General features: G+C 46.6%; 47 protein-coding genes and 1 riboswitch (1 of these 48 only partly in view). Of the genes, 19 read left to right on the top strand and 28 right to left on the bottom strand.

Annotated elements, in window-relative coordinates:
• The 4 genes in view from nirB to LZZ85_RS04405 are tightly spaced (at most 20 nt apart) and all read left to right on the top strand, a layout consistent with a single transcriptional unit that may run on beyond the window.
• A protein-coding gene (gene nirB, locus LZZ85_RS04420; protein WP_284698419.1) for a nitrite reductase large subunit NirB crosses the window boundary here: on the top strand, window positions 1-822 show its final stretch. Its footprint begins 1,668 nt before the window's first position; the window shows 822 of its 2,490 coding nt (coding positions 1,669-2,490); its start codon lies off the left edge, out of view; the stop codon is at window positions 820-822.
• A 20-nt stretch (window positions 823-842) separates the two neighbouring features.
• Window positions 843-1,256, top strand: coding sequence for a nitrite reductase small subunit NirD (gene nirD, locus LZZ85_RS04415; RefSeq protein ID WP_237869232.1), 414 nt, complete (start codon window positions 843-845; stop codon window positions 1,254-1,256).
• The gene (locus LZZ85_RS04410; RefSeq protein ID WP_237868736.1) at window positions 1,237-2,553 is read left to right on the top strand and encodes an alginate export family protein; all 1,317 of its coding nucleotides are present in this window, start codon (window positions 1,237-1,239) and stop codon (window positions 2,551-2,553) included. Before nirD ends, LZZ85_RS04410 begins: the two co-directional genes overlap by 20 nt.
• Window positions 2,554-2,570: 17 nt before the next feature.
• Window positions 2,571-3,380 (top strand): formate/nitrite transporter family protein, encoded by an 810-nt coding sequence (locus tag LZZ85_RS04405; protein ID WP_237868734.1) that lies wholly within the window; start codon window positions 2,571-2,573, stop codon window positions 3,378-3,380.
• A 658-nt stretch (window positions 3,381-4,038) separates the two neighbouring features.
• On the opposite strand, the gene LZZ85_RS04400 is transcribed toward LZZ85_RS04405, so the two are convergent.
• From LZZ85_RS04400 to LZZ85_RS04380, 5 genes are all read right to left on the bottom strand, one after another.
• On the bottom strand, window positions 4,039-6,321 hold the full coding sequence (locus LZZ85_RS04400) for a xanthine dehydrogenase family protein molybdopterin-binding subunit (protein WP_237868733.1): 2,283 nt from the start codon (window positions 6,319-6,321) through the stop codon (window positions 4,039-4,041).
• 33 nt (window positions 6,322-6,354) lie between these two features.
• The gene (locus tag LZZ85_RS04395; RefSeq protein ID WP_237868732.1) at window positions 6,355-7,374 is read right to left on the bottom strand and encodes an FAD binding domain-containing protein; all 1,020 of its coding nucleotides are present in this window, start codon (window positions 7,372-7,374) and stop codon (window positions 6,355-6,357) included.
• Complete coding sequence (locus LZZ85_RS04390) at window positions 7,371-8,180, bottom strand: 2Fe-2S iron-sulfur cluster-binding protein (RefSeq protein ID WP_237868731.1); 810 nt, start codon at window positions 8,178-8,180, stop codon at window positions 7,371-7,373. Before LZZ85_RS04390 ends, LZZ85_RS04395 begins: the two co-directional genes overlap by 4 nt.
• 256 nt (window positions 8,181-8,436) lie before the next feature.
• Window positions 8,437-9,126 (bottom strand): spermidine synthase, encoded by a 690-nt coding sequence (locus LZZ85_RS04385; RefSeq protein ID WP_237868730.1) that lies wholly within the window; start codon window positions 9,124-9,126, stop codon window positions 8,437-8,439.
• Between the two features lie 379 nt (window positions 9,127-9,505).
• Window positions 9,506-10,372 carry a DUF808 domain-containing protein gene (locus LZZ85_RS04380; RefSeq protein WP_237868729.1) on the bottom strand — a complete coding sequence of 289 codons (867 nt, stop codon included), beginning with the start codon at window positions 10,370-10,372 and terminating at the stop codon, window positions 9,506-9,508.
• Between the two features lie 552 nt (window positions 10,373-10,924).
• On the opposite strand from LZZ85_RS04380, the gene LZZ85_RS04375 reads away from it, so the two are divergent.
• The 3 genes from LZZ85_RS04375 to LZZ85_RS04365 all read left to right on the top strand — a co-directional run bounded on the left by LZZ85_RS04375 (window position 10,925) and on the right by LZZ85_RS04365 (window position 12,735).
• Complete coding sequence (locus tag LZZ85_RS04375) at window positions 10,925-11,176, top strand: hypothetical protein (protein ID WP_237868728.1); 252 nt, start codon at window positions 10,925-10,927, stop codon at window positions 11,174-11,176.
• A gap of 73 nt (window positions 11,177-11,249) precedes the next feature.
• Window positions 11,250-12,155 (top strand): MbnB/TglH/ChrH family RiPP precursor modification enzyme, encoded by a 906-nt coding sequence (locus tag LZZ85_RS04370; RefSeq protein ID WP_237868727.1) that lies wholly within the window; start codon window positions 11,250-11,252, stop codon window positions 12,153-12,155.
• Window positions 12,142-12,735, top strand: coding sequence for a hypothetical protein (locus tag LZZ85_RS04365; protein WP_237868726.1), 594 nt, complete (start codon window positions 12,142-12,144; stop codon window positions 12,733-12,735). Before LZZ85_RS04370 ends, LZZ85_RS04365 begins: the two co-directional genes overlap by 14 nt.
• Window positions 12,736-12,891: 156 nt before the next feature.
• Here the strand turns inward: LZZ85_RS04365 and LZZ85_RS04360 are convergent, their stop codons facing one another.
• From LZZ85_RS04360 to LZZ85_RS04345, 4 genes are all read right to left on the bottom strand, one after another.
• Window positions 12,892-14,319 carry a TlpA family protein disulfide reductase gene (locus LZZ85_RS04360; RefSeq protein ID WP_237868725.1) on the bottom strand — a complete coding sequence of 476 codons (1,428 nt, stop codon included), beginning with the start codon at window positions 14,317-14,319 and terminating at the stop codon, window positions 12,892-12,894.
• A gap of 283 nt (window positions 14,320-14,602) precedes the next feature.
• A complete protein-coding gene (locus tag LZZ85_RS04355; RefSeq protein WP_237868724.1) occupies window positions 14,603-15,415 on the bottom strand; it encodes an SDR family oxidoreductase in 813 nt (270 codons plus the stop codon).
• A gap of 55 nt (window positions 15,416-15,470) precedes the next feature.
• Window positions 15,471-15,863, bottom strand: coding sequence for a GlcG/HbpS family heme-binding protein (locus LZZ85_RS04350; protein ID WP_237868723.1), 393 nt, complete (start codon window positions 15,861-15,863; stop codon window positions 15,471-15,473).
• 241 nt (window positions 15,864-16,104) lie between these two features.
• On the bottom strand, window positions 16,105-16,788 hold the full coding sequence (locus LZZ85_RS04345; protein ID WP_237868722.1) for an AraC family transcriptional regulator: 684 nt from the start codon (window positions 16,786-16,788) through the stop codon (window positions 16,105-16,107).
• Window positions 16,789-16,983: 195 nt separating this feature from the next.
• Here LZZ85_RS04345 and LZZ85_RS04340 point away from each other — a divergent pair, with 195 nt between their 5' ends.
• Window positions 16,984-17,148, top strand: coding sequence for a winged helix-turn-helix transcriptional regulator (locus LZZ85_RS04340; protein ID WP_349291733.1), 165 nt, complete (start codon window positions 16,984-16,986; stop codon window positions 17,146-17,148).
• A gap of 199 nt (window positions 17,149-17,347) precedes the next feature.
• Here the strand turns inward: LZZ85_RS04340 and LZZ85_RS04335 are convergent, their stop codons facing one another.
• On the bottom strand, window positions 17,348-18,229 hold the full coding sequence (locus LZZ85_RS04335; RefSeq protein ID WP_237868720.1) for a PhzF family phenazine biosynthesis protein: 882 nt from the start codon (window positions 18,227-18,229) through the stop codon (window positions 17,348-17,350).
• Between the two features lie 415 nt (window positions 18,230-18,644).
• Here LZZ85_RS04335 and LZZ85_RS04330 point away from each other — a divergent pair, with 415 nt between their 5' ends.
• The 3 genes from LZZ85_RS04330 to LZZ85_RS04320 all read left to right on the top strand — a co-directional run bounded on the left by LZZ85_RS04330 (window position 18,645) and on the right by LZZ85_RS04320 (window position 20,599).
• Entirely contained in the window at window positions 18,645-19,436 is a 792-nt protein-coding gene (locus LZZ85_RS04330; protein WP_237868719.1) for a polysaccharide deacetylase family protein, read from the top strand.
• A 135-nt stretch (window positions 19,437-19,571) separates the two neighbouring features.
• Window positions 19,572-20,120, top strand: coding sequence for a GNAT family N-acetyltransferase (locus tag LZZ85_RS04325; protein ID WP_237868718.1), 549 nt, complete (start codon window positions 19,572-19,574; stop codon window positions 20,118-20,120).
• A 5-nt stretch (window positions 20,121-20,125) separates the two neighbouring features.
• A complete protein-coding gene (locus LZZ85_RS04320) occupies window positions 20,126-20,599 on the top strand; it encodes a hypothetical protein (RefSeq protein WP_237868717.1) in 474 nt (157 codons plus the stop codon).
• Window positions 20,600-20,634: 35 nt separating this feature from the next.
• Here LZZ85_RS04320 and LZZ85_RS04315 read toward each other — a convergent pair whose 3' ends face one another.
• The 3 genes from LZZ85_RS04315 to LZZ85_RS04305 form a co-directional block, all read right to left on the bottom strand.
• A complete protein-coding gene (locus tag LZZ85_RS04315) occupies window positions 20,635-20,976 on the bottom strand; it encodes a cyclophilin-like fold protein (protein ID WP_237868716.1) in 342 nt (113 codons plus the stop codon).
• A gap of 609 nt (window positions 20,977-21,585) precedes the next feature.
• Window positions 21,586-24,156 (bottom strand): alpha-L-arabinofuranosidase C-terminal domain-containing protein, encoded by a 2,571-nt coding sequence (locus LZZ85_RS04310; protein ID WP_237868715.1) that lies wholly within the window; start codon window positions 24,154-24,156, stop codon window positions 21,586-21,588.
• A gap of 92 nt (window positions 24,157-24,248) precedes the next feature.
• Window positions 24,249-26,258, bottom strand: coding sequence for a glycoside hydrolase family 97 protein (locus LZZ85_RS04305; protein WP_237868714.1), 2,010 nt, complete (start codon window positions 26,256-26,258; stop codon window positions 24,249-24,251).
• Between the two features lie 201 nt (window positions 26,259-26,459).
• On the opposite strand from LZZ85_RS04305, the gene LZZ85_RS04300 reads away from it, so the two are divergent.
• Complete coding sequence (locus tag LZZ85_RS04300) at window positions 26,460-27,347, top strand: AraC family transcriptional regulator (RefSeq protein ID WP_237868713.1); 888 nt, start codon at window positions 26,460-26,462, stop codon at window positions 27,345-27,347.
• Between the two features lie 162 nt (window positions 27,348-27,509).
• The gene (locus LZZ85_RS04295; protein ID WP_237868712.1) at window positions 27,510-28,913 is read left to right on the top strand and encodes an APC family permease; all 1,404 of its coding nucleotides are present in this window, start codon (window positions 27,510-27,512) and stop codon (window positions 28,911-28,913) included.
• A 185-nt stretch (window positions 28,914-29,098) separates the two neighbouring features.
• Here LZZ85_RS04295 and LZZ85_RS04290 read toward each other — a convergent pair whose 3' ends face one another.
• The 11 genes from LZZ85_RS04290 to LZZ85_RS04240 form a co-directional block, all read right to left on the bottom strand.
• On the bottom strand, window positions 29,099-30,442 hold the full coding sequence (locus LZZ85_RS04290) for a DUF6055 domain-containing protein (RefSeq protein WP_237868711.1): 1,344 nt from the start codon (window positions 30,440-30,442) through the stop codon (window positions 29,099-29,101).
• 203 nt (window positions 30,443-30,645) lie between these two features.
• The gene (locus LZZ85_RS04285) at window positions 30,646-32,286 is read right to left on the bottom strand and encodes a RagB/SusD family nutrient uptake outer membrane protein (RefSeq protein ID WP_237868710.1); all 1,641 of its coding nucleotides are present in this window, start codon (window positions 32,284-32,286) and stop codon (window positions 30,646-30,648) included.
• A 24-nt stretch (window positions 32,287-32,310) separates the two neighbouring features.
• Window positions 32,311-35,448: a SusC/RagA family TonB-linked outer membrane protein gene (locus LZZ85_RS04280; protein WP_237868709.1), complete on the bottom strand. Its 3,138-nt coding sequence runs from the start codon at window positions 35,446-35,448 to the stop codon at window positions 32,311-32,313.
• A 405-nt stretch (window positions 35,449-35,853) separates the two neighbouring features.
• Window positions 35,854-36,759, bottom strand: a complete 906-nt coding sequence (locus LZZ85_RS04275; protein WP_237868708.1) for a dihydrodipicolinate synthase family protein — start codon at window positions 36,757-36,759, stop codon at window positions 35,854-35,856.
• Window positions 36,760-36,803: 44 nt separating this feature from the next.
• Complete coding sequence (locus LZZ85_RS04270) at window positions 36,804-37,280, bottom strand: cupin domain-containing protein (protein WP_237868707.1); 477 nt, start codon at window positions 37,278-37,280, stop codon at window positions 36,804-36,806.
• A 292-nt stretch (window positions 37,281-37,572) separates the two neighbouring features.
• Window positions 37,573-39,537 carry a glycoside hydrolase family 97 protein gene (locus LZZ85_RS04265; protein WP_237868706.1) on the bottom strand — a complete coding sequence of 655 codons (1,965 nt, stop codon included), beginning with the start codon at window positions 39,535-39,537 and terminating at the stop codon, window positions 37,573-37,575.
• A 186-nt stretch (window positions 39,538-39,723) separates the two neighbouring features.
• Complete coding sequence (locus LZZ85_RS04260; RefSeq protein ID WP_237868705.1) at window positions 39,724-40,716, bottom strand: glycoside hydrolase family 43 protein; 993 nt, start codon at window positions 40,714-40,716, stop codon at window positions 39,724-39,726.
• A gap of 56 nt (window positions 40,717-40,772) precedes the next feature.
• The gene (locus LZZ85_RS04255) at window positions 40,773-41,183 is read right to left on the bottom strand and encodes a DUF3592 domain-containing protein (protein WP_237868704.1); all 411 of its coding nucleotides are present in this window, start codon (window positions 41,181-41,183) and stop codon (window positions 40,773-40,775) included.
• Window positions 41,184-41,379: 196 nt separating this feature from the next.
• Window positions 41,380-41,970: a hypothetical protein gene (locus LZZ85_RS04250; protein ID WP_237868703.1), complete on the bottom strand. Its 591-nt coding sequence runs from the start codon at window positions 41,968-41,970 to the stop codon at window positions 41,380-41,382.
• A gap of 601 nt (window positions 41,971-42,571) precedes the next feature.
• The gene (locus LZZ85_RS04245; protein WP_237868702.1) at window positions 42,572-44,524 is read right to left on the bottom strand and encodes a sigma 54-interacting transcriptional regulator; all 1,953 of its coding nucleotides are present in this window, start codon (window positions 44,522-44,524) and stop codon (window positions 42,572-42,574) included.
• 27 nt (window positions 44,525-44,551) lie between these two features.
• On the bottom strand, window positions 44,552-46,789 hold the full coding sequence (locus LZZ85_RS04240; RefSeq protein ID WP_237868701.1) for a tetratricopeptide repeat-containing sensor histidine kinase: 2,238 nt from the start codon (window positions 46,787-46,789) through the stop codon (window positions 44,552-44,554).
• A 216-nt stretch (window positions 46,790-47,005) separates the two neighbouring features.
• Between LZZ85_RS04240 and LZZ85_RS04235 the strand changes: the two genes are divergently transcribed.
• The 5 genes from LZZ85_RS04235 (at window position 47,006) to LZZ85_RS04215 (ending at window position 52,296) form a co-directional block, all read left to right on the top strand.
• Window positions 47,006-47,788: an alpha/beta hydrolase gene (locus LZZ85_RS04235; protein ID WP_237868700.1), complete on the top strand. Its 783-nt coding sequence runs from the start codon at window positions 47,006-47,008 to the stop codon at window positions 47,786-47,788.
• Between the two features lie 66 nt (window positions 47,789-47,854).
• The gene (locus LZZ85_RS04230) at window positions 47,855-48,832 is read left to right on the top strand and encodes an alpha/beta fold hydrolase (protein WP_237868699.1); all 978 of its coding nucleotides are present in this window, start codon (window positions 47,855-47,857) and stop codon (window positions 48,830-48,832) included.
• A gap of 27 nt (window positions 48,833-48,859) precedes the next feature.
• Window positions 48,860-49,372, top strand: coding sequence for a cupin domain-containing protein (locus tag LZZ85_RS04225; protein ID WP_237868698.1), 513 nt, complete (start codon window positions 48,860-48,862; stop codon window positions 49,370-49,372).
• Between the two features lie 334 nt (window positions 49,373-49,706).
• Window positions 49,707-51,584 carry an SEL1-like repeat protein gene (locus tag LZZ85_RS04220; protein ID WP_237868697.1) on the top strand — a complete coding sequence of 626 codons (1,878 nt, stop codon included), beginning with the start codon at window positions 49,707-49,709 and terminating at the stop codon, window positions 51,582-51,584.
• 439 nt (window positions 51,585-52,023) lie between these two features.
• Window positions 52,024-52,296 (top strand): DUF6965 family protein, encoded by a 273-nt coding sequence (locus LZZ85_RS04215; protein ID WP_237868696.1) that lies wholly within the window; start codon window positions 52,024-52,026, stop codon window positions 52,294-52,296.
• Between the two features lie 133 nt (window positions 52,297-52,429).
• On the opposite strand, the gene LZZ85_RS04210 is transcribed toward LZZ85_RS04215, so the two are convergent.
• The 3 genes from LZZ85_RS04210 to LZZ85_RS04200 all read right to left on the bottom strand — a co-directional run bounded on the left by LZZ85_RS04210 (window position 52,430) and on the right by LZZ85_RS04200 (window position 56,260).
• Entirely contained in the window at window positions 52,430-52,705 is a 276-nt protein-coding gene (locus tag LZZ85_RS04210; protein ID WP_237868695.1) for a hypothetical protein, read from the bottom strand.
• 456 nt (window positions 52,706-53,161) lie between these two features.
• On the bottom strand, window positions 53,162-54,451 hold the full coding sequence (locus LZZ85_RS04205; RefSeq protein ID WP_237868694.1) for a voltage-gated chloride channel family protein: 1,290 nt from the start codon (window positions 54,449-54,451) through the stop codon (window positions 53,162-53,164).
• 43 nt (window positions 54,452-54,494) lie between these two features.
• A riboswitch (Fluoride riboswitch) is annotated at window positions 54,495-54,561 on the bottom strand.
• Window positions 54,562-55,216: 655 nt separating this feature from the next.
• Window positions 55,217-56,260, bottom strand: a complete 1,044-nt coding sequence (locus LZZ85_RS04200) for a glycoside hydrolase family 53 protein (RefSeq protein WP_237868693.1) — start codon at window positions 56,258-56,260, stop codon at window positions 55,217-55,219.
• Window positions 56,261-56,588: 328 nt separating this feature from the next.
• Here LZZ85_RS04200 and LZZ85_RS04195 point away from each other — a divergent pair, with 328 nt between their 5' ends.
• Window positions 56,589-57,119 carry a hypothetical protein gene (locus tag LZZ85_RS04195; protein ID WP_237868692.1) on the top strand — a complete coding sequence of 177 codons (531 nt, stop codon included), beginning with the start codon at window positions 56,589-56,591 and terminating at the stop codon, window positions 57,117-57,119.
• Window positions 57,120-57,181: 62 nt separating this feature from the next.
• On the opposite strand, the gene LZZ85_RS04190 is transcribed toward LZZ85_RS04195, so the two are convergent.
• Window positions 57,182-57,448 carry a DUF3601 domain-containing protein gene (locus LZZ85_RS04190; RefSeq protein WP_237868691.1) on the bottom strand — a complete coding sequence of 89 codons (267 nt, stop codon included), beginning with the start codon at window positions 57,446-57,448 and terminating at the stop codon, window positions 57,182-57,184.
• Between the last annotated feature and the right edge of the window lie 223 nt (window positions 57,449-57,671).

The raw sequence follows: 57,671 nt of genomic DNA, 5'->3' as shown, positions 1-57,671 counted from the left end.
GGAACATATTCAGTTGTTCCCCGGATCCCTGGCGGTGAGATCACTCCGGATAAACTGATCGTGATCGGCGAAGTGGCCAAAAAATACAATCTCTATACAAAGATCACCGGCGGTCAGCGCATCGATCTGTTTGGTGCGCACGTCAGCGATCTCCCGCTGATGTGGGAGGAGCTGATCGCGGCAGGTTTTGAAAGCGGTCATGCATACGGAAAAGCGCTGCGTACAGTAAAGAGTTGTGTCGGGTCTACCTGGTGCAGGTTTGGTTTGCATGATAGTGTGAGTTATGCCATCCGTATCGAAGAACGTTATCGCGGTCTGCGGGCTCCGCATAAGATCAAATCTGCGGTTTCGGGTTGCATCAGGGAGTGTGCAGAAGCACAGTCGAAAGACTTTGGCATCATCGCTACGGAAAAAGGATGGAACCTGTATGTCTGCGGCAATGGTGGCTCGAAACCACAACATGCATTACTGCTGGCGAGCGATCTCGATTCCGACACCTGCATCAGGTACATTGACCGCTTCCTGATGTTCTATATCCGCACGGCAGATCCGCTTGCAAGAACGGCCACCTGGCTGAACAAAATGGAAGGCGGGATCGATTACCTCAGAAACGTTGTAGTAAACGATAGCCTCGGCATCTGCGGACAGCTGGAACAGGAAATGCAGGCGCTGGTGGACAGTTACCAGTGCGAATGGAAACAGGTGGTCGACTCACCCGAACTGCGGAAACGTTTCAACCATTTCGTGAATGCTCCCGGTGAAAAAGATCCGAACGTACAATTTGAAACACTGAGAGATCAAAAGAAAGCCGCTGGCTGGTAATACCGTTTAAAATAATTCTTATGAATGTTATAGCTAATTCTGCAGTGGAATGGTATTTCGCCTGCCATATCACTGACGTGCCGCATAACGGCGGTGTATGTGTAAAAGTTGAAGATACACAGATCGCTCTTTTTCATTTTGCACACCGGGATGAATGGTTCGCATCTGACAACGAATGCCCGCACCGAAAACAGATGGCCATCAGTCGCGGCATGCTCGGTTCGCATCACGGCGAACCAAAAGTAGCCTGCCCATTCCATAAAAAAACTTTTTCATTAACGGATGGCCGGTGCCTGAACAGCGAAGAAGGGCTTTCCATCCGCACCTACCCGGTAAAGGTGGAAGAAGGAAAAGTGTTCATCAATATTGCTGCCCTCAATCAACCATTTACATCAACCATTCAAACTGATGCTTATGAGGATCAAACGGACTAGATCAATGCTGATGCTTACAGCATGCATCATCAGCATTACGGGGAAAGCGCAACTATCGCTTTCCGGACAACTTCGCACACGGACTGAGTGGAGAGATGGACAGGGCGCTCCTCTTTCCAGAGGGCAGCGTCCTGCGGTCTTTACATCACAACGGTCGCGCCTCGGGTTGCTCTTTAACACTCCCCGGATCAAAACCAATCTCACCTTCCAGGATGTACGTGTCTGGGGTCAGGATGCATCAATGATCAACAGGACCACTGCAGCTGCCAACAACGGCTTTATGCTCCATGAAGCCTGGGCAGAGATCGTCCTTTCAGACACTGCCTCAAAGAAAAATCCACTACAACTCAAGCTTGGCCGGCAGGAGCTCATCTACGATGACCAGCGTCTGCTTGGAAATCTTGATTGGCTTCAGCAGGGACGACGGCATGATGCCGCTGTGCTGAAATACACCCATGAACGTTTCGCGTTGCATACCGGCGGTGCGTTCAATCAAAATAAGGAACAGGGCAGCGGCACCGTATATGACAATACACCGCCGGGCGCATATACTGCGAGCACAAACGGGGCGCCGATGTACAAAAGCATGGAATTTTTACATGCTTCCCTGCGGCAGCCTAAAGGGAAAATATCCCTTCTTTTTTTCGCCGACCAATTCAATACGTACCTCACTGATACTGCCGGCGGAAATATTTCAAAAACATTGACCACCGGCAGCTGGTCGCGATTCACTACCGGAATTTATCTGACACACACTTTTAATACGATCGAACTATCCGCTTCCGCCTATCATCAATTTGGAAAAAATGGATTTGGAAAAAAGATCAACGGAAGACTGTTCTCTATCGCAGGATCTTATAACCCGGGCAGGTTAAGTGTTGGGGCAGGCACCGATATAACAACTCCACAGTTTGATCCACTGTATGGAACGCCACACAAGTTCTGGGGATTAATGGATTATTTCTATGCGGGAAGCCTTTTCGGCAACAACGGGCTTGCCGACTATTATATAAAAACAAAAATAAAGACCTCTGACAGATTGCTTATCGCCGCCGACTTTCATCAGTTTTCTCCTGCTTCATCTGTTGCCGGTTATTCGCGCAGCTATGGGCAGGAGACTGATATTGTCGCAACCTATACCCTTACAAAGGAAATTTCCTTTGAAGCAGGTTACAGCCATTTCTTCTCCGATCCTTTGCTCTCCTCTCCTGCTGCAAAGAATATTGTCAATGCAAAAAGCCAGGCTAACTGGGCTTATCTCATGATCAATATCAAACCATCATTTCTTTTTAAATAACTACCAAAAAATCTGTTATGGACTACAAAAAACCAGCTGACGTTGTCGAATCCATTATCCAGGCCGGAGTGGATAAGATCAAGCTATCTTCATTGGATCTTTTTATCCGCGGAGCATTATCGGGTGCAATACTTGGTTTTGGAACCACGCTTGCTGTAACGGCCACCGTACAAACCGGCCTGGGTATTATTGGTGCGCTGATATTTCCCGCATGTTTTGTGATCGTGGTATTGATGGGGTTTGAACTCGTCACCGGAAGCTTTGCTGTTTTACCAGCCGCATATTTTGATAAGAAGATCGGCATGCAAAGCATGCTTAAAAATCTTTTCATAGTTTTCGTAGCTAACCTCTTCGGCGCTTTACTTTATGCCATACTATTCTGGATCTCTATCACTAATTTCGGACATACAGAAAACTCGCAACTTGCCGCCGCCATTATTAAGATCGCCGAAGCAAAAACTACCGGGTATTCGCAATTCGGAGCTGCTGGTGTGGTAACCGTGATCACGAAAGGCATTTTATGCAATTGGATGGTAACAATGGGCGTAGTAATGTCCTTAACCTCAACCTCAACATTGGGAAAGATCCTTGCTGCGTGGTTACCCGTGTTCATATTTTTTGCCCAGGGATTTGAACATGCGGTAGTCAATATGTTTGTGATCCCTGCGGGTATGCTGCTAGGAGCGAAAGTGAGTTTTCAGGATTGGTGGCTGTCCAACCAATTGCCTGCCACATTAGGTAATATTCTGGGCGGTGTCGTATTTACCGCATTGGCTCTTTACCTGACACACCGTTGGAAAAAAACAGAGATCCCGGTTTCCGGATAGATCAGGGAGGTCATAAAAGTATTCGGCAGAAAGTCCTCGCATGTGCTAAGCGCTGCATGACCCGGCACGCTGAGATCTGCTTCAAGATGTGTTTCCATCTTCTCCTTAACGGAGCGGGCCGGTTCGTTTATAAGACCAGGAATAAGGATCCTTTTATGGGATTGGTTGACCAGACCGGGCCGGTTATTGCAGGTTGGGGAATATTACCCGGATCAATGGACAATTTGCTTTTACTCCGGTAGAAATAAAGAATTGGATGCTTTATTCACCGGGGGGCTCGTTTTGCGAGAGAATCCAATTGATGCCAGATGCATAAATCAGAGTCCTCGTTACCGACATTTAAAACATTGAGTAAATCCATGAGTCGCTTAGCTGTGAGCTAATGGAAGAATTGATTATAATCGTTTTCGATAAGAGTCCGGCTCTCGTAGTACCTACTCTGCCTGTCGAAGCTTAAGCGAAGACGTTTTTTTCGCGCAATTCACACTTTGGACGTGCACCAACGGAGCCCACCATCTGCCTTTACGTAACGCTGATGTACGGCCCCATAGCTCTAATAGACTTCGAAGGCTGGGTCTTTCCTTTGACAGTTTCTACAGACGAACCTTTTAAACACGCTGTCTACGACCATGCGATCCAATTGATTCGATCGTAAACACTACAATAACTTATCCGGTGTCAATGGAAGATCCCTCACCCGCTTACCCGTAGCATTGAAAACCGCATTGGCAATCGCTGCAGATACACCCGTGATCCCGATCTCCCCTATTCCCCTCGCGCCTATAGGAGATATATGCGGATCCGGTTTGCCAATAAAATGTACATCAATTGGCGGCACGTCCAGATGCACTGGAACATGATAGTCTGCCAGCGTCCTTACCACTGCATTGCCCCAGCGCTTGTCATATTCGGTTGCTTCCATCAGTGCAGCACCGATCCCGAAAATAACGCCACCGATGATCTGTGAACGGGCTGTTTTTTCATTCATGATGCGGCCAACATCCTGTACACTGGTGAAACGTGTTACGCGGATCGTTCCGAAATCTTCATCCACCCATACTTCGGCAAACTGTGCACCGAACGAATGAAAAGCATGTTGTTTGATATCACTGTTCTGATCAGCGGGTATTTCACGGGGTGTACATAGTGCACCGGGAATCGTAAGCCCTGCTCCGGATATGGGCTGAGTGGTTGCGCAGGCTTCCATCTCATTTCGTTTTGCACGCTTCAGGATATCGGTATATGATTCCGCTTTATTTGGATCTGCGGTCACAAATAATTTCCCATCGGCATATCCGATGTCTTCAGGTTTGCGTCCATTGAGTTTGGAGGCTGGATCGGCGGTCGCCAGTGCTGCCAGTTGAGCGCGCAATAGCTTGCAGGCTTCCAGTGCAGCAGGATGAATACTGGCCGTGGTTTGTGAGCCGCCGGCAAGTGGAGAAGGTGGTAATGCGGAATCACCGATCTTCACCTCAATTCTTTCCACGGGCACACCGAGCGCATCGCTGGCAGTTTGCGCAAGTACGGTATAGGTTCCGGTGCCGATATCAATGGAGGCAGTCAACAGGGTCACGTCACCGTTGCTCTTCATCACTACTTTAACGGAAGACGCACTGCGTCCTGCGGGGTATGTAGCCGTTGCCATTCCATAGCCAACCAGGTACTTTCCGTTGCGCTTTTGCCTTGGTTCAAGATTTCGTGATGACCATCCGAATCTTTCCGCGCCAATGCGGTAACAGTCAAGCAGGAATTCACTGGAGAATTCATGGCCTTTCATCGGATCCTTTGTTGTATGATTTTTTATCCGGAATTCAACCGGATCGATCTTTAACTTGTAGGCCATCTCATCCATGGCAGATTCCAGTGCGAAAGTCCCGGGTGTTTCGCCGGGTGCTCGCATGAATGTAGGTGTACCGCGATTTAGTTTCGCGACGTTATACGTCACCTCACGGAGTGGTGCTTCATACAGCACGAGCGACTGTTTCCCGCTTGGTTCAAAGAACTCGGTCAGGTTGTTATAGGAATCTGTATGATGACGCATCACGCTCAGTTTGCCGTTTGCATCCGTTCCTAATGCTACCCGTTGTATGGTGGCCGCACGATGACCGACATTGGTTTGCATCATCTGTCGCGTCAGGGCAAGTTTTACCGGCCTGCCCGCAGCCTTTGCAGCCATCGCCACCAGCAGTGTATGCAACCACAGTCCTTTACAGCCAAAGCCACCACCGACAAACGGTGCGATCACACGCACATTCTCCGGTTTCAGGCCAAAGAAATAAGCGGCAATGGTACCCGTAAGTCCCACGCCTTGCGTCGCGTCATACAACGTAAGCTGATCGCTGTTTTCCCAAAGCGCAACGGTTGCATGAGGTTCCATCGGATGATGATGTTCAACCGGCGTTGAATAAGTATGATCCACGCGATTGGTGGAGCTTGCCAGTGATGCTGCCGCCTTGCCCTCATTCACCTGCGCTTCTTCGCCCATGAACATTTTTGGCTTTTTGCTTTTCAGCAATTCGGTCTTCAGGTCCGTTGCCCCTTTTTCAACCGTGTAACGGACTTTTAATTTATACGCAGCCGCACGGGCCTGCTCATAGCTTTCCGCAACCACAACGGCAATGAACTGTCCGGGGTAATGCACAATATTACTCTGTAATGGTGGCAGGTTCTCTCCCAGGAATGCCGCGCCGGCTTTCATCTGCGCTTGTATATCGAGTGGTTTCAACCTGAATGCGTTCTTATGGCTGATCACGCTGAGTACGCCGGGCTCTTTCTTTACAGCAGCATCATCTATGGAAGCGATCTTTCCTTTTGCGATGGTCGCCCTTACGGGAAACGCATATGCCATATTTGGCTGGTTGAATTCTGCTGAATAAGTAGCTTTGCCGCTTACTTTCAGCCGCCCGTCTATCCGGTTGATCGGTTTACCTGTTTCACTCATTGCTTTCGTTTTTTAGTGAATCGACATTCGTTCCTATCCCTGATCCGTTTTATCATGAAGCCCGTAAGCTCCGCCAGCCATTGCTCCCTGCAATGCACGGATGATCGCCTTCTTTGCAAGAGCGATTTTGAACTTGTTATGTTCAAGCGGCCTTGCCTGTTTTAATTCAGCCTCGGCAGCGGCTTTGAAATTCTCTTCCGTTGCATCTTTACCTGCCAGCCATTTTTCAGCGAGGGATGCTCTCCATGGTTTATGTGCGACACCACCCATCGCAATGCGCACATGGCTGATCCGGCTTCCATTCAGCGATAATGCTGCCGCAACGGAAACCAGTGCAAAGGCATACGAAGACCGTTCACGGATCTTGAGGTAATAAGAATGATCTGCCAGATCATTTTCCGGAAGCTCTATGGAAGTAATGAATTCTCCCTGCTTCAGTGTATTGTCTTTTTCTGGATTGTCGCCCGGCAGACGATGATAATCTCCGATGGGAATACTGCGTTTTGTTTGCTGCGCTCCTTCCACATTCACGACGGCGCCGAGTGCGGTTAATGCAACGGCCATGTCTGAAGGGAACACTGCCACGCATTTTTCCGACCATCCTAATATCGCGTGATTGCGGTTGATGCCTCTCAATGCCCCGCAGCCGGAACCGGGTTCGCGTTTATTACAGGGCATATCAACATCATAAAAGTAGGAACAGCGTGTGCGTTGATTAATATTACCACCATTGGTCGCCATATTCCTGATCTGTGCGCTGGCACCTGCAAGGATCGCCATTGACAGTAGCGGATATTCCTGGCGGATGGTTTCATGATTGGCGGTATAAGAATTCGTCGCCGTGCTTCCGATCTGCACACCGCCACCAGTCTTTTTGATATCGGCATATTTCAACCGCGTAATATCCACCAGTTCGGTAGGATGCATCACATCTTCCTTCATCAGGTCCACGAGGTTTGTTCCGCCACCTAAAAACCTTGCGCCGGTATTTGCCGACACCAGGGTAATAGCGTTACCTGCATCAGCAGCTTTTGAAAATTTGAATGCTCTCATGATAAATTGCTTGGATGATCAATAGTACCGTCAGCAAATTGCCACAGCTGTGCAACGGCTTTGTTGCCATGAACTTCGCGGATGGCGTCCACAATATTGGGATAAGCGCCGCAGCGGCATATATTTCCGGACATGCGTTCCCTGATCTCCTCATCAGACAGTTTCAGGTTCTTTTCTTTCTTGCGGACATTGCCGGTTACATAACTTGCCTCCCCGTTTTTTGCTTCACTGATCAACGCCACAGCAGAACAGATCTGACCTGGCGTACAATAGCCGCATTGAAAGCCGTCATGTTTGATGAATGCAGTTTGCATCGGATGTAGGTCGTTTCCATCGGCCAGCCCTTCGATAGTGGTGACATGCTTATCTTCACAGGACGCCGCCAGTGTAAGGCAGGAAAGTACGCGCCGGTCATCGACGATAACGGTACACGCTCCGCATTGGCCATGATCACATCCTTTCTTTGAACCTGTTAGTTCAAGGCGTTCACGAAGTGTATCCAGCAGGGTCATGCGGGAGTCCACCATCAGCTGGCGGGCATTGCCGTTCACTTTGAATGAAAGATTTACCCCATTCTCGATGCCGACCGGGGCAGGCGGCGGTGTGGTGATACTCCGGGCCATCAGTTGCTCTATGCCAAGCAGGTGCGCAGCAAGCAGACCGGTACCGGTAAAGGTGATGAGTTTAAGGAAGTGGCGTCGTTTGATCCCTGAAGTAATGATCTCACTCATTTCATCAGGCATGAGCTCTTCAATGACCTTTCGTTCATCGGCCGTCAGGTCCGGAAACTTGGGTTGATCTTCCATGTTGTATGTTTGAGGGGTGTTCTGAAGTTACGGACTTTAAAAAAGGAATATTACTTTATTAATGATCCTAAGCGGTACGGTCAGCACAGATTCAACCTCTCAAAAAACGGACCATTGCAACGTGAAGGTGGTCAGATCAACATTAATTCAGCCGGCACGTGCACAAAAGATGATCGCCATCTGCTTCATTGGATCGTAAGCGGACATAAAAACAAAGAGACGATCCTGTCATGGACTTATCCTCCCGCAGATCTGCTTACCCAATTTCTCCCTCACTCACATGTGTAAAGGAACCCTGCAACGGAGTCAAGAATATTTTATTGATCCCGAATTCGATCAGCACATAACCCGGAAACACCCGATCCATCAACTGACACATCTCCTGGTATAGAGGTTTGCCTTTTTCAAGATAATTCAGGATAAGACGACCACCCGGTTGCAAACCAGCTTTGCATTGTTCCAGGAACGTCGCAGAGGAAACAAAACCGGGGACATTCCTTCCCATAAAAACATCGCAAACGATCAGCGGATACTTCTTTTGATTATGCTGCATGAAAAGTTGTGCATCCATACACACAAGCTCGACCCGGGTCAGATCATACGCCGGCATCAGTTCAACCGCCAGGAGCAGAATATCGTTGTCTATATCAACAAGCGTATAGGCAGGATGAAACCCCATGTCTTCAAGAATATGAACGGCACTTGCAAGCCCCGTTCCCAGCACGAGTACATGATGAGTCCCTGAGAGCTCATGCCTGATCTTTCTGAAAGCAGTGCGCAGCGGACGATAACGTTTCCCATCGGAATACCATGCATCCTTAGTACCAAGTTGCCATTGATTACGGTACAGGTACAGGTCCAACACGGGGTGAAGCGGACTCGACCGCTGTTCTATACAGACAGGGTATAAAAAACTGAGCAGCCGTTTATAAAAGGGAGTTTTCAACCAGGGACACTTTTGGTACTAAAACACGCTGTTATGCATTCACCGGGCCCTGAACAGATCATTCAACTATCACACGCTCCGGGCGTATATTCATACACAGGGGATGACATTTACAGGAAAATCCGGTTTGATCTACGGTGTTGCCCCCCAATATCAATGCCAAAGGCGTTTGATGGCGAGGTCCCTGGCAGGTCTGTGGATGTGCCGGTTGTTATTTACGGATGGTATTGCCTGTATAGCTGCGTGAATATTTTTGATTTACTACGGGACTATCCAACCACTCGGGATGATCATCATTCCGGCATCTGCGCCTATCGGCAAAAAACAATTATCCTCCCTTCCATAAATATGCTGAAGAAACATATTCTCCCTGGAGCCTCTACCCTTTGTTCTTCTTAAAGATCCTGGTTGCAATAATTACGATTAATAACACCGGGATACCTCCGAACACTCCAAGCAGGAAATCTTTCACCATAACAGGCAAACCTGGAAACAGGTCATGTGCAAAAGGAATATTATGACTAAAGATGCCTCCAGCTACCAGCAGCAGGGCAAGAGTACCAACGATACTTAATAAGTTGATCACTCTAGGTAGCAGCTTGACGAGGAAATGCCCGAGTTTTGAAATGAGCCCCTTATCGTTACTGTTTTTGATCAGCTTTAAGCCTGCATCATCCATTCGAACGATCAACGCTACCAGTCCGTAAACCCCCACAGTAGCAATGATCGCCACGAACGAAACCGTAAGGATCTGTGTCGTCAGGTCTTTATCGATCACAGTGCCAAGAGCGATGATCACGATCTCGACCGACAGAATAAAATCTGTCGTGATCGCAGAACGGATCTTTGCCTTTTCGTCTGCCGGGGATTGCTCAGTTACCTTTTCTGCAGCCTCCCGGGTATCTTTTTTGCGGTGAAAAAGGAATTCATAGATCTTGTGCATGCCTTCATACGCCAGGAACAGACCGCCGGCCACGAGGACATAAGTGATCACAACCGGGAAAAAGAACTCCAGCAGGAATACCGCCGGCAGGATAATAAGTTTGTTGATGAACGATCCTTTGGTAATGGCCCAGATGACAGGCAGCTCACGGGACGAGAGAAACCCGGTCGCCTTTTCAGCATTAACGGCGAGATCATCTCCAAGGATGCCCGCTGTTTTACGTGTGGCGAGTTTTACGCTGACCGCCACATCATCCATTAACGCTGCTATATCATCGAGGATCGCAAAAAAACCAGAAGGCATTGAGTTGAATTTTAAGCGCCCTGAACCGCGCCGGTAAAAGATACCCGGCAAGTTAGGCCCATTTCTTCAGCCTGCCCTTTGTGGAGGATTAGAAACGGGTGATAATTTGGTTATGTCACGCCAGCCTGCCTGTTCTATCTGACCCGGGCCTATCCCTCGCGCTGAATGCCGTGGAAAGCATTGACCGATTGATGAAGTCAGCCTGAAGCCATGCTTTATTCGACAGCAATATTTCCATAGCTAAACCCTGAAGTATTCCCTGGAAATAAAAATGTCCCACAAATGATTGATGAGTTGATGAGATAATAGAGCACACTACCATTCATCGGTAAGGTCACTGAACGTTAATGCTTATTTCCTTGCAGAGATCATCCGATAGTTCCATTCAAATTACCACTAAATGGCTACGGAAGGCATTTCCCTTTGGTCTAATTTTGACTTCGCAGATAACCACTCCACTAGCGACTTTTCCACTCTTATGAAACATTGCATTGGTTAATGCCTGTAGCTGCCTGATGAGTCATTCATTCTTCATCATAAAAATTCAGCATCATGACAGAGCTCAAAATCGAAGCGCGTTTAAGAAACGACAAATTCCGCAATTCTCTTGAGATCGTTATTCCGGAAGGCATGTCCCATAAGGAACTCGCCAAAGTAACATTGGGAGACCTGCTTTCCCAGTTCAGACCTTCCGGTTGCCAGGCTTGTTTATCGGGCCAGCATTTCATTATTCGTGAGAGGTTCGAAAAAGTACTGCCTGTTAACATCCCGGCGTTGCGCGGGGGACTGGCCACTAAGGCCTGAAGACAATGTGTACGGCCGGCAGTGGCCGTACACATTTATTTAAATGACATTCACGCTGCAAAACAATTCATCAATGAATACTGAACAGTTGGGAATAGGCATTCTCTATAATGCCGCATTACCCGAATACCTTAAAGAACATTTTGAGCAGCTGGATTATATCGAGATCATACCCGATATGTTCTGGTCCGACGAAGGAAGAGGTAAGAATCCCCGGTTCCGTCCACTGCCCAAATGGATGCGTCAACTGGATTGGATAGCCGGGCGACTGCCGCTGGTAGCACATAACATCGGGATATCCATTGGCACTATCGATTATTTTGATGAAGAATATATCCGGTTCATGCAGAAAATGCATGAACGATATCAGTTCAAATGGCATAGCGATCACCTCTCCTTTCTCAAGCTGCCAACCAAAGGACCACATGATCACAATGCAGGAATAGCCATTCCCGTTCCGTACGATGAAGAATACCTGGAAATGATCGGAAAGAAAGTCGACTTTATACAAAGCACGATAGAGATTCCTTTTCTCCTGGAGAACAATGTTTACTTTGTAGAATATCCTGAACAGGATTATACAGAAACCGCTTTTGTAAACAAGCTGGTAAAAGGCCACCATTGCAATATCCTGCTCGACATTCATAACCTGTATACCAATGCAATAAACCAGGGAACATGCGCCAGAACTTATATCGACGAACTAGACATGTCTGCCGTAATGGAAATGCATATCGCCGGAGGCAATGATATGAATGGCTTCTACATGGATTCGCATGCAGGCCCATGCCCTGATGAAGTGTGGGAGTTACTTGACTACGCGGTAAGCAAAGCACCGAACCTTCGCGGGATCACTTTCGAGTTCCATGAATCTTATTTTCCGCTTTTACAGTTCGGGGGCCTAAACAGGCAGATAGAGCTTGCCAGGAACACCTGGAACAAATATCACCATAAAAAACCAGCATATGAGTGCGCGTGATTTCCAACTGGCAATTGCTTCACTGATCGCATCTCCCGAAACCTGCTGTGAGATATTGACAGAAGAGGAACCATTCTTTACCCGCTTCAGCCTGACTGAAAAGGAAAAGTTACGCTTGCACGGGATCGTAAGGCAAAGGGGGATCTCCGCCTGTTGTTCATTATACAGGATGAACAGGATCACACCGGTTTACTCCCAGCTCTCAAACACCTGCATGCTATTGAAAGACGAACTGGTCCCTTTGGTAGAAGAATTCTGGCTGCATTTAACGAAACCCAGTCTTCAATTCAAAGAAGAAGTGCTTGAATTCGGAGCCTTTCTGACAAATAAGATCAGTACGGGAGCAATTTGTCAGCCTTACCTGAAAGAAGTTCTTCAACTGGAGATCGCTATGAATGAACTAAGCTATCTCCCGGAAGGCGAACACAGGATACTTACTTTTGAACATGATATTTTTTTTGTACTCAGGGCCCTGGCCGATGGCAGCCTCGATGATGCAGACGTCCCTCCTTCTGTTTGCCGCTACAAGATCTATATAAACAATGATAAGGTGGAAATGGAACCCGCCGAAGCGGAATGATCATTCGATGTATTGCCTTTCACTACAATTATAAAATCATGGCTAGCCCCATAATCTGGATCCGCCCGGAGTTCATTGCATGACCGCCCCGGTATTGATTTGTCTGGTTGATATTGGTGATTCGGGAGCTACGGTCTGCTATACTGACCTGTCACCTCAAAGCCCTACACTCGCCAGCAAAGCAGCCAGTGCTGCCGTGTCGGATGGACGCGGTGCGTTATACTCAACGATCGCACCCGCCGGGTCGATAAGGATATAACGCGGGATCCCATACACTGCATACTCTTTGGTAAAAGATCCTCCCTGATCGCTAGCCAGCAGCTGTATTCCTTCCATCTTCTGGCGTTTTATCGCATCGGTCCACTTCGCGGCATCTTTGTCTACCGAGATGCTGAGAATGGCAATATTTTTGGCTTCGTACTTCCGCATAAGTTCTTTAAGATACGGCACTTCCCCCGGGCAGTTACCACACCAGCTGGCCCACAGATCAATGTAGACATACTTCCCACGAAAATCGCTGAGCGAACTCGTACCGCCGTTGTAATTCAGATAGCCTGAGAATTCCGGAGAGGGTGTGCCTTTTTTTAACCTGGTCAGTCGTAGAAAAGCATCAGCCATCTTTTCCCTGAACCTTTCATCATCACCGGTGTAATACTTTTCAAAATCACTGTAGAGTGCAATGATATCTCCGGCTTGTTTCAGATCGAACAGGGCGATCTCCGCAATCTGCTTGTTGCGTATATATTCATTGGGAACGATTGATGCCAGCAGGCTGATCCTGTTTTGTGTCAGCGAATAGGACGAATCGGTTTTCAGGAATTCAGCCTCCTTTATCCGCAATTGCCGCTGGTAATATTCAAATACAAGACGCCGGTACTGACCATACTTTCTGTAATGATCTTCGTTGGAATAATTAATGGCCAGTTCTTTCTGCGAGATCATCCCGGGCCTGAATGCCGGATCTTCAAGTTCTCGTAAAGCCAGGAAAAGAAAAAGGTTCGAAAGGTATTCATACGTTGTTGCCTGGGTTTCGCTATGCGTCAGGGCGGACGGTAGTTTTGCGTTACGGATCCGCGTGAGAGACTTGAGCTTTCTCTCATAAAGGAATTTGCGGAACGCTTCTTCATTCATGCCTTCCCCGGAAGGGTCAAAAAATTGTCGCTGCTGCGCCCTGAGAATAAAATACTGGTTAATGCTGACATCATCTCCACCGGCCAGTACCGCCCCGTCCTTGAAATGATCCGCATCGTACCCAATACTGTAACGCTTTGATCTGTCCATGTACAACAATACCGGTGTTTTTTCGTCCCAGATCGTATACACGCCGGTTTGATTGGGAAGTGTGTCCCGGAAAGACCCGTCTTCCGCCACCTCGATCTTCTTATCCGGCAGGTTGAATTCATAGGGAAAACTCAGTTCGATCTGTCTTCTGCCATCGGGCTGTGGAGGCAGATTTTTGATCACCCCGTGAAGGATGATATAATCTTTTTTTGCTGGTTGCGCACAAGCGTCAAAATCAAATAACACCTGGAAAAACGATACCAGAAAGAATACAGGAACAGATGGGTGGGAAAGTAGTCTCATTACAGCGTAGTTTGTCAGATCCTAAACAAGATCGTGTGCAAAAGGTTCACCCGTTCTTTTATTTGAGCAGGAAAATCATGAGTTTGACGCTCTGCTATCAATGATCAACCCCGCGTTAGCCTGGTCCAATGACAGAGTATAAAGAAATAAAAGCACGCCTGCGACCAGCTGGGGAAGGAACCTGAACAAATGTCAATAACCTGTATCTCCTGGAGAACAAATGAAAAAGGGCTGACTCAAAATCATATTGAATCAGCCCTTTTCCTGTCCAGCTTCGCTGAGGCTAGATAGTATTTTCCCAACCCTTTTTCTGGCTTTCTTTCAGCATGTCTTCGATAGCTTGTGGTACTACGTTACGGAACTTGCCGGTCTCTGCGGGAACGATCCTGATCATTGCTTCGATCATTTCATTTGGATCCAGTCTGCCTTCTGGTACGCCAAGCATTGCGTCAAACGTTGCTTTCAGATCTGCTTTTTTGGTATAATTCTTATTGTCGTCCAGCCATCTGAATGGAGTTTCAGCCATGGTTTCATTGTAACCGGTAAGGTATGGTCCGGGATTGACAGTCTGTATCTGTATGCCAAATGGTTTTACTTCCTGTTGCAGCGCTTCTGCCACAGACTCCAGGGCATGTTTGGTGGAAACATAGATCCCGAACCCGGCCGGGGTAAACAATCCACCCATAGAAGAAGTAAACACAACTTTACCCTTTTTCTTTCCATCGATGAATTTTTTAATGAACTGCTGAGCAAGGTTCAGCGGAGCAAAAACGTTTGTTTCGAAATTCCTGCGAACAAGATCCATCGGGATCTCGAATACTGGTCCTGCTTCACCAATACCCGCATTACTGAACAATACATCGATATCCCAGGTGAGTGCATAGGCAACATCATAAGAATCGAGTATATCGAGTTTTTCAACGCGGAGGTTTGCTTCGAGGCCAAGCTTGGCGGCTTTCTCACGCAGCGGCGTTACCTGTGGTGAGATCTGTACGCCTGCGATCACTTTGTGTCCGAGTTGTGCGAGTCCGATTGCTACGCCTTCGCCAAAACCAGAGCCTGCTCCGGTAATTAAGATTGTTTTACTGTTTGCCATTGTTTTTGATTTTGAGGTTGATGATTATAGTTAGTGTCAGATTTGAAACGATTGATCAAATAGTGCTGCCCGCTTTAGCGATCTCGAAATCCTGATCAGGACTTCCACCGGACACTCCGATATAGGCGAGTATTTCTGTGCCCGTCGTCACCGGCATGCCGCCTTTGAATCCTACTAGTCCACCGCTTGTTTGCAGCATTCCATAAGTACCCATTTCCGGTGCGAGGAACTCTCCCACTTTCTCAGAGTTCATTCTGAAAAGCATTGCGGTCTTTGCTTTCCCCATCGAAATATCAATGGATCCAAGAAACGCGTCATCCATTCGTGCAAACAGTTTCAGATGACCCGCCGTATCAAGGATGGTGATGTTTGCACTTACACCTATTTCATTCGCCTTATCAATTGCCTGATAAAGCGCCTTGCTTGCCTGGTTGTTAGTGATGTTCATGTCTTTGATTTTTGGTTTTTTTTATATCCTGTTTTGATAGATCAAAGATGCAACGATCCGAAAGCCTGATCTGTATCGAATTCAAAGGGTATATTATGAATTTCAAAGATTCTGTAGTGACGGCGATGATGATTGCCTTGATCGGTAAGAATAATAGATATTGTCACTAAGAAATGACTCACCGGACAAGCACTAATGCAGAACGCCTTTTTGAAGAAAGGCGTTCTGCTAATGGCTCACTTCAAAGGCTTCCCTGTCGGAACATTAGTGGTGTACGCTGTGTATGCTTCTTAAAAAAGGTGCTGAAATTCTGTGGCTCCATAAAGCCCAGGCGATAAGAGATCTCCTTCAGGGGGATATCAGAATTACGAAGCAAAGACTTGGCTTCCGTGATCGTTTTTTCCGTGATCCAGTTGCCAACCGACTTGCCGGTAGCATTTTTGATGACGCTATTGAGATAATTTGGATGAAGAAATAATTGATCAGCATACTCCTGCACACGATTTGCCTTTTCAAGCGTGCCCATGCTTAATTCCCGATAGTGTTTCTCCATTAGTATTTTAAACTCCCGTACGATCTCCGAGGTCCTGCCGATCTCTTTTATATCAACTGAATCTTTCCAGACATACTCCTTGATCTTGATCAGGATCGCTACGAAAAGATGACCGATGAGTTTATTCCTGTAGGGGGAATCTGATTGGAATGCTTTATAAAGCTGCCGGTAGATATCTTCAAACTCATTGAATTGCTCTTCCGATACTATTTTCGGATTGGTTGTTTCACAAAGCAGAAAAGAAAAGCCGTTAAAAATATCCGGATGCACATTTTCCTTCAGAAACCCTTCACTCATCGTGATGTAGTGAAGATCTTCCAAAATGTCAATACTGAACTTTTTGATATGTCCGGGATTGTTGAAATAGACCATTCTCGGAAGGAGGTTGAATTCACACCCATCAGATGAACATTTTCCCAATGCGTTAACCAAGAGCCGGTACAGCAAATTTGCAACTGTATGTACGAAAGAAAAGCGATCCCAAATCTCCAATGCGGCCTCGACCTCATTGGAGATTTGATCTTTGGAAAATGAAAGATCCATCTCCTGTGGTTCATTAACGAAGGAATGCAAAGGCCCAGTGAACTGCAACGGAGAATGCCTGAGGCAACACGGAGAGTACTAAGTCTGCAATTGAAAGAATTGGAAGAGCACGGGTTGATCACGAGGAAGATCTATCCTGTCATACCCCCCAAAGTTGAATACAGTCTGACTGAATTTGGAAAACCCTGATATCTGCTATCACTCTTTTAGGAAGCTGGGGCGATGAAAATGCGGACACGTTATGATCCGTCATTATGAAGAAGTTTGAAAAGTGATCTGTTATTATTCCCTGGAAGAATAAAGCAGAACGCCCATACCTGTTCCGCTCCGGTCATATCAATGGATCGAACAGGAATGGGCGTTGTCAATAATGTTAGCCGAGAAAATATCATAGCTCGTGCATCCGCGGCTGATCCAGCCCGATGTTCACCACGTGTGACAGATGTGCTCCGCCGCCCGCATACAACCGCTCGATCTTTGAGTCTGATACACTCAATTCAACCTTTATCAGGCTTGGTGAAGCCGGGTGCATAAAACGCCCCTGCTCTATGAGGTAATCCTGCTTCTTCACTCCTGCAACCTCCCATAGATAAGCCGCCAATGGGCCTGCGGCCATTCCTGTGGCAGCCTCCTCATCGATCCCGTAAAACGGGGCAAACATCCGGGTAGTGGCATCAAAATCATTACTCACGGTATAGAGATAAAACCCGATCAGGCCATATTGCTCTGAAATGCGGTAGACCGCTTCCCGATCGTAATCAACACCAGCGAGAATAGCTTCGTTCCGTACAGGAACTATCAAAAAGCCATTTCCCGTATTAACGATCGATGGCAATAACCCCTGCTGAAGATCGGAACTGGAAATTCGCAACGATTCAAGTATGACATTAAGAGCGGGAGTTTTGCTGATCGCCGGCGACTGCTGTTCCATGAATGCCTGTCCACCTTTGAACACGATCCTACGGTTTCCGTCAATCGTCTCTTTCGTGCTGAGATCTCCTGCAATTTGTCCCGTTCTCTTCAAATAGCTGAAGGTGGCAATTGTTGCATGCCCGCAATGCGCGATCTGCTTTAGTGGGGTGAAAAAATCCAGCTTATAATCTGCAACATCTGACCGGGATACAAAGGCTGTTTCAGGAAACCCTGCAAGTCGGGCGATCTCCTGCTTCTGCAGCGGGGATAATTTGTCTGCATCAAATACTACCCCTGCCGGATTGCCCCCCTGTTCATTTATACTAAATGCGTTAATTACCTGTAATACTATATTCATAGGCGCGAAAGTATCGTATGACGGCAGGAGGAAAAAGTACAAAACGGATCAACTGCTAACAAAAATGTCAATAACTAACCCGTCACCTGGCAGATAGCATTTAATGATCGGGTAAGAAAAGGATATGGCCTGCGCAATCCCATTAAAGTTCATTCGATGGCCGATGACCGATGGACGTTGGCCGAAAATACATATACCTAAGTAGTGTCAATACTCTATACCAATTAACAGCGATAGCTTCCATCCAAATGCGGCACCCCTCCATCGGCCATCGAGCTGGTGCAGGTAGATCTCTTAAACGACATTGCATTAAAATCTTTCACAGTTGCACCTCCAATGGATATCAATTGCCGGTTATTCGCTATATTAGTTGAATTAACCCCATTGCATAATACTCTTCATATACCTCCAGGCCATGATCAGGAATATCATCATCAGCTCGCTTGCCATGTTTGTACTTGCCGATTCCTCCGCTCAATCCAGCCGCACCTGGAACGGCAAAAAAGCTGCCGTTGTCATCACGTATGACGATGCCATTGATGAACACCTGAACAACGCCATTCCTGTGCTGGATTCCCTGGGACTGAAAGCCACATTTTATATTACCGGCTTTTCCAACTCCATGCAGAAAAGGCTGAACGACTGGAAAAACATCTCCGTCAATGGACATGAGTTGGGAAATCATACACTCTATCATCCCTGCACGGGTGGGCCTGGAAGGGAATGGGTAAAGCCCGACTATGACCTGCGCAATTATTCGGTCAAACGCATACTTGATGAAACCCGGGCCACGAATCTCCTCCTGCAATCGATGGATGGGAAAATCAGGCGCACCCTTGCATTCACCTGCGGCGATACCAGGATAGGAGACACTTCTTTCTCTGCCCTTTTGAAAAACGATTTCGTTGCGATGCGCGGAGTACGTTCGCTGATGCATCCCATCGACAAAGTGCAATTGGATAATGTAGATTGTTACGGTGTGAACGGTGAGTCGGGAGACCAACTGACCGCCTGGGCAAAACAAGCACTTGAAAGCAACTCGCTCCTTGTTGTGTTGTTTCACGGCGTCGGTGGAGGAAACAGCTTAAATGTATCACTTGATGCGCACAGGCAGTTCCTGACATACCTGAAGCAACATGAAAAAGAGATCTGGATCGCGCCGATGATAGACGTTGCAGAGTATATCAAAAAGTATCAGGGAAAGTAGCCATTACAGGCAGCTGTTACAGATCAGTGTTCCCAAAGTATATCGCCGGGCAACATACTGCCCGTTACTAACTCAAACACTCCTTCCACGAAAAGATCATTCCACAAATGGGAAGTTATGCCCATCATTGTGTAAATGAAAGAAAACAGTCAGCCCTTTACAGTAGAAACGGAACGGCTCCGGCTCCTGCCACTTACACTTGCTCAATTATCGTTGATCGAAACCGATTTTGTCGCCCTGGAACAATGCCTCGGACTTACCCCGGCTTCGTTTGAACTAAACGCTCCACCAGCGTTTATGGAAGAATTCTTTGAAGCCATCAGATCACATACTGTTCCATCTGTCGCCGCCAACCCGGATGATTATCGCTGGTTCACTCAATGGATGCTTATTCACAAAACCGAAAACTGTCTTGCCGGAGGCATGGGAATGTCTGGCTTGCCGGATGCCGCCGGCGAAGTGTCGATTGGATACTTTATAAACCGGACATTTGAAAACAAAGGACTTGCTTCAGAAGCACTCGCAGCCATCCTACAGTTCATCTTTGTTCATCCTTCCGTCAGCACTGCTGTAGCATATACAGCATCCATCGATAATGCCTCTGTAACCGTATTACAGAAAAACGGATTTAATTCAGGCGGAACAGTGGAAGGCGGATACAAATGGTTCAAAAACAAAATATAATTTCAATGAAACTTATCTCCTCAGCCTTTTTCTTAAGCTTTCTTCCAGCTGTTTTTCTCGCAATCATGATACCTTATAACATCAGCGAACGACGTCAGCCTGCAGGCAATGACTTTAGTAAGTTACTGCCGCTGAAAGTCGGGCAGTTTAACCGGGTTGAATACAAAGACCCCTCTCCCGGCCTCGATGGCGAAGCCACTTATCGCGCTGGCTCCAAAGAGATCTTTATGCTTTTCAGTAAGGCGGATAGCAAAGCGGATCTCAGGGAAACAATGCAGACGATCCTGGACGAAGTTAAAACCAACAAAACAACGGAAGCCAGAACCATCGAGCTAAAAGCCGATCCGGCCTTCATCCATTTTATCGGGCCGAAGATCGCTTTCTTCGCCTGGACGCGCGGGCTGTACTGCTTCTCAGCCGACAGTAAGAATGCTGATAAAAAGAGTCTGGATGAGTTCATGACAGCATTCCCTTATTAAGACAGGAAGTAAAGCGACGTTTCAGGAACAGTTCACTAGTCCTGCTCATAAATGATCATCACGTCCCCGCTGCCAAGTGCATCGGCGAGGTCACTGACATTTTCTATCCGGCCGATCTCCGTATAGCTGTATGTGGTGGAAAATGTTTTGTAGAAAAGTACCAGTGTTGAACTGCCATACAGCATCAGGTCTCCGCTGTTTATTATTTCCGGAACCGAATCATTGACGGGAAGAGTGTCGGACAATTCAGCATATTTCCGGTTGCCATTCAGCTCTATCATCTCCAGTGTGAGGGGTAGAAGAGATCGCAACGCAGCTGCCGTGGCGCTATCATACAGTATGACTGTAAATCGATATTTTCCAATCGTGATTCTCATCTTACGTTTCAATAGGGTTTGTATTTGGCCGCCCATTACCATTGCATCCTGGTAACACAGGATCAATCCACTTAACATGTAGCGGCAACTATGTCGTAAAGATAAAGACGGCGTAAAAATCTAAGAAAGAAATCCCGGTAAGTGGTAAAAATAGAGAAAAAATCATACCCGAAAAGTCGACAATTTCGCGAGAGCTCAGGGTTATTACTAGCGTAGACGACTTATACGGGTATATTCTACGTCTTTATTTATCCCTCATGAAACATACAGAGCTCTTAAACGGTCATATTGAAACTATTATCGGGCAGTAGCATATCGGATGATATAGCGTGATTAACGGCCCTGCAGAAACGATCATGCAGCAGCTTCACTTTCTGTTGTATTCATAAATGGCAGCCCAGAGAATTGCTTCAGTTATGGAAGAAGCTTGATCAAACAGTTCCCTCATTTTTTTCGCTAAAACCCTTTGGGAATTCGGATGCTACCAGTTCGCACTTACATCCTATTATAACTTCAGCATTGTTTTTTGTATGTTGAAAAAGACCTCCTACTTTGTATCCTTCTCTCTACAAAAATAATTTCCGGTTACGCGCAGCTTTCCTTCCTCAATCACTTCTTCACTTTGATCCGCAATACGTTCACCGAAAATGCGGGCCATTCTATTTCCGGCTTCAAAGGATCAAGCTTGACCTTCTTAACAACAGGCACATAGAGTGCCGGCTTATCAAACGAATTCTCGACAAGGTCAGACGCCGCGGCTATCGAAGAAAGCATAGCTTCAGGGATCAAGTTACCGGCACCATTTATATTGATGGCTGTCTTTAACGGCGTATTACCGGCGTTGACCATCTTCAGTATGATCTCTCCGGTTTTATCATCATGTCCTGCCAATGCAAATACTTTTGGCGGAGGTGTATAGCTCATCAGCAGCTCACCGTCCAAATAACAATCTACTTTCTCCGTTCCAACAACTACGCGAACATCATACCACCGCCCTGTTTCAATTGGCTTTGCCAGTCGCTTCTGATCTGAGATGCCAGCCACTTCATAACCGCCGGTGACGCTTTCAAATACGCAGCTTGCATTCCACCAGGAGCCGATATGTGCCCGCAGATACGTGTTGCTGTCTTTTACAGCAAACGGGATCATAAAGGCATTCAGCCCACCGGTTCTCCGGGCTTTCAGGCTGATAGTGCAGGTATCAAACTGCTGTGCAGTCATTGCAAGCCGCTGCGGACCTTCCGCCGTTTGGGCAAAAGCTCCGTCTTTCACGCTCCACTCGCCTCTTATCTTAGACCACTCTTTCTCATTATTAATGAAATCAGATCTGTATAGAATTTTATCACCGCGGCTTACCTCGATGTCTTTGAACTCGGCTTGTGTATCCCATGTTCCTAAGCCAATTCCGCCGGTGAACAACGGTGCGGAAGTATTTACGGGCGGCAATTCGACTGTCGTGGTGATGTTTCTGTCTGCCCGGTTGTCGCTGAACATCTTGATGGTGTAATAGGAGATCCGCCCGAAGCTTTTGGCGGCATCAAAGTTGATCAGGTTTACCGGCCAGTCAACATCATTGGCATTCACCAGCAACGGCGCATAGCTGCTCCATTTAACGAGGTCAGCATTTCTTTCCATACCGAGAATGTAAACTGCATCCGCAAGTGCCGCACGCATGTTTCCTGCACCCACTCCTGCATTCGTGGCGTATTCACCAACATACATATCCCATTGACCCCGCTTGTACTTATCGAAATGATCCGTATTGCGCATACTCCAGTACGCATCTTTGTATGCATGTTCATCCACGATATCTACCTCTTTCATTCCGTTCAGCGTGCGCTGGTTCACATCACCGATCCCCATACTCGCCATGATCCGGAGTGATGGATATTTTTTGCGGATGGCTTCATAAAAAAGGTTGTAACGGCTGGCATATTTCGGGCCATGCTGTTCATTCCCGATCTCTATATATTTTAAGGGAAAAGGTTTAGCATGCCCATTTGCGGCTCTCATCCGGCCATACTTTGTTGTTACCGGACCGATCGCATACTCTATCGCATCAAGGGCATTCTGTATATATGGCTGGAGATCCTGCTCCGGAACGTAAGTTCCGCTTCTGTATTCGCATGACACACCTGCGTTGAAAACATATAAAGCATCAGCCTTAATATCTTCGCAGAACTGAAGGTATTCGTGATACCCAAACCCATCACTACTCCAGTATCCCCATGGACTGAATGTTCCCGGCCGGCTTTCCAACGGACCGATCGTGTTCTTCCAGTCAGGCGCACTTTCTATGGTGATCCCCTCAACATAACAACCGCCCGGCCATCTTACAAAGGAGGGCTTCAATCCTTCGATCAATCCCGCCAGATCCGTGCGAAGCCCATTTGCTCGCCCCTTAAAGGTTTTTGCAGGAAACAATGAAACAAAGTCAAGCCACACCTGGCCTGATCCACGCAGGGAAATGACAAACCTCGCTTTGTCGTCACCAGCATCAGCCTTCAATGTGCAGGAATATTTCTTCCAGTTTTTGCCATTGATCGTTTGGAATTGATGTGAAGAAAGGATCTTTCCATCCGGAGATTGCAGCGACACATTCACCGGCGCTTTGTATGCCTCATCAGTACGGGCGTAAAAAACGAGATTGTAATATTCCCCGGCATTTACTTTAATGCCCCAGAAGCCTTCGTTGATAACATCCGTTGATCCATTTTGATCAGTCTTCTTTAAAATGATCTGAAGCGACTTTGGTGTAGCGCTGTTCAACGGCTTGTCTTCTGATAAAGAAACATCAGCCCCTGCTCCGTTCTTCGACACCACAGACCATGCGGGCCATTGTGTTTTATACGGCCATTCCAGCTTCCAGTCGGTCTTTTTAGGCTCGATCATGAAATGAGGTTTCTCTGGCCAGGGAACCAGGAATCCATTTTCCAGTTTTGTACCGGCAGGGATCCGGCTTTCTTCAAAGCCGCGGTTCTGGATAAGTTCAGCATAGATGCCTCCTTCTCCCGCATGACTGATCTCTTCAAAGAATATCCCATGCAATGTTGGAGGAATAGAGCTTCCGGGTTTTGTTACATCAATCGAAATAGATGCCTGCTGGGCATTGCCCGAAAACTGGCCACAGGCAGCCAGTACACAAAACAGCCATTGCTTCATCGTATGCATCTTCATCATAATTATCGTTTATTCGAAACCAGGTTTCTTACGGCAATAAAGCATCCGTAAATAGCTTACTGTCTTTCAGCAGATCGTCATCGTCGATAAAGTTACTTATCAGACGGGGAAAGTGTTGCGGACCAGCCTCCACCGGAACTCATCGAGATCTCTACCTTTTCACCTGCAGATACGATGCGGTGGGAGATCTTATAATCCGCAGCGTGCTGCATGGCATTGGGTCCATCTTCGAGTACTTCCATAGAATACTTCTGCCCAGGGGGCAGGAATGAAAGATCAAGGGTCAGCTTGCGCGGACTCCAGTTCGTCATGGCGCCAACAAACCATTGGGTTTCTTTACGCCTGGCCACTGCAACAAACTCGCCGGGTTCTCCCTGTATAGCAATGGTGGTATCCCATGTTGTAGGCATCTTCGAAATATACTTTGTGAAGACAGGCTCTTTCAGATAGTTGGATGGATTATCTGCCAGCATTTGTAAAGGACTTTCATAAACCACGTACATTGCCGCCTGGTGCGCTCTCGTACCCTGGCTCATAGGTTCAGTAAAGACGATCCGGAAATTGGATCTGCCGGCATTGATCATTGCGCCCGGAGTATAATCCATTGGCCCCGCCGCCATGCGGATGAATGGAAGCGTTACGTCATGCTTCGGTGTGATATCTTCACTCCACTTATCGTTCTCCAGCCCACGCACACCTTCATAGCTAAGAACATTGGGGTATTTCCTGTTCAGCCCTACGGGCTTATAAGCTCCGTGAAGATCAACAAGCAATTTGCGCTTTGCAGCGGCAACTGCCACGCGTTCATAATAATTTACCATGTACTGATCAGCTCTCGCCATAAAATCCACCTTGATCCCTTTTACTCCCCATTTCGCAAACTGATCGAGTATTGCGTCCATATTATCATCGAGCGGATTCCAAAGTGTCCAAAGAATAATTCCAACGTTCTTGGATGTTGCATATCGGATCAACGCTGGCAGATCGATTTCTTTACGGGCCTGCAAAACGTTGGTAGTGGTGATCGACCAGCCCTCGTCGAGTATCACATATTCAAGCCCGTAAGCGGATGCAAAATCAACATAGTACTTATAGGTCTCGGTGTTCAATCCTGCTTTGAAATCAACACCATAGATGTTATTGGCATTCCACCAGTCCCAGGCTACTTTTCCCGGTTTGATCCATTTTGTATCGGGCAGCGTGTTCTCACTTGCCAGTTTGAAAGTCAGATTATTTTCAAGGAGATCTTTTGCCTGCGGGCAGATCGCGATACTCCGCCATGGATAGACGCGTGTACCTTTGGTCTCAGCGATATAATCGGCCAGTTTTGTGATGCGATATCCTCTATCGCGGAACGGAACCTTATCCAGGATCACTTTTGGAAACGTTGACCTTAATGCAGGCCCACCCGTCCCTTTCAGAAAAAGATTCGGGTAGTCATACAGATCTGATTCGCTTACCAGCAGATTAGTACCTGCCTTTGTTTTTACCAGGAACGGTAACGCTCCGTGTTGCTGCTCATTAAATGCAGAAAGAACTGAATCCTTATACAGGGATTCATAATGTGACTGAAACTCCTTATCTGTTTCTATAGGCCAGAACACCCTTTGATCCTCAGCAAAGTTCAGATCGGCTTTTTCATTCTTCACCTGCAGCTTTTCATCCCTGAAGGATGTTTCAAAGCGATAAGCCACCCCATCATTATATGCCCTGAAGACAACCGAATATCCTTCTTTGAAATTAACCCGGACCTCATTATACAGATCAGGAATAAGCTTTGACTTCACAGGAACAACGGCTTCGATCATTTTATTTACTGAGGCCCGCTTTACGCTTTTCACTGAAGGCGAATTGCCCGCATTTATTCCGTTACTGAACTGCATGCCTATTGCAGAAGGGATCAGGATCACATCATTATTAAAACGAACCGACCACTTTAATTCTTCCGCCGATTCTATGCTGACCAAGATTTTCCCATCCGGCGAAGTCAACTCCCATTTACCTGCGTATGCATGAGCTGTTGCGGATATCAGCACAAGTGAAACAAAAAATAAAATTGCGACAAAAGGCTTCTTATGAAAAGATAAAAATGGCATTTGCATACAACGGATCTGCAGTTTATGTAACAGGTAAGATTAAAAGTAAGCCTCTCCGGTACCTGCGCCTTTACATATATTGACCTACTATTACCAGATATTGTTCAAGTTTGCAATGTTGTGATCATAACGCATGTTCAATCGGGTTTTACTCTTACTTTGTGGTGCTACGAAGAATATTGCTTAACTCAATGAAACTACTCTATCATGAAAGTGTTGCAGTTTACCATACCGGTACCCGCAAACCAAACGATCATCGCGCAACACGAGGCCTTACCATATTTCTATCCTCACCTCCACAGGCATGAAGAGATCCAGCTGACCTGGATACAAAAAGGCGAAGGAACTTTAGTAGCTGACAATAACATGCACAATTTCGGGGCAAATGAGATTTTCTGGCTGGGGGCCAACCAGCCACATGTTTTCAAAAGCGAACCTTCTTATTTTTTACCCAAGAGTAAAAAAATAATAAATGCTGTTACTATCTTTTTCAACCCGTCAGGATCACTTTCTCCATTGTTCGATCTACCTGAGATGAAGAATATCAAAAAGTTTATTCAGCAGCAGGGGTCGGGATTCCAGGTACCACATCAAAATGTTGGAGAGATCGGAAGCCTGATGGTGAAAGTTCTGAATGCTAAAGGGGCAGACAGGATCGAGCATTTTATTAATATACTGCAACACCTTTTTAACTATGGAAAGCTTCCACCCCTGTCTTCTTTTTCCCAGCCGCAGCAATACAGCGAACATGAAGGACTACGTATAGCAGGTATTTATAATTACGTCATGCAGCATTACCATAAAGCAGTGATGCTGGAGGATGTTGCCAAACAAGCGCATATGACGCCGCATGCATTCTGCCGTTATTTCAAGAAACATACCCGGCATACATTCGTTTCTTTCTTAAATGAAGTACGGATCAATGAAGCCTGCAAACAACTGACGGATGGAGCTTACGACAGCATTTCCACCATCGCCTACCGGTGTGGGTTTAACAGCATCACCAATTTCAACCGGGTGTTCAAAAGCGTGACCGCTTTATCTCCTTCCGAATACGTTAATAATTTCTACCGTAACGTGAATGATAACTCCTGACCAGCGATCAGCCGGATATTGACCCTGAGGCTCCATGTTAATATCCGGTCAGTTCCTGCAAAAAACAGGCAACCTGTCTTGACCGGCGTTCGCTATATTGCCATTGTACGGGGCTGACTGCCCCGGTTAATATCCGGCAACTTAAAAATTAACGCTTAGACAATGGCTTCCACATCATTCAAACCAACACTTCGGCTGCTGGATGCAACCATGCTTGTCGCAGGCAGCATGATCGGCTCCGGAATATTTATCGTCAGTGCGGATATAACCCGCAACGTCGGCAGCGCTGGCTGGCTGATCCTGGTATGGCTGATCACTGGCTTCATGACGCTGATCGCTGCGGTCAGTTACGGCGAGCTGAGTGCGATGTATCCCAAAGCCGGCGGGCAATATGTTTATCTTAAAGAGGCATACAATCCACTGATCGGATTTCTGTATGGCTGGAGTTTTTTTTCTGTTATACAAACGGCCACTATCGCTGCGGTAGGTGTGGCATTTGCAAAGTTCACGGCTTACCTCGTTCCCGCATTCAGTGAAGACAACGTTGCCCTGGATCTTGGTTTCCTAAGGATCTCTCCGGCGCAGTTATTATCCATACTTGTGATCGTAGTGCTGACATTTATTAATACACGCGGCGTTAAAAGCGGCAAAGGGATCCAGACAACACTTACGTTGACAAAGCTGATCAGCCTGTTTGGTTTGATCATTTTTGGCTTATTCGCGTTGAAACCAGAGATCTGGGATGTGAATTGGGCGAATGCCTGGGAGCTGCGTTCGTTAGCCGCAGACGGCGGCACCGGATCATACACGACCATTGCTGCATTGGGAGCGATCGCTGCAGCCATGGTCGGCTCGATCTTCAGCAGCGATTCATGGCATAATGTGACTTTTATCGCCGGTGAGATCCATAACCCAAAACGCAATATCGGGTTAAGCTTATTTCTCGGCACACTCATCGTCACCATCGTTTACCTGCTGACCAATATCATGTATCTCGGTGTATTGCCATTGCAGGAGATCGCCAGCGCGGATAAAGACCGTGTAGCTGTATCCGCAGCACAGGTGATCTTCGGGCACGCTGGCACATTTATCATTGCGGTCATGATCATGATCTCAACATTTGGCTGCAATAATGGATTGATCATGGCCGGCGCAAGGGTCTATTACACGATGGCGAACGACGGACTGTTCTTTAAGAAAGCGTCCGTACTGAACAATGCAGCTGTTCCTGGCTTTGCTCTTTGGATCCAATGCATTGTTGCCTGCTTATGGAGCTTAAGTGGAAAATATGGAGACCTGCTGGACATGATCTCGTTCGTAGTGGTGGTTTTCTATATGCTGACGATCGCGGGGATCTTTATTCTAAGACGGAAACGGCCGGACCTGGAAAGACCTTATAAAGCGTTCGGCTACCCTGTTCTACCGGTTCTTTATATTTTGATGGGCCTGACATTCTGTGGCTTGCTGATCATTTACAAACCGAAGTTTACATGGCCCGGACTGATCATTACATTGCTGGGAATACCCGTTTATTACCTGGTAAAAAGAGCAAGCAGGAAAAAATGAGTTCCGTTCCTGGATCTGTTTTGTTATTCGTTCCCGGCTTATAGAGGACATATCGCAAGACTAAATACAATGAACGCAACGTACCGCAAGTAGCGCAACCAACCGCTGCGTCCTTCCGATATGTTGCGTTCACTGTATTGTTCCTGCACCAATCAGATCGATAAGATCTTCTGGGGCTCCCCAAACTAATACAACCCTGTCCCCTGCAGCTTTATCTGATAAGGCCACTGCGCATTATTCTCATCCTTTCCCGAAACTTCCGTATGTTCCTTTGGCGCCCCCATCACCACCAGCCACAGATACTCCGTGTCAGTTGGAACTTTGAAAGAAACCGTTGCATCAGCTGATGAATACATTTTGCCGTATTCCCGTGTACCGTCCTTTTTAACTGCAAGGAAACCATAACGCCAGCCAGCCTGCTCTATTTTGACTGAACGAAATCCCTCTGAACCCGCAATTCCTTTAAAGGAAAGACTGACCTTTCGGCCCTTCTTCGGTACGGTCAAGCGGATCCCGTTATACCCATAGTTCTGAGGGCAATTACTCTCCGCAATTTTTAACCAGCCATCACCTACCGGCAGAAACGTTGTTGCATGCTGATTAGCATATTGAGCAGCCACCTTTTCGATCCGCTTCATATCCCAGGTAATGAATCTTCGCGAAGCATCAAACATTCCGTCATTGAATTGCTGTTGTGACAATCCATTTATTCTTTTATACGTTGCCACTACATCCTCTCCTTTCTTTGTTTCCCGCATCAGTTTGCCAAAGAACTCAATGCCGTGTTTATTGGACCAGTATTCGATCACATAAGGCGTGTGATACATATTGGTCGGATGGAGAAAGGCGAAATGCGTTTTCTTCATCAGGCTTACCAGGTGGTAGTTCTCAAAGGTCATCCACTCCGGGTAGACCTGCCATAGCATGTACTGTGCAGACATTTCCATGATCGCACCGCGCGGCCCCGTACCATTGTCACTCGAAGCAAGGTACTGAAATGCATGTCCAAGTTCGTGAGCTAAAGCGCCATATGGCGCACGGCGCATTCTGACCGCTGGCGTCCATAATATCCCTACTTTATTCTCTTCACCGCCACCAAATGCAGTCTGTTCCTTTCCGCCGATCACATAAAAAAGAACTTTGTACTTATCAGTAACAGATCTTCCTTTCTGAACGATCTTCAGATCGTTTACATAATAATCATAAAATCTTTCACACTCTTTTAGCGCCTCATTTACATTAAATCGTTTCAGGGAATCCGGGTTTTTCATAGGGTCTGCTCCAAATTCCTTCGCCCAGAAGATCACAATGTTTTCAGACTCCACCTTTCTGCTATGGCAGAATTCACTTGTGTCACTGTCGTAATTATTGTGTTCAGGCACCCTCCATACCTTCGCTGGTATATACGCTTCTTTATCCTGAACAGGGGTCACAGGAGGCCCGGGTGAAATGTCTTTCCTTGCAGCCATCGCAAGCAAAAACACAGCGGGCACCGCTATCATACTTTTAAGAATACTGCTGACGATCATTACCTTCTATTTGATGACCTGACTAAGATCGGTTAAAAAAAGAATCCCGGCACTCACCACCGGGACTCATAACTGAACATGCTGCTGTAACTGCTAAACTTTTTGCCGTATGTTCTGGTGCGTTCCCAGGCAGCGGAACCACGCAAAAACATTATTTATTCCTGCATGCGTACGTAAAACACATACAGCTTTGGGACAGGATCTCAGTTATACCCTGGATTATTTACCAGCAACGGATTTTTATTCATCTCTGCTCTTGAGATTGGCCACAAATAATACTCTTCTCTGAACACCCGGTTGCGAACTACCTTAGGCGTGTACGTGATCGTACTGCCGGACTTTGTAACAGTCACACCCATTAACGGTTTGTTTTCCGTAACAGAAGCGATCTTCCAGCGACGAACATCGTAGATGCGATGGCTTTCAAAGCAAAGCTCCACCCTTCTTTCCGCACGTATCCGGTCACGCAATGCTGCTGATGATTCAGTGATCGCCGGCATGTTCACACTTGCACGGCTACGGATCTTGTTAGCGAATTCGCGTGCCACTATATCACGTCCCAACGCCTGCTCCGCTTCCGCGTAATTGAGATAGAGTTCTGCGAGCCGGAAAATGATCATGTTCTGATTACTTCCTTCTTTATTCATGTCGATCGTTTCACTCATATATTTACGCCAGTGATAGCCTGTTTCTGTGGCGTTCCATCCCTGTGGGCCCTGGGGACTGTCTTTTCCTCCCGCGAATACTTCAACACCTGTTCCTTTGAATATAGCTCCGTTATACAATACATCCGCATAAAAACGGGGATCACGGTTCACATAAGGATTTGTGGCATCATAACCCGACGCAGGATCAGTGATCGGTTTCCCATTGGTCATTTCAAATGCATCCACCATCGCCTGAGAAGGAGTGTAAACGCTCCATCCTCCATAACTGTTTGGTTGACACACAATGTCTATACCACCTCCCGGTACATTACTGAAATTATACGCCAGCAATACTTCCTGGTTATTCTTCTGAACAAAAATGTTCTTGTAATCAGCTCCCTGGAACAGTGCATATCCATTGTTTTCGGCAAAATCAATAGCCTCTTTTGCAGCAGTTGAAGCTGCCTGCCACTTAGCCTGATCGTTGGCAGGGTTATGAAGCGTACTTGCCGCATACAACAGCAAACGCGATTTCAATGCTTTTGCGGCAGTGGCAGTAACCCGACCTGTGTTGGCCACATCGCTTGCATAGTTTGCAGGCAAGAGGTCAATGGCTTTTGCGATATCGCTCAACACAAACGCAACGCCCTCTTCAAATGTGTTTCGCGCCACTTTGAAAGTCGTATCAGAAAGACCGTACACTTTTGAGATGAGAGGCACCCCACCGTAATGACGCAGCAGATCAAAATACCCATAGGCACGCAGGAAATAAACTTCACCTGTTAGCCTTTTCTTTTTTGCTTCGTTTGTAGGCCCCTGTGCAGGCACTTCATCTACCTTGCTCAGGAAAATATTAAGATTGCGGATCTGCTGGTAATTGGCTGTCCAGAAATCATATACCGTATTATCGGGCCCCATCTGACCGGTTTCCAGTGCGCGCTCATTACCATAGCTGTGCTTGGAATTACCTTCGTCACAGGCCCCTGACATAAAATATGACTTGATCACACCGGAAGATTCCATGTATGGAAGAATGGTGTACCGGCTGTTCACAAACGCTTCAACCAGGTTCAGGTCTTTCCATAAGTCCGCATCTGAATAAGAATCCAGTGGCTTCTTTTCCAGGAAATCTTTTTTGCAGGAACTGATGGATAACACCAAACCTGCAAGTATTAATATAGATAAGATCTTCTTCATAAAATTTCTTTTAAACATGTTCAATTAAAAACCAAGATTCAATCCTACAGTGTAGATCCGTGTTTGTGGATAATAAGCTCCTGTATATGCAACTGTTTCCGGATCGTAGTGCTTCACTTTATCGAAACTGAACAGGTTAAACCCATTCAGGTACACACGAAGATTGGTGATCCCTGCATTTTTCAGTCGGGCGGAATTGAACGTATAAGCGATCTCGGCAGATTTCAACTTTAGGAATGACATATCCTGTAACCAGAATTCGGAAGCGCGGTTATTGATCCCGTAGGTCCGGTCGAATGAACCCGGGTATTTTGCATTTGGATTTTCAGCAGTCCAGCGTTCATCGAACAACCATTTTGGAGGGATGAATTCGCCATTGTTAGCCTGTGGCAGCAGAACCTGTTTAGCCTTTGCCTGCCCCTGCCAGAGAAGATTTAAGGACAAGCCTTTGTAATCAGCCCCCATTCTTACGCCATATACGATCAAAGGAATTGGTGATTCGTAGATCCTGACCTGATCATTGGCATTGATCACGCCGTCTTTATTAAAATCGACATATTTGATATCGCCCACTTTAGTGCCTGGCAGTTTTGCTGCGGTTTCGGTAAGTTCTTCCTGGGTATTAAAAATACCGTTCGTTGGGTAAACCAGCCATGATCCCAGTTGGAAGCCCTGGCGTTTCTGCCATTCTCTTACATTGGGAGATTCGTCTATAAACTCAACGGTTGATTTTGTCTTGGTAAAGTTCCCGGCGACGTAGTAAGTAAAGTCTTTACCGATCTCTCCTTTATGACCAAGTGTAAGTTCGATACCGCTACGGTCTACTCTGCCGATATTCTCGTCAGGCAGCGTCAGACCAGCGGTAGCCGGAATAGAAGCATTTCTTGGAGCGAGTAATTTATCACGACGCGCTGTATAATACTCCACACTGAAATCCAGTTTACCTTTCAATACAGATCCTTCCAGTGCAATATTTTTCATTTTCTCAACCTCCCATGTTACATTAGGATTAGGCGCAACGCCCGGCATCAGTCCCGGAGCATAGATCGGGTTCACGTCATTTCCCAGGAAGTATGTCTGGTAAGCAAATGGATCCGCAACCGTATAGCGGGCGAGATATTGATACTGTGCAATACGGTCATTACCCAACTGGCTGTACGAACCACGTAGTTTCAGGAAGGTAAAAAACGGTAATGCTTTCTTTACAAAGTCTTCTTCCGACGCCACCCAACCTACAGAGAGACCCGGAAAGTTGCCGTATTGTTTACCGGGAGGGAAATTGAACGAACCATCTCTTCTGAATACAAATTCAGCGAGATACTTTTCTTTATAGTTGTAGTTGATGCGGCCAAAGAAGTTCCGGCGTGCATTCTGATCTGCAGAGCTTCCATTGGTATTTCGGGTAGCATCATTGGTAAATGCGAACAACTGATCGATCTGACCACTAACAAGCGCAGAGCGCGACGCGTTGATACCTTCGTTATAGTAGTCACTCTGTTCCACAGCAATAAAGGAATTGAACCGGTGATCACCAAAGCGCTTTTCATAATTCAGCTTCAGGTGATATGTCTTTAGCAAGCTGGATCCATAATTCTGCGAGATAGCAGGATCGCCAAGAAGAATATCGCTTACATTGTTGTATTGCTTGGCCGTGCTGTCATATCTATACAGATCGAAAGGTTTTGTAAATGTCTTCCCGTTATAAAAGGCAAAATCATGAGCCGCGAACCCTGCGAGAGAGAGGCCCTGTGTGATGAACGGAAGCTTCAATTCAAAGGACGCAAGCGTTTGCGCGGTGTTGTTAACCGCCTTCCGATAGCCATCATAGCCCTGTGCCATCTGTAGTGGATTAGGGCCTTCGATCCCTGCAACAGGCATTCCATTAGGATAGAAAGGTGCGAGGCCCGGATAAGCGCCGAGGATAGAAAGGAAGATCCCATCTGAACCTGCGGGAGAATACTTCCGGTTCTCACTGCGGCCGACGATATCCAGCGATATTTTGAAAAGTTTCGTAACCTGTGCATCAAGATTCATCCGGATATTATACTGCTTGTAGTCTGTAGCAGATTTCCGATAGAATGCATCCTGGAAAGTATAACCACCAGACATAAAATATTTCACGCGATCTGAACCGCCGGCTACTGAAAGGGAATGCTGTGTTTGCGGCGTCCAGGGTTTCAGCACTTCATCATACCAGTCTGTATTAGGATAATTCAACGGATCTGATCCATCTTTATATTTCTGGATCTGCGCGGCAGAGAAAGTCGGAGTGCCGGCATTCTGACGCGCATCTTTCTCATTTCTGAAGATTGCGTATTCATACGAGCTGACAAGCTCGGGAACGCGTGTTGGCTGAGAGAGACCATAACTGGCATCATAGCTGATCGTTGGTTTGCCTGTTTTACCTCTCTTTGTGGTTACAAGGATTACGCCATTCGCCGCCTGAGCACCATAGATCGCAGCGGATGCATCCTTTAAGATACTGATGCTTTCAATATCATTAGGGTTCAAGCGTTCAAAACCACTGCGGTTCGCCACTCCATCGATCACATACAATGGCGCTGCATTGCCTGTTGTTCCGGCACCCCTGATCAGAATGGAAGACCCATCTGCTCCGGGCTCACCGCTGCGGTTGTTGGCGATCACACCAGGCATACGACCGGCAAGCGAATTGGAAATATTTACGGATGTACTTTGTTTGATATCACTCGTGTTGATCTGTGTTACAGACCCTGTCAACGTCGCTTTCTTCTGTTTACCATATCCAACAACAACCACCTCATCAAGCGCCTTGTCAACTGCAGTCAGCCTGATACTTACTGCAGCAGTTGTGTTGTTAATATTTACCTCTTTATCTGCGTAGCCAACATTGGTAAATACCAGAACCCCACTGTTCTTCTCCGGAACAACAATGGAGAAACCGCCTTCGGCATTTGTTACAGTGCTGACAAAGCTTTCCTTTAACTGAACAGTCACTCCCTGCATGGGCTTGCCGTCATCTGTAGAAACCTGTCCGTTGATAGTTTTTTGCGATGAACGGGATTGTCCGTTGACCTGCAAAAAGAAAGAAAAGAAAAGTAGAAGGGTAAGAGAATAACCTCGTAGCAGGGAGCTTTGACAGGGCAATAAAATGCCCTGCCCTCTTTTCAATGGGATTTGCATAAGCAGTCAGTTAGAAGTTAATAAATTACAGAAGCATATACACAGACCCTTTTTTAGCATCCATGTGGAATAAATACATCTGTCTAATAATTGTCAATGTGATATTTAAAAGTACAATTTTACTTCCCTGTCCCCCTTTACATATTTTAACACATTGCACACCTATTTTATCTAATTAACACAAACGATGCAGTTAGTATAATATATAGTGAATATCCAGAACGCTTGTTGACACATGGTCTTTTGAAATAGTTGGTTTGCATGTTTACCAGTGGATAATTGTATTTCTGACATAATGAAAAACGGCATTCGCCGTCATACAATCATCGGCGCTGCTTTATGTACATAAAAAGCAAAGCCCCATTGAATAACAAGGGGCTTTGCTAAGTGCAGGAACTTTCCTTTCTAGGCTAGTGCATTTTGTTTACTGATGCTTGTTGCAGATAGAATACTTTTCAGCTCTGCTGTTTCTGCGTCGGTAAGCGTTTGTAACGGACTTCTCAAATATCCGCCTTCTTCACCAAGCAGGTTCAGCCCTGCTTTGATCGCTCTCGGCAAGCCCTTTGCCACAATGAACTTCAGCAGATCAGATTGCTGATAGAAGATCTGTTGGGCAGTTTGCAGATCGTTATCGAGTACTGCATTGTACAATGCAAGATTCTGTTGAGGGATCAGATTAGGCGCCGCCGTACACCATCCGTTTGCACCGGCCGAAAAAGCTGCCAGCGCTAAGGGATTCGAACCATTGTAGAACGCAACGTCTTCGCCCAACTCCTGCCTCAGGTAATGCATCCGCTGGATATCACCCGTGCTTTCCTTGATCATCGTCACATTCGGGATCTTCAGCAGTCTTTTCAACAAGGCTGGAGACATGTCTACGCCTCCGGTAGCGGGGTTATTATATGCCATGATCGGAATAGATATTCTGGAGGCGACTGCATCATAGTGCTTCACGATCTCTTCATCTGTCAGTTTCCAGTAACTCATGGGAATGATCATTACCGCCGTTGCACCCGACTTCTCCGCAAATTGTGCATGATATATGGTTCTTTCCGTTGTCAGGTTCGATACACCAACCAGAGTTGGAACGCGGCCGGCAACCTGGTCGATCGTTGCTTCCGTCACCGCTTCTTTTTCTTCGTCTGTAAGATAAGGCAGCACACCTGTACTGCCCAGCGGCGCAATTCCGTGCGATCCTGATTTTACAAGCCGCTCCACCAATTTCCTGAACAGTGTAATATCAACTTTTCCATTCCTGTCAAATGGAGTAATGGGATAGGCGATAATGCCTTTAAAGGGAATATGATTCATTAGGTATAATTAAGTAATCATTAAAATAGATGAGTGCCTCTTATTCAGAGATCGCGTCCTTCTTCTTCGCGAAGCGCTACACCCAGGTTCTGAAGTTGCGGAGCGTTCTCACAAGCGATGTATTTGGCAGGCGCTCTATCACTGAGGTTCTTATGCCTGTGCCATGCCCAGGAGGGAATGTAAACAGCATCACCGGCCTCCCATTCAACCTTCTCCCCTTCGATCTCCGTCCAGCCTTTTCCTTCGAGCACATACAGCACCGTCTCGTAGGTATGACGGTGACGATTGGTCATCTGATCAGGGAGCAGGCCTCCGATGGTCATACTGACGTTCTTACTTGGCAGGTCGACGAAGAAGACCGGATGTTTTCGTTCTGTGGAAAACTGATCATGCTCACCGGCTTTTTCTACGTTCTTGTGCAACAGGTAGGGAGGCTTCACGAATTGGGGCCTCGCAAATGTCTGATGAAAGTCTTTTGAACTGAATTGTGTTTGTGCCTGAGCTGTTTCTGTAATTGACATAAACTGATTCTATTGTAGTGTTGTTTGCGATATTGCACTACAAATGTATTATCAGTTTGGACCAGTAAGGTGATACAGATCTTTTAAATCCAGATAGTCCAGGTATGAGGCATGCACAAGATCATCGAAGTGCAGCACACAAATATTGAGTAGAAAATAAAACTGAGGAGCTCAGAGGTTTATGATTAACCGGAACAGTCCCGGTGCTGGTAAATGTCTATCGTATAAGTTGGGCAACGTCGGTGGGGCGGCTGCACCTGTCAGAAGCCATTCATGCACAACCGCCCTCACACTATTCGATCACTGCCGCAAACCCGCCATTCCTCACCATCGTGATCTTCATTGTATCACCTCCGCGGATCTGTATAGTTTTCTTTCGGTAGTCCATCGCCTGCCTTCCCGCATTGATCCCATCTTCAAAATAAGTTATGGTATAATTTTTCGCAGCATCTAAGAAATCGAAGTTCAGTTCAATATTCCTTTTATCTTCTTTCCCATTGGTGATTCCGCCAACGAACCATTTTTTGTCTTTGCGTTTTGCAACAACTGCCAATTCGCCCACTTTCGCTGCCAGCGCTCTTGTTTCATCCCAGGTGGTTGGCACGCTGGTGATAAATTCGGTGCACTCATGATTGCGATAGTAAAGTGTTGGGTTATCGGCAAGCATTTGCAGCCCGCTTTCGAAGAGCACATACATCGCGAGTTGGGCCACCCGTGTTCCCATTCCTGCAGCATTCGGCCGTTCGGCTTTATATGCTTCCGGTTGCAGGTTGATCATTGCACCGGGTGTAAAATCCATGGCGCCCACTGCATTTCGCAGGAAGGGAAGATAAATGGTATTGTCCGGAGGGCAACCACCCATCTGCTCGAGTCCTCTTACGCCTTCATAAGATAGAAGGTTAGGATACTTATATTCCAGGCCGGCAGGTTTGAATGCCCCATGATAATCGACAAGGATCTTATGTGCAGCCGCTTCTTTTACTACGTTCTCGTAATAGTTCACCATCCATTGATCACTTCGATCCATAAAATCGATCTTCACACCTTTTACTCCCCATTCCCGGAATGTTTTGAACAAGTCCATATTGTTGTGCACTGTTAACCAGGTGAGCCATAGAATAATGTCCACCTTCTTGGTTTTGCCGTACCTGATCAGTTCTTTTACATCAACCTTCGGATTCGGTGTGTATGGGTCAGTTGTGCTTTTCGCCCATCCCTCATCCATAATGATGTATGGAATACCATATTTTGAAGCGAAGTCGATGTAGTATTTGTAAGTTTCGAGATTATAGCCTGAAACAAAATTCACATCGGGCCCATAGGGAGAAGCATCGTTCCACCATTCCCAGCTGACCTGGCCGGGTTTGATCCATGACGGATCAGTGATCATGCTCTTAGGAGCGAGCTTCAGCGTCATTGTATTCTCCAGCAGCTGCCTGTCATCTTTGGTAACAACAAAGTATCGCCATGGGAACGATCTCGTGCCATTTGTTCTGGCGATGTAATCAGCCTCCCTGAGGATCTTCTGACTTCTGTCGCCATCCGGACCGAACTCAAGTGGTGCCATTGGGAAAACGGCAGACAAGCCATTGTTTCCTGTACCTTTTAAGAACATAGCGGGGTAGTCAGAAAGATCTGTTTCGCTGATCAGAATCTTGTATTGCTTTCTTGTATCGATCAATGCCGGAAGGTCAGCCATCTTATCCTGCCTTCCCCATTTGTTTGATTCGATATGACTGTATAATTCTTCGTACGCTGTTTTGAAACTATTGTTCTGCTGTAAATGCAAAAGATAGTCGCCGGAAAAATTGATCGCGAAATCTTCATTGACCACCTCAATACTATCCTTCAAACCCGTGATAAAACGGTAGGCAATTCCATCGTTGAAAGCCCTGAACTCTATAGAATAGTTCCCTTTGAACTTAAGTAGAAGATCATTGTAAACACTTTTGACCGATGAAAATTTCAAGGGTACAGCGGGTTTGATCGTTTCTTCTCCTGATGACTTTTTTGCTGATAGCAGCTTAGCGTTTGCGCCAAGCGTCCCGGTTTTTAAATTCAGTGCCAGGTGATTCTTTGTAAACAGAGGTTCATTCTCTGCCGACACAGAATAATAGATCTGGTCGGACAGCTCTACTGAGACCTTCAGTTTCCCATCGGGAGATAACAGGTCAATTGGTTTACCCTGCCCTGAAGATCGCGCGGAAAACACCAGCATCAAACAAAGCAGGACTGCATATTTTTTCAGCATGTTCATGAGTCGATTTTATGATTTATTGGCAAACATCGCTTATTAATACTTCATTCGATGCAGACTAATGCATCTGTTCTGAACAGATGTCAAGGTTCGCTGTAAGATCTGATCAGGCACGACCAAGTGACCGCGCTTGATGTAACTACAGATGCTTACCTCCATTTTATAGCGGAACCAACCTGTCTACGCTTAAAAAGAATACGGCCGATCTATCACAAGTTTATCGCCCGAATCATCTGCTTCAAATAATTTCGGATATCTTAAGTACTTGCCATTGCTGTCTTCTGAATGGCTATGGGCGGACATTAGTAATTTACCATCAAATGTGCGGAATAACATTCCATGACCAATATTCGGACCTGTAACAGGTACTTTCTCCTGTATCCAGGGGCCATCAAGTTTCCCGGTTGCAGAGTATGCTACACCTTGCGTATAAACATTAAAGACCCAGCTGGTCCACAACATACCAAGCTTGCCTGTCTTTGTGCGGAACAGCCACGGCCCATCCGTTACTTTATTGGGCACTGTATCTCCGGCTTCATTTTTCTCACGGCTCCAGGGTGAGTCGCTTGCCCTGAATAGAAGTTTCCTTTCGCCAAAAGTGCCGCTAAGATCAGGCTTCAATGCGATCTTCTCCATCGTTCCATTCTGGTTTTGCAACCATTCATGACAGAAGATCAAATATGGTGTACCATCTTCCACCCACAAAGTGCCGTCAAGGGTAGGCATATTTGCCGGCAGGTAAGTGGGATCTTTCATCGGCACATAGGGACCGTCCGGCTTTTCACTAACCAGTACATGACACGCGCGGCGTTCGATCACCTTTCCTTTTACTGTGTCTATCTTTACTTTCCTGTTGGTGAACGTGGCGAAGTAATAATATCTGCCTTTGTACTGATGAATTTCGGCCGCCCAGATCATTGGGTCAGGCCCCATCCAGGATGAAGTATCGATCCGGGCTACTTTATAGGGGCCAGACCAGCGTTTCAGGTCGCTGCTTTTCCAAACCAATCCACCTGTACCTGTCATATAATACGTGTTTGACGCTTTGTCCGGAAAGATGTATGGATCGCTTAACCGGATCGAGTCCAGCGGAATATTCGTTCGGGGAGCCGAAGTGCGGTTTTGCGAAAAGACCTGTGTCACCTGAAAAATAGCGAAAAGAATAAGGCAAGCTTTCATTGCTGGATAATATTACGTTAGTGAATTATTGCCGGAACTGTTTCCGGATCGTATCGTTATACTTTTAGAACGGCCTGCGAAAGATGGTATCCTCCGCCGATCACGATCATTGGCATTGCAACGGACATCAATATAATTGCCCAGTTAAACACACCAAAGTAAGTCATCAGTCTGGCTTCAGAAGGTTTGGCCGCGTTATAGGCAATCGTGGCTTGTTCACCAAATTGCCAGGCGGCGGGCTTGCTGGATGAATGATGCCTGTAGATCATCTCCTGATCTGAGTTTGTGATAAATTTAAAAACAGGCTTGAACGTAATGTCTCCGTCAGAACCCTTGATATGCTCGAGGTCGATCACCGTTGCAACAGCTCTTTCGCTGTTTCTAAGAAACTCCAGCGATTCCCGTAAAGCGAACAGGGAGCTGATCAAAAGTAATATGCCTGCTACCAGTGTTACTGTATACCACATAACATCCCGATTATTTTACTTATTTTTTTTGGATCGTAGCCTTTCACCGGCCCGTATGCGTAAGTTATAGAAACAGGAGCAGATGTTGATCATAGTAGCGGCAAAATACTGAATACTTGTCCGGGCTACTGATCCTGTATAGTAAAAAACCGCTGATCATGCAGCGGTTTTTGTAAAGAAACAATAGCAACCAGGTTCAGAACGGCTTTCCGTAAACTCCATAGAGTGCTTTGTTCTCAATGCTCTTCGCGAAGTTTGGCGTCTCCTCCCTGTTATGCAGATCGGACGCTTCCTGCCTTGACCTTGCTGCATCTGCGAGACTGATCCCGTGATCTTTGATGAACTCAAGAAAATCTGCTGTAGCGGTTGCGTGAATTGTATTGGTGTACCGCGAGGTTTCATCATCAATGCGCTCTGCCCTGAGCTCCCAGAGAACCTGCACTGTTGACCTCCCATTTGCGGTGATGGTATCGGAAACAGACAGCATGCGGCAATAATCTGGCTGGTGAACGGTTGCTACATAATGCTGAATGACCAACGCATTACCGATTGTTTCTACATTAATAGACATTGGATGGCCGTCGAAAGTAACGCTTACGCCTGCACCAATATGATTGACGGAGCAGCGTTGGTATTCGGCATCAGGAAGATTCAGCAGCCAATCCGCAATATCTATGCTATGCAGGGGCGCGTGGATGATTGCACTCACCGAAGACGCTGAAAGAGCATTTGCCGGAGTTTGTTTGATCTCGTTAAAAGCCGGTAGCGGTGTTAATATTTTTTCCATTTGTTTAATGATTGAATTGCGTTGATTTTTTTTGTTGACAGACCGAAAGTACAGGAAGCGTGCAGTGACATTCGGTTTCATTCGATGATGTCCTGCAATGGATCGTTGAAAGCAGCCTTCCGGCAGTTGAAACATCCGTGGGGTTTGATTGCGATTTTATTGTCGGAGGCTGAAGAAGCTGCCCGCAGCCCGCCCGCCTGCCTTCCGGCATCAGCGGCCTGAACGGGGCTATTCTTGTCGACCGGAGGTCGGAAATGGACATAACGATTTCCCGCCTGAGGGAAACAACGCATGTTCTGTTGAATAAATCAGGGTAAATCAGGACTTTTTAAATCAGTGTATTCACTTATTTTTGACTCCTGCTTTTGACCAGAATGCTTGAACGATCCGGCCCTTTTGCTTAACGCGAAAGGGCTTTTTTACGGTCATTCGTCGCAAAGACAAGGAGCTTCAAGACGGCGAATTCGCCTTCCGGAGACTCAGATCCACTCTTATAGAGAAAATAAATAAAGCGTTGTTCACATATCAATACGGAAGACGGTTTATCATTGATCGTCTGGAATTTCCCGGGGAGCCGACCGTATTACGACAACGCGGCCTGCTACTTACTGTTGATATATTCCTTCCTGATCCCCAGTTTCTTCATTTTTGACGCCAGCGTGGAAGGATGAATGTTCAGGATCTCAGCTGCCGCGCCCACTCCCCAAACCTTTCCATTGCATTTCTGCAGGGCAGACAAAATATGATCCCGTTCATTCTCAAAAATGGTTTTAAAGCGGCTTTCTGAAATACCCGGTCCGGTACTGACATTTTTTATGACAGGTAAAAGAATGTCTTCGATCGCCGTTCCTTTTGCCAGCAATACCGCACGCTCAATGACATGCTTCAATTCACGGATATTTCCCGGCCAGTCATAACTGATCATGCGGTCTATTACATTATCGGTGATCCTGTTCACTCTTCTACCCGACTTCTGATTGAAATACTCTATGAAATAATAGGCCAGCAAAGGAATATCCTCTTTTCTTTCCCGCAGAAGAGGCATCACGATGGGAAATACATTTAACCGATAATATAGATCAAGCCGGAACCTTCCTTCTGCCACTTCCGCCTCGAGGTTCTTATTGGTGGCGGCAATGATCCGAACGTCGACTTTTATCGTTTGCTGACCTCCCACCCGCTCTATTTCTTTCTCCTGCAATACTCGCAAAAGTTTTGCCTGCAATTCCAACGGCATTTCTCCCACCTCATCGAGAAGTATGGTGCCACCATCAGCCTTTTCGAACTTGCCTGTCCGCTTTTCATTCGCGCCGGTGAAAGCGCCTCTTTCATGTCCGAACAGCTCTGATTCGATCAGCGTCGCAGGCAGGGCCGCGCAATTTACTTTAATAAATACCTTATTTCTCCGCCCCGACAACTGGTGAATACGGTCGGCAATACTCTCTTTTCCAGTACCGCTTTCCCCGAGGATCAATACAGAAGTATCGGTATCCGCTACCAGTGCAGCATGATCGAGCACATTTAACAACAAATGACTTTTACCGACGATCCCGGAAAATTTTTCAGCACCATTCTTATTGAAATAACGATCATTAGCGATCGTTGAAAGGTAAGACCTCTCCTTTACGTTTTTATGCCTTTTCTGCATGGCTTCGATACTTCTGATCAAAGGCTGTTGTATCCGTCCAAGTAAGTCAATATGATCCGTTGTGTAAACTTCTCCAAGCTTATTGAAAAAGCAGAGTTGGAATATTGTACGATCAGGCAATGTTAACGGCAAAACCAACTGGGACTTTAACCGGAATTTTTCCGCAAACATTTTATACAGGGAAGATGTCCGGCAAAGCCCTGCGAAAGCTTTTTCATTGCGACACATCACCTGATCTTCTTTCCCGGCTTGCTGTTGAAGCAAAACAAGATCATTCCCCGGTTTGCCTGTGATCGTTTGCAATTCTTTGAAGCCTATCGTCTGATATTCATTAAACCCGATCCGTAAAAAGGATACCCCGGCACAGGCGCTGCCGGAAATATTATCAATGCCGGCAGTGAAATAGTCAAAAGGAATGGATGATTGAAAGGCGGCTGCGATCTTACCGAGCTGCTGCTCCCAGGAGATCTCTTGATCCGCAATTTCCGTAATGCGCGCGAGGAGTTCCTTTTCCTTTCGAAGTTTTGACTGCAGGCTGTGCTCATGACGGTACCTGGCGATCTCAAGTGTCACCAGCAGATCCTGTTCTCTGAAGGGCTTTACGATAAATCCATAAGGCTGCGTTGCCTTGGCTGCATTCAGTACTTCCTGGTGTGAGTTGGCGGACACATACACGAACGGAATGCTATCTTCACTCAGGATCTGTCCCAGCTCAATGCCGGTCAGACTCCCCTTTAAATAAATATCAAGTAAAACAAAACCAGGCCTTTCTTTTCTGATCATTTCCTTTGCCTGCGATACAGACCGGGCTATGCCTGTCACCGTGTAGCCGGCATTTCTTAACAGGAGGCTCAGATAATCCGCTTCAACAAACTGATCTTCCACGACAAGGATCTTCTCTTTCATATAGTTGATTTTGATAAGTTCTTTAAATTATTGCCCCGCCTTTGTATCATAGGCAAATTCCAGCGTAACGGTCGTACCCTGATCGCTTACGATTTTCACTTCACCGTCCAGATCCTGTGTCAGACCATTTATCAAACGCATTCCCATCGTATCGGGGTTGTTGATATTGAATCCAGCAGGAAGTCCGGCTCCGTTATCACTGATATTTACCACAACATGTGTATGATTATGCTTCAGCGTAATACTGATCTGTCCGGGCTGTCCGTCCGGGAACGCATATTTTATCGAATTGGTGATCGTTTCATTCAGGATCAGCCCGATCGGGATGCAGTAACTGGTATCCAGCTGTATGGCGTCTACATCCAGCTGGAACTGTATTGATTGCCGCGTCTGAAAACTGCTCCGAAGATGGCTGATGATCTCATGAACATATTCTGCGGTATTGACCGATGACAGATTCTCCGATTGATAAAGTTTCTGGTGCATGATGGACATTGCCTGTATCCGGTGGCGGCTATCCGTAAGGGCATTGATCGCTTCCCCACTCTTCAGGTATCCTGATTGAGTACCCAATAAGCCCTGCACAATATGAAAATTATTCTTGACGCGATGATGAATCTCCCGCACAAGCCACTCTTTCTCCTCCACCAGGTGCTGCAATGTTTCGTTCTTCTTTTCAATCTCGTTCTGCTGCGAAGTCAGCGTCTTATTCGTTCGTTGTTTTAACAACAGATAGTTTATCAGTAAACCGATGATCACCACCATCAATACCACTGCGCCCAGGATCCAGCTACGGGTATGCTGCTCTTTCTCCAGTTTGTTCTGCTGCAATTTCTTTTCTTTTTCCAGTAAGATTATGCTTTGCTCTTTCTCAGCAATATTGAACTGCATGTTCAGGTATTCGATCTGCCTGCTCTTCCTTTCATTCGAGATCGAGTCGTTCAGGGTCTGGTAAGTTCGAAGAGCATGCATTGCTGCCTGATAGTTACCTAGTGCAGAATCCGCGGTAAACAGTAAGTGGAATAGCTCTCTTTTTTTTGAAACGGCGAGTATCGGCTGATAGATCATCGCTGAATCGAGATAAGCATGCATTCTTCCGAACTCATGTCGCTTCTGATAAAAGCGCGCAATATCCATACTGCCTATAGCAACGAATTCATCCAGTACCTGCGTTTTACGGTAATCCCGGATCATTTCCAGATAGTATCGTTCAGCTTCAGAATATCTTGCCAGTCCGTCAAAGCAATTGGCAAAGTTCTGCGCAATTGTCGCCTTCGCCATTAGCGAATTTGCGGGACATATCTTGACAAGCCTGTTCATCAGTTCCAGTGCCTGTGCCGACTTGCCGCTCTTTTTCCATTGCCGGATCAGGAATCCCGCCGTCCGGAAAATATCAACAGCATCCCCTTTACGCTCTACCCTCTTGTTAAGCGCGTTCTGATACCAGAATGCACTTTCATCCACCCTGTCAAGTTCATCGTAGACCAATGCAAGTTCGCCGTAGTACAGATCAGCAAAGACGGAATCTCCTTCAGCTTTGGCAATTTCGATACACTTTGTCGCATACAGCAATGATTTATCGAAAGCAGCCCTGTACCTGTTAATGACGGAAAGAAGAAAATACATGCCGGATACTTTTCTATGACCTGCCTGTTTAGCTTCCCCGATCGCCTTCAACAACTCATCTTCAGCTTCAGCCGATCTGTTCAGCTTGAATAAATACTCCGCGAGGAATTGTCTTGCATCAGCGGCTTTCTCACGGTTATTGGCCAGCTTATATAGCGAAATACTTTTTTCAAAATAGTCAACGGTTTCGCAGTCGCCACCGGTGAACCAGTTCATCGTTCTTCCAAGCTTTAGCCATACACGTGCCTCTTTTTCAAAAAGTCCCTGTGCGTGGAGAGTATCTGCCACTTCAAAGAAAAGTCTCTTCCCTTCCCGCTCATTATCCTTGAGAAACCATGCCTGACCCGCCAGCAGCATACTTTCATTGCGGAAATGGTCAGCATGAATGCTATCGCTTAGCAAAGCCGCGCGATTGAAAATTTCAATCGCTGTATCCATTGTTTGTTCTTTATGATCGGAGTGGTTCTGCCGCAGGTAAATGCGCCCGAGGTCATGCAGTAACAGGATACGATTACTATCCGGCCTGCTGTCACGGAGCATCCTGCGCAGTTCATCAGCCGATCTGACGCGCGCAGACTGTCCATGAACATCCGGGGTTGTCATGAAAACAATAAACAGGAATAAAAAGACCCTTCGCATGAGGAGTTGACTTCGCGCAGAAAATATACCACATTTCCTGAATTACCATGAAATTACTCCGGCGCCGTTATGCTCACAGCCCGCAACTTTCACGGTCCCTTTTGCAAAACCACGAAATATCACGGTGGCTTATCTGATCCTTTTATATCAAAGCGGTGATTCCCAAAGCTCCATATAACCGGCACCACTGTTGATCTGCTCACGCAAATGCTTATCATGGATAAAGGCAAACAAAGAACTGTCCTTTTCATAACCGGTGCGTTTGTTGGGAATAATTGCTGGGACGAATGGCGATCATACTTCGAAGACAAAGGATACAGGACGCTGGCACCGGCCTGGCCGCACAAGGACGGCACTCCGGAATCGCTGCGCAACAGCCAGTCAAATACAGAGATCGCGTCAAACAGGCTTTCTTCCCTTACAGACCATTTTGCGGCCATTGCGGAGCAGCTACCCGAAAAGCCTGTACTCATCGGCCATTCGATCGGCGGGCTGATCGTTCAGATCTTATTACAAAAAGGATCTGGATCAGCAGGTGTCGCCATTCACTCCGTTCCACCCAAAGGGATCATCACATTGAAATTCTCTTTCCTGAGAGCCGGATGGAAAGCGCTCGGCTTCTTCTCTTCAACCAGAAGATCTTACCTGATGTCCTTCAAAACCTGGCAATACGCGTTTGCCAATAGCATGAACTTCGAAGCACAAAAAGACCTGTACTACCGCTATGTTGTTCCGGAATCCAAAATGATCGTCAGGGATACTCTCTCCAGTGCCGCAAAAATTGACTTTATGAAACTGCGACCTCCCTTACTGCTGATCTCCGGCACAAACGATCACTCTATACCCTCCAGCCTCAATTTGGCCAATTACAGAAGATACCGTAAGAACAGTTCCGTAACTGACTACAAAGAATTCGTGGGCCGCAACCATCTTGTATTGGCGCAACAAGGCTGGAAAGAAAATGCCGATTTCATCCTTACCTGGCTGAAGCAGCACTGATCTGAAGCAACCAGGCATTCAATAATAAAATAGCATAACTATTCAAACCACTCAAACTGATCTATCATGAAAAAACAATTGACCGTTCTTTTTACTCTGGCTGTTTTCCTGTTTGCCTGCAATGCGGACAACAATAAAACTGCTACGTCAACCATTGCTGCGACAGATCCCGCTAACCAGGATGCCACCGCGCAACCGGCCCCGCCTCCTTCCAACTTCAAACACGCTACCGCCCAGGTCAACGGCGTGAACGTTCACTATGTGATCGGAGGTCAGGGAGAACCCCTGGTGCTGTTACACGGGTTCGGGCAGAACTGGTATATGTGGAATCGCATACTGCCCGAGCTGTCGAAACATTTCACCGTTATTGCACCAGACCTGCCCGGCATTGGTGAATCAGGAAGACTGGATAGCGGTTATGATAAGAAAACACTGGCCACTTATATACACGGCATGGTCAAACAATTGGGATATGATCAAATCAATCTCGCGGGCCATGACATCGGACTAATGGTTGCATATGCCTATGCGGTACAGTTTCCGGGGGAAGTCAAAAAACTAGCACTCATGGATGCACTGCTGCCAGGCATCGAACCCGTATGGAGCCAGGTCAAAGCCTCTGCCTGGTGGTTTGGTTTTTTTGCATTCCCCGCATCCGGCAAACTGGTAGAAGGACGCGAACGTTTATTCCTGACAGATTTCTGGCCACAGGTTGGACATGTGAAAGATCCCTTTACAGCAGAAGAAACAAACGAATTCATCAGGGCTTATTCGGTAAAAGGTGGAACAACCGGTGCCTTCCATTGGTTTGGAGCTTTTGACCAGGACGCCAAAGACAATATACAATTTATGAAAACAAAGCTCAAAATGCCGCTGCTGGCAATGGGCGGAGAATACTTTGGTGCAGCCTTCCTGGTTGATCATTGCCGCCTTGTCGCCGAAAATGTAAAAGGATCAAACATCGCCGGAGCCGGACACTGGATCGTTCAGGAGAACACCCAGCAGGTACAAAAAGATCTGCTTGATTTCTTTACCGGTAAATAATACAACTCAAACTTTAATAAGCATACAATGATCTCCAATAAAAACAATACGCTTCGTGTTGTCAGCACTTTCATGGTACTGGCCTTTTTCCACCTCACGCTCATCGCGCAGCAGTCAGCAAAAAAAGAACTGCGGCTCACTCCGCAGGAGATCAGGGCGGTAAAAGCTTCCGGGCAACATGCACCGGGTTCATCAAATCTTTCCGCCGTTGAAGTGATCGTGATCTATGGCGATCCTTCCGTTGAAGGTTTGTACACGATCCTGTTGAAAGTGGCACCAAATACGAAGATCCCGGCTCATCTTCACCCGGATGAACGAGTAGGTACGGTTGTTTCAGGAACCTGGTATTTTGGTTATGGCGACAAATTCTCAGAAGCCAAATTGAAGAAACTCCCTCCCGGAAGTGTATATACGGAAGACAAGAATATAAATCACTTTGCAATGACCGGCAAAGATCCGGTGATCGTTGCGCTGACGGGATATGGGCCATCGGGTGTGACCTATGTAAATGCGGCTGATGACCCGGCGGGTAAGAAATAAAGTGCATAAGAAACAGGAGCGCCAGCTTTTTACAGCTGGCGCTTCCCTTATACTGGACGGCTAAACATAGGGTTTCGTAATCCTGTCTTTAAGTTAAAACATGTTACCTTTTCAAGCAACAGCATTTGACCGATAGCGCTTATTTTCCGGGTTTTCCCGGAGGTTATTTATCGTTTACTACCGGCACGATATCGCAGGTGCAAAAAAGCCACTGTTATCACAGGTATATCAAGAGAACGGATACTGATAAGTGCGGAACTGAACTGGTCGCTTCACCACTCCTGTACCGTATTGACGGTATTTTTTCGTCTTCATTTCCAGATATCTTTGGCGCATGAAACCCCACCATCTCTTCACCACTTGCCTTTTTTTTCTTACCACCCTGTCAAATCCCGCTTCAGCACAGGATGATTACGTAAAAGAGCTCGAAGCAAACTTTAAAAATGTTCTCAGCAAACTTTCAAACCTTACCGGAAATACAGACCCATCCATTCTGTTCGACGGCAGCGGCCAGCACGGTAAATATGCCACCAAACTGGTAGTGATACCCGGAGCTTCACATACGATCGATTTCAGTGGCTCCACCAAATTTGAATACCAAATGGAAGCGCCGCTGGAAGACTCGGCTAAATCACGTGCCTATTTCAACTTCTTTGCATCGCTTGGGCAAACCCATATTGCTCCAAACGCCTTTACCATTGAATATAAAGTATCGGATGGCCAGCCCAGCTATACCTGGGTCGGCAGAACCACAGCAGGGAATAAAACATATCAGAACACATTTGTCATTTGGGCAAAGACACAGGTGTTGTCCGGTAAGCCATATTATTACACCAATATGCGCGTCACGAAAAAAGAATGTGACTATCTCATCAGGGAAGGAATGCCGGTAAATCAGACCAGTATTGTTTCTTATGCAACCCTGATCAAAACGTTATCAGACAACCTTGGGTCAAGATTCAGAAAGCTCTCCCGCTTCGCTAAAGAAAATGACTCTACGGAATTCAGACCGGCAATGCTGCTGGAAGAATTCACTAATGGCAAAACGGAAAAACACACGATCTACAATAATTTCTGGGGCTATAAAGATCAACTGAAATACGAAGCAACAAAGTACTTTCCAGACAATGAAAAAGCTGCGGAGAGTTTCTTTCACCACGTTGCTGAAACGTTGAACGCCGTATTTAATAAAGGAGCGGAAAAGGCTACCTATGCAGATAACAAAAGCCTGAAATACGAATGGCTCAGTGATTCCCTTCCGTTCAAGGTCAGTCTTAATTATTATGCGGAAGGACTCTTTCCCAGACAGGTTTCCTTTGTCTTTGTTTCTTCCCCTGACCAGATCGAAAAGCTGCGGTTCCGTAAAACGCAACTGATGGCAGAAAAGGGTGATGCGACCGCCCTGGTAGATCTTGGCTTCGCTTACTTTTCCGGTAACAATGTGCCGAAAGACCTTAACAAAGCGATGAACTATTTCAAGGACGCCGCGGATAAAGGTCAACTGACCGGCATCGTGAACATGGGCATCATGCACTACTACGGACACGGGGTTCGCATAGATGAAAAAAAAGGGCTGCAGTGGTATAAGAAAGCGGCCGACCTGAGATCACCAGCGGGTATGTACAGGGTCGGACTTGCTTACTTTGAAGGTAAAGCAGTCAGGAAGAACGTCAACACCGCGATCGACTGGTATAAGCAGGCGGCAGACAGCAACTATGCTCCGGCCATCATCGCGCTGGGCTCAATGTATAAAGAAGGAAACGGGGTTGCCTTTGATGCGGCCAGCGCTATGTACTACTATAAAAAAGTTGTCGCGCTCGGAGATAAGGATGCAATCTGGCAAATGGGTGACCTGTATGAGTCCAAACTGAACCGGATGGACAGCGCCGTGTACTGGTATCAGCAGGCGGTAGATAAAGACTACTCCTGGGGCATGTCATCATTAGGCCGCATTCATTATCTCAATAAGGAGTATCAGAAAGCACTTCAATTATTCAATAAAGGCGCAGAGTTAAAGAACTCCTCCTGTATGTACTTCAAAGGGCTGATCTATGAAAATGGCTATGGCGTTACCAAAGACATGGTCAGCGCGAAAAGCTGGTACCGTGCCGCCGCAAATCTTGGACATAGCGCTTCTGCCGCAAGATTGAAAGAAATTGACGCTAAAGAAAACCCTGTAATAAATCGCAACACAGACTGGGACGAATACTAAGACTAACGGGAGCATAGATGGATCCGGCAAACTTATGATGCCCGTGTGTCTTTCAATATCACTTCCGGACCATTACTGATCGATCTGAACAGATAACCAGCGATAGAACCGGGGATCTTCCAGATGATTCGGAAACCTGCATGATCGCACTCGTTAATGGAAATAAAACGGACTACTTGACCTGGACTTTAAAAAGAAACGGTTAAAATAAACAGATTTCCGAATAACCGGGAATCTATTTAGAACAAATGAAATGCATGAAAAAAATATTCTACGGAAAACGGGAGCTGCGAATTTGTTGGGGTTAGTGAAATGGGCATATGAGTATAAGATCCTGGAGTGAATGATCAAACGCGGATGCTAAAGAGCTGGCCGCTCCTGGCTTTTCACACTGCCTCCTGACCTGAAGCATATAAGATCGCTAATAACACGCAGTTGCATGTCGCAGGTGCTTTCCCAGGCCATTGTAATGACTTATCTTCGCGCGATGTCAAGCACTTTCACTCCAGATCAATGGGAAGAATATTTCAGGGAACACCCGATCCCTGAAAAGATCCCGCTCGATTCTGGCGCATTTATCTCCAATCCCAAACAGTTTCTTTTAACACAGATTGCATTGCTACGCCATTATGGAGACACCGCCATGCAGGGAAAATTGTGCCGGGACAGGCTGGTGAGTTTGAAAGAGATCATGGAAAAGCAGGGGAAATAGCCAACGCTGCTGAAAGCGCGGTACGTTCGTCGTCTGCGATCAGAAACAGAGAGGCAACGGGAGCAAACGCATTGCGTTAACTCGTTACCGGTTTCCCGATCACTTATCTGAACAGATATTATTTAATGATTGATCACTGTTGATGCGCCTGCACAAACTGGTGCAGCTTTTGTTGCCAAGCTTTCTCACCCTCAGGACGCTGAACAGCTCCACTGCGGGAATTGGTTCCCTCAACGCGTTTACCATCCTTGTATGCGGGAAAATAAAATGCCTGAATAAGTGGGGTGATCTCCTGCTCTTCCTCTGAATCCTGCGGTAATAAATCGAGGTGATACTGGATCATCGCATCAAAATAGTCATCAAACGAGGCAAAGTCTGCCCTTTTGGGGTGAATAGGAGTTGGTCGCATATGATTGGTTTTTTAAAGGATTGGATATGGATCCAGGTAACGGTTAAAAAAACAACCAGCGGTATCACGAGGCAGGTCAGAAGGGTTGTCGGAGTTAGAACGTCCCACTTTTCATTATGTTGCGTTGACCGTAATAAAACTTTGATCCCCTGAATTTCTAGTCTTGCGTAAGGTTCCCGCAGATGACGCAGAATAATTGCTGATAACGGATAGTTATCTGCGCATCTGCGCCTCCAATCTGCGAAATCCGCGGGAACCTTACGGCCTTCAAAAATTTGGGTAGCAATTAGCCTCTGTATCCGATGCCAGAATGATCCAGGGCCCGTCGTCAGGGAAAGGTTGATGGGGAACGGTCACATCGTTTACGCGCACCTTATAATTTGCCGGAGGCTGGATCACCTTTCTCAGCTCCCTAATAATTTCGGGTCTTGACATATCATACGGATCAGCGGGCAACTACCGCGGGTACATTTTAGAGACACCCTTTTTTTGAGAGGTATAGATCCCACCCGGTCCACTGAAATAATATGCCGTAAAGCAAACGATCGCGTAATACAATACATATTCACCGCCAAACAACTCCACTCCCATTATTACACAGGCAACCGGCGTATTCGTCGCGGCGGCAAATACTGCAATAAATCCCAGACCCGCCATCAGATCAACCGGCGTTCCGGTGATCACTGCAATCGTATTGCCCAGGGTGGCGCCAATAAAGAACAACGGTGTCACCTCCCCTCCTTTAAAACCCATTCCGAGTGTGATCGACGTAAAGATGATCTTCCACAACCAGCTTAAATGATCGGCACCTCCCTCCCTGAAAGCAGAAACGATAGATACTCCGCCAGGATCGGGGTTTGTTACACCCAGGCCGAGATAATCATTTGTTCCAGACGCAAAGCACAAACAGATGATCACCACGCCCCCGATAAAAGGTCTCAGATAACCGGGTTTTATTAACCGCTGACTATAGTCCTTTACCAAATGAGACAATGACGAGAACAGATACCCCACAAGACCGAAGATCACTCCGGCTATTATCACACGCAGGATCAACAGTTGATCAACATGGAAAGATCCGGTGGTGGAAAGTGAAGCAAGATTTGGGCTGATCTGGTAAAGGGTGTGACGGATTCCAAGACCAGAACAGGTAAGATCAGCGATCATACTTGCGATAAAACAGGGCAGCAAAGCCTTATACTGCATTCTGCCGGGCCTTACGAATTCGATCGCGAAGAGAGCGCCCGTTACTGGTGTTCCGAAGACAGCACCAAATCCCGCCGCTACACCACATTGCAGCAGAACGCTTTTATCTCTATGATCCAGCTTAAACCATCTTCCCAGCATACCTGCCATACTTCCGCCCATTTGAACTGCGGTGCCTTCCCGTCCGGCTGATCCTCCGAATAAGTGCGTGATGATGGTCGTAATGAACACGAGCGGCGTCATCCGGGCGGGTACGCCTGCACCCGGTTGATGTATTTCGTCTATAATAAGACTGTTTCCGGCTTCAGCATTCCGGCCCCCTGGTTTGTAAATAAAATAGATCAGCACACCTGCAAGCGGGAGCAGGTACAAGAGCCATTCATGTTCCCAGCGTATGACCGTAACGCGGTCTAACAGCCAAAGAAATAAAGCCACAAGAGAACCGGTGATCAGTGAAACCGGAATAGCGAGTATCGTCCAGCGGAAAAGATGCTTTGCGATCAACAGTTGGTATGCAAGGTTGTGAAGATTCTTTTTCATCCTACAAATAATTTAATGGCCTGAGAACCGCTCAGGCTGGTGAATATTTGTAGGCGCCATCAGTTCTGAGAAGAACGGTTAAATAGGAAGACACCATTTCCTTTGAAAAACGAAGGTACAGCTTTTTGTTTCTTCCCGGTAGAGCGTCCTCCCCGCACCCGGCCGACATAAGATCTGGCAACCCCGGGTGTAACGCAATGTATGCAGGGACCGCAACGCGCGCAAAGAAGGATCAGGAATAAAGGTTGGGGATGATCTACAAAATGGCTTGGGTTAAATGTTCCGGATGAGCATCGCTCGCATAAACTTCTGCCGGCCCTTCCACCATAGCGAAGCGGAGGAGGGAACCTGCGCCAGTCGCTCAAAAGATCTATCGCCCTCAGCGTGTCAACCTGTCACCATTTTTCACTGCTTAAAATCCCGTCAAACTTTGGACGGCCAAAGGACGACCAGGAGACGAACTAACGACGACTAACAAGCATTGCAAAAACACGCGAAGTTTGACCCTGAATGATTATCATCAGTCAACACATCAGCTGGCTTCGCGTGCCAGAATGTCGTATCTAAGGAGCATATATCGCTTTAAAGCGTGCTCACGTTTTTTGTGCCCGAACAGGCAACTATCGCTTAAAAACTTGTAAATGGACAAGTGATAATGCAAAAACTTTAAACTTTTAAACCATTAAACATTTACACAACCCTCCCACAACTTTTACGCTTGATCCGCAAAGAGTCCTGGAGATCGTTGCGGTCCATTGCGTCTGTTTATTTTACCAGGAACGCATCCAGCGCCTTTGTTGGTTTCCCATCATTCCCCCACGCACTCAGCGGATACCGGCTCCAGCTTCTTGCCCCCTGCGGCTCCCAGTAGATCACTCCCAACCCTTTGCCATTTGGCACTGCCTTTACTTTTTGAATAACCGCCACCAACAGATTGTATGTATTGTCAGCCTGTGTATCCTCGCCTCCCACTTCTACGACCATCACTTCTTTACCATACCTCGCGGCCATATCATTCAGGTTATTTGCCAGATCATTTATTGATAAACTAAAATCAGGTTTCCCATCCAGCCACCAGGGGTAATATGACAAACCGATCACATCATATTTGGCTCCATGCGCTTTTGCATTGTCAAACCATGTTCTGAACCGCTCACTGTTATTTCCCTGGTCAAGGTGAAGAATGACTTTTGAAGACGGGCTGACCGCCTTGATCGCGTCATAGCCTTTATTGATCAGCTGGGATAGCTGTGGCCAGTTGGAAGTACTTCCTTCAGGATAGATCATGCCACCGGGAATTTCATTGCCAACCTGTACCCATTCCGGCTGCACACCTGCATTCTTCAGGGCAGACATTACCTCGTGCGTATAATCATAAACATCTTTCAGCAATGTGGGAAAATCATGCCCTTCCCATGCCGCCGGTTTTTTCTGGTGACCAGGATCGGCCCATGTATCGCTGTAGTGAAAATTGATCATTATTCTCATGCCGAGTTTCTGCGCCCTGACAGCCATCGCGACAGTTTCCTCTTTGCTGTTATGTCCGCTGACCTTATCATCCGATGGATTGACCCAGGTTCTCAGCCTGACCGTATTCATTCCATGATCACGCAGGATCTTCAAACAGTCTTCAGCTTTTCCATCATCATTCAAAAAACGATAACCGGTAGCTTCCATCTGCTGTACCCATCCGATATCTGCACCTCTCACAAATTCGTCTTTCACAATGGTCTCCTTTTGCCCGCTGCAGCCGGTATGTAAGACAGCGAACATGATAGCGATCCCTGTCAGGGAATAGTTGAGTTTCATATGAACCTGTTATGTGATACAAAAGAAATTTAACGTGGATCGGGCATAAAGTTATACTCTCAACGCTTATACAAGATAGATTTTTTAAGATCTGCCGCCAGGATACACCTTTTCAATTGACGGCATCCGTTCAAAAGAATGTATTCTAACGGGAGCCTTTAAGCTCTTTAATGAATGCCATCACTCAAACGTGTGCCTGCCATACTACCTGTTTGTGGCATTGTTTGGACGATTCCGGTCCTTTCCTTTCGAATATTCATCTATAAGTGCGATTGTCACGGGTTGCTGTCTGTTCTACTTTCGTAGTGCTAATCAAAAACACATTTTTATGAAAAAGAAATTACGGATTCTATTTGCAGCAGGGATCGTTTCGATGAGCCTCTTTGCATGCAAGAAAGGCGACACAGGCCCGGAGGGTCCTCCCGGCACTGCTAACGTGACCTACTCTCCCTGGTTCAAACCTTCCACCTATCGCAAAGACACGATCTTTGGGATCTGGGGTTTTAATTATGACAAAGCGGAACCGGCAATCACACAGGCTATCCTCGATAGCGGCTCTGTATTGACATTTGGCAAGCTGCTCGGGTACAATCCCTCTGTCTGGCCAACCAACAGGGTCGCTCAGCTGCCCATACACCTGAACTATAAGCAGTCAGGAGCAACGCAGCTTGACACCTGGTCATCCCTCCTTACCCCGGGAAACCTGCGGATCAAATTTGTCAATGACAACAATGAATATAATGTGATCGCGACCCAGCATGAATTCCGGTATATCATTATACCAGGAGGGCAGTCCCTGACCGGCCGCTCGCAAATGACTTACGAAGAGATCTGCCGGAAATACGGCATACCGGAATAACACCTCTTTCAGTTTGGCGTAACAGTATTGTCTTATGCATCGAACGGGACAATACTGTTACGCTAATCATTTACTGGTACCACATAGTCGTTGAAATGCTCAATAATCGCAGCCTGCGCTTCCGCACGCCACTGCAACCGGAATAACACTACTTCCCGCGGATCATCATACAAGTGCAGATGAACAGTAAGACCATCTTCATAGGGAAGAAAATTTGTGTAAAGGAAAGTCCATGCTTCACCCGGCGGATGAACATGGTTGTCATAGTCGGTAAATGATTTTACTATGCGATATTTCTGCCCTGGGATGAGCTTTAAGGGATTACTCATAAAACACTGGTTATTGTACACCGTTAAGAAATGCTTCTGCTGACTGTTTCAACTGGTTGTCTTTAAAAATAATAAACCTCTCCGACTTAACGGAAAAATAGCGCCCCTGAACATCTCCGCCGGCGATAAATAACCGACAGACCAGGAACGCAGACGAGAGCCTTAACGTTGGAAGGCCTTACTAATGCTGCATTCAGATTCTTGTTGTCAATAGGATTTACGA

The organism is Terrimonas ginsenosidimutans (genome assembly GCF_022012415.1).
GTDB lineage: Bacteria > Bacteroidota > Bacteroidia > Chitinophagales > Chitinophagaceae > Terrimonas_A > Terrimonas_A ginsenosidimutans.
The sequence above is the reverse complement of the archived record's forward strand: the minus strand, read 5'-3'. Positions and strand labels throughout refer to the sequence as shown.

What these genes read in the sequence shown, in the direction of transcription:
- nirD (WP_237869232.1), top strand. Translation starts at nt 843, where the DNA reads ATGAATGTTATAGCTAATTCTGCAGTGGAATGGTATTTCGCCTGCCAT.
- LZZ85_RS04410 (WP_237868736.1), top strand. Translation starts at nt 1,237, where the DNA reads ATGAGGATCAAACGGACTAGATCAATGCTGATGCTTACAGCATGCATC.
- LZZ85_RS04405 (WP_237868734.1), top strand. Translation starts at nt 2,571, where the DNA reads ATGGACTACAAAAAACCAGCTGACGTTGTCGAATCCATTATCCAGGCC.
- LZZ85_RS04400 (WP_237868733.1), bottom strand. Translation starts at nt 6,321, where the DNA reads ATGAGTGAAACAGGTAAACCGATCAACCGGATAGACGGGCGGCTGAAA.
- LZZ85_RS04395 (WP_237868732.1), bottom strand. Translation starts at nt 7,374, where the DNA reads ATGAGAGCATTCAAATTTTCAAAAGCTGCTGATGCAGGTAACGCTATT.
- LZZ85_RS04390 (WP_237868731.1), bottom strand. Translation starts at nt 8,180, where the DNA reads ATGGAAGATCAACCCAAGTTTCCGGACCTGACGGCCGATGAACGAAAG.
- LZZ85_RS04380 (WP_237868729.1), bottom strand. Translation starts at nt 10,372, where the DNA reads ATGCCTTCTGGTTTTTTTGCGATCCTCGATGATATAGCAGCGTTAATG.
- LZZ85_RS04375 (WP_237868728.1), top strand. Translation starts at nt 10,925, where the DNA reads ATGACAGAGCTCAAAATCGAAGCGCGTTTAAGAAACGACAAATTCCGC.
- LZZ85_RS04370 (WP_237868727.1), top strand. Translation starts at nt 11,250, where the DNA reads ATGAATACTGAACAGTTGGGAATAGGCATTCTCTATAATGCCGCATTA.
- LZZ85_RS04365 (WP_237868726.1), top strand. Translation starts at nt 12,142, where the DNA reads ATGAGTGCGCGTGATTTCCAACTGGCAATTGCTTCACTGATCGCATCT.
- LZZ85_RS04360 (WP_237868725.1), bottom strand. Translation starts at nt 14,319, where the DNA reads ATGAGACTACTTTCCCACCCATCTGTTCCTGTATTCTTTCTGGTATCG.
- LZZ85_RS04355 (WP_237868724.1), bottom strand. Translation starts at nt 15,415, where the DNA reads ATGGCAAACAGTAAAACAATCTTAATTACCGGAGCAGGCTCTGGTTTT.
- LZZ85_RS04350 (WP_237868723.1), bottom strand. Translation starts at nt 15,863, where the DNA reads ATGAACATCACTAACAACCAGGCAAGCAAGGCGCTTTATCAGGCAATT.
- LZZ85_RS04345 (WP_237868722.1), bottom strand. Translation starts at nt 16,788, where the DNA reads ATGGTCTATTTCAACAATCCCGGACATATCAAAAAGTTCAGTATTGAC.
- LZZ85_RS04340 (WP_349291733.1), top strand. Translation starts at nt 16,984, where the DNA reads ATGCAAAGGCCCAGTGAACTGCAACGGAGAATGCCTGAGGCAACACGG.
- LZZ85_RS04335 (WP_237868720.1), bottom strand. Translation starts at nt 18,229, where the DNA reads ATGAATATAGTATTACAGGTAATTAACGCATTTAGTATAAATGAACAG.
- LZZ85_RS04330 (WP_237868719.1), top strand. Translation starts at nt 18,645, where the DNA reads ATGATCAGGAATATCATCATCAGCTCGCTTGCCATGTTTGTACTTGCC.
- LZZ85_RS04325 (WP_237868718.1), top strand. Translation starts at nt 19,572, where the DNA reads ATGAAAGAAAACAGTCAGCCCTTTACAGTAGAAACGGAACGGCTCCGG.
- LZZ85_RS04320 (WP_237868717.1), top strand. Translation starts at nt 20,126, where the DNA reads ATGAAACTTATCTCCTCAGCCTTTTTCTTAAGCTTTCTTCCAGCTGTT.
- LZZ85_RS04315 (WP_237868716.1), bottom strand. Translation starts at nt 20,976, where the DNA reads ATGAGAATCACGATTGGAAAATATCGATTTACAGTCATACTGTATGAT.
- LZZ85_RS04310 (WP_237868715.1), bottom strand. Translation starts at nt 24,156, where the DNA reads ATGATGAAGATGCATACGATGAAGCAATGGCTGTTTTGTGTACTGGCT.
- LZZ85_RS04305 (WP_237868714.1), bottom strand. Translation starts at nt 26,258, where the DNA reads ATGCAAATGCCATTTTTATCTTTTCATAAGAAGCCTTTTGTCGCAATT.
- LZZ85_RS04300 (WP_237868713.1), top strand. Translation starts at nt 26,460, where the DNA reads ATGAAAGTGTTGCAGTTTACCATACCGGTACCCGCAAACCAAACGATC.
- LZZ85_RS04295 (WP_237868712.1), top strand. Translation starts at nt 27,510, where the DNA reads ATGGCTTCCACATCATTCAAACCAACACTTCGGCTGCTGGATGCAACC.
- LZZ85_RS04290 (WP_237868711.1), bottom strand. Translation starts at nt 30,442, where the DNA reads ATGATCGTCAGCAGTATTCTTAAAAGTATGATAGCGGTGCCCGCTGTG.
- LZZ85_RS04285 (WP_237868710.1), bottom strand. Translation starts at nt 32,286, where the DNA reads ATGAAGAAGATCTTATCTATATTAATACTTGCAGGTTTGGTGTTATCC.
- LZZ85_RS04280 (WP_237868709.1), bottom strand. Translation starts at nt 35,448, where the DNA reads ATGCAAATCCCATTGAAAAGAGGGCAGGGCATTTTATTGCCCTGTCAA.
- LZZ85_RS04275 (WP_237868708.1), bottom strand. Translation starts at nt 36,759, where the DNA reads ATGAATCATATTCCCTTTAAAGGCATTATCGCCTATCCCATTACTCCA.
- LZZ85_RS04270 (WP_237868707.1), bottom strand. Translation starts at nt 37,280, where the DNA reads ATGTCAATTACAGAAACAGCTCAGGCACAAACACAATTCAGTTCAAAA.
- LZZ85_RS04265 (WP_237868706.1), bottom strand. Translation starts at nt 39,537, where the DNA reads ATGAACATGCTGAAAAAATATGCAGTCCTGCTTTGTTTGATGCTGGTG.
- LZZ85_RS04260 (WP_237868705.1), bottom strand. Translation starts at nt 40,716, where the DNA reads ATGAAAGCTTGCCTTATTCTTTTCGCTATTTTTCAGGTGACACAGGTC.
- LZZ85_RS04255 (WP_237868704.1), bottom strand. Translation starts at nt 41,183, where the DNA reads ATGTGGTATACAGTAACACTGGTAGCAGGCATATTACTTTTGATCAGC.
- LZZ85_RS04250 (WP_237868703.1), bottom strand. Translation starts at nt 41,970, where the DNA reads ATGGAAAAAATATTAACACCGCTACCGGCTTTTAACGAGATCAAACAA.
- LZZ85_RS04245 (WP_237868702.1), bottom strand. Translation starts at nt 44,524, where the DNA reads ATGAAAGAGAAGATCCTTGTCGTGGAAGATCAGTTTGTTGAAGCGGAT.
- LZZ85_RS04240 (WP_237868701.1), bottom strand. Translation starts at nt 46,789, where the DNA reads ATGCGAAGGGTCTTTTTATTCCTGTTTATTGTTTTCATGACAACCCCG.
- LZZ85_RS04235 (WP_237868700.1), top strand. Translation starts at nt 47,006, where the DNA reads ATGGATAAAGGCAAACAAAGAACTGTCCTTTTCATAACCGGTGCGTTT.
- LZZ85_RS04230 (WP_237868699.1), top strand. Translation starts at nt 47,855, where the DNA reads ATGAAAAAACAATTGACCGTTCTTTTTACTCTGGCTGTTTTCCTGTTT.
- LZZ85_RS04225 (WP_237868698.1), top strand. Translation starts at nt 48,860, where the DNA reads ATGATCTCCAATAAAAACAATACGCTTCGTGTTGTCAGCACTTTCATG.
- LZZ85_RS04220 (WP_237868697.1), top strand. Translation starts at nt 49,707, where the DNA reads ATGAAACCCCACCATCTCTTCACCACTTGCCTTTTTTTTCTTACCACC.
- LZZ85_RS04215 (WP_237868696.1), top strand. Translation starts at nt 52,024, where the DNA reads ATGTCGCAGGTGCTTTCCCAGGCCATTGTAATGACTTATCTTCGCGCG.
- LZZ85_RS04210 (WP_237868695.1), bottom strand. Translation starts at nt 52,705, where the DNA reads ATGCGACCAACTCCTATTCACCCCAAAAGGGCAGACTTTGCCTCGTTT.
- LZZ85_RS04205 (WP_237868694.1), bottom strand. Translation starts at nt 54,451, where the DNA reads ATGAAAAAGAATCTTCACAACCTTGCATACCAACTGTTGATCGCAAAG.
- LZZ85_RS04200 (WP_237868693.1), bottom strand. Translation starts at nt 56,260, where the DNA reads ATGAAACTCAACTATTCCCTGACAGGGATCGCTATCATGTTCGCTGTC.
- LZZ85_RS04195 (WP_237868692.1), top strand. Translation starts at nt 56,589, where the DNA reads ATGAAAAAGAAATTACGGATTCTATTTGCAGCAGGGATCGTTTCGATG.
- LZZ85_RS04190 (WP_237868691.1), bottom strand. Translation starts at nt 57,448, where the DNA reads ATGAGTAATCCCTTAAAGCTCATCCCAGGGCAGAAATATCGCATAGTA.